The 41719-nt window shown below is 39.7% G+C and carries 38 protein-coding genes, 1 tRNA gene and 1 pseudogene; 28 read left to right on the forward strand and 12 right to left on the reverse strand.

Annotated features, from left to right (window positions below):
* Positions 1-32 precede the first annotated feature (32 nt).
* Entirely contained in the window at positions 33-1205 is a 1173-nt protein-coding gene (locus DWA30_RS06005; RefSeq protein WP_114491639.1) for a T9SS type A sorting domain-containing protein, read from the forward strand.
* A gap of 161 nt (positions 1206-1366) precedes the next feature.
* Here the strand turns inward: DWA30_RS06005 and rho are convergent, their stop codons facing one another.
* Positions 1367-3034, reverse strand: coding sequence for a transcription termination factor Rho (rho, locus tag DWA30_RS06010; protein ID WP_114491640.1), 1668 nt, complete (start codon positions 3032-3034; stop codon positions 1367-1369).
* 201 nt (positions 3035-3235) lie between these two features.
* Between rho and DWA30_RS06015 the strand changes: the two genes are divergently transcribed.
* A complete protein-coding gene (locus tag DWA30_RS06015; protein ID WP_114491641.1) occupies positions 3236-3646 on the forward strand; it encodes a DUF4293 domain-containing protein in 411 nt (136 codons plus the stop codon).
* A gap of 74 nt (positions 3647-3720) precedes the next feature.
* Here the strand turns inward: DWA30_RS06015 and DWA30_RS06020 are convergent, their stop codons facing one another.
* Positions 3721-4212: a metallophosphoesterase family protein gene (locus DWA30_RS06020; protein WP_114491642.1), complete on the reverse strand. Its 492-nt coding sequence runs from the start codon at positions 4210-4212 to the stop codon at positions 3721-3723.
* 118 nt (positions 4213-4330) lie between these two features.
* On the opposite strand from DWA30_RS06020, the gene truA reads away from it, so the two are divergent.
* Both truA and DWA30_RS06030 read left to right on the forward strand, forming a co-directional pair.
* Positions 4331-5074, forward strand: coding sequence for a tRNA pseudouridine(38-40) synthase TruA (gene truA / locus DWA30_RS06025; RefSeq protein WP_114491643.1), 744 nt, complete (start codon positions 4331-4333; stop codon positions 5072-5074).
* Positions 5075-6838, forward strand: a complete 1764-nt coding sequence (locus DWA30_RS06030; protein ID WP_114491644.1) for an ABC transporter ATP-binding protein — start codon at positions 5075-5077, stop codon at positions 6836-6838.
* Here DWA30_RS06030 and DWA30_RS06035 read toward each other — a convergent pair.
* Genes DWA30_RS06035 through folP form a run of 3 tightly spaced genes read right to left on the reverse strand, consistent with a single transcriptional unit; the run spans position 6802 to position 9362 of the window.
* Complete coding sequence (locus DWA30_RS06035) at positions 6802-7701, reverse strand: DUF3667 domain-containing protein (protein WP_114491645.1); 900 nt, start codon at positions 7699-7701, stop codon at positions 6802-6804. The two genes, DWA30_RS06030 and DWA30_RS06035, sit on opposite strands and share 37 nt — an antisense overlap.
* A 1-nt stretch (position 7702) precedes the next feature.
* Positions 7703-8485, reverse strand: a complete 783-nt coding sequence (gene cdaA, locus DWA30_RS06040) for a diadenylate cyclase CdaA (RefSeq protein WP_114491646.1) — start codon at positions 8483-8485, stop codon at positions 7703-7705.
* 49 nt (positions 8486-8534) lie between these two features.
* A complete protein-coding gene (gene folP / locus DWA30_RS06045; RefSeq protein ID WP_245933868.1) occupies positions 8535-9362 on the reverse strand; it encodes a dihydropteroate synthase in 828 nt (275 codons plus the stop codon).
* A gap of 53 nt (positions 9363-9415) precedes the next feature.
* On the opposite strand from folP, the gene DWA30_RS06050 reads away from it, so the two are divergent.
* The 8 genes from DWA30_RS06050 to DWA30_RS06085 all read left to right on the forward strand — a co-directional run bounded on the left by DWA30_RS06050 (position 9416) and on the right by DWA30_RS06085 (position 16319).
* Positions 9416-9964 carry a DUF1599 domain-containing protein gene (locus DWA30_RS06050; protein ID WP_114491647.1) on the forward strand — a complete coding sequence of 183 codons (549 nt, stop codon included), beginning with the start codon at positions 9416-9418 and terminating at the stop codon, positions 9962-9964.
* Between the two features lie 12 nt (positions 9965-9976).
* On the forward strand, positions 9977-11683 hold the full coding sequence (locus tag DWA30_RS06055) for a BT_3928 family protein (protein ID WP_114491648.1): 1707 nt from the start codon (positions 9977-9979) through the stop codon (positions 11681-11683).
* A gap of 3 nt (positions 11684-11686) precedes the next feature.
* Positions 11687-12760, forward strand: a complete 1074-nt coding sequence (locus DWA30_RS06060; RefSeq protein ID WP_114491649.1) for an ABC transporter permease — start codon at positions 11687-11689, stop codon at positions 12758-12760.
* A gap of 11 nt (positions 12761-12771) precedes the next feature.
* Complete coding sequence (gene tpiA / locus DWA30_RS06065) at positions 12772-13527, forward strand: triose-phosphate isomerase (protein ID WP_114491650.1); 756 nt, start codon at positions 12772-12774, stop codon at positions 13525-13527.
* A gap of 18 nt (positions 13528-13545) precedes the next feature.
* Complete coding sequence (prmA, locus tag DWA30_RS06070; protein WP_114491651.1) at positions 13546-14373, forward strand: 50S ribosomal protein L11 methyltransferase; 828 nt, start codon at positions 13546-13548, stop codon at positions 14371-14373.
* Positions 14374-14403: 30 nt separating this feature from the next.
* Entirely contained in the window at positions 14404-14679 is a 276-nt protein-coding gene (locus DWA30_RS06075; RefSeq protein ID WP_114491652.1) for an ATP-dependent Clp protease adaptor ClpS, read from the forward strand.
* 207 nt (positions 14680-14886) lie between these two features.
* A tRNA-Arg gene (locus tag DWA30_RS06080) sits at positions 14887-14960 on the forward strand.
* An 846-nt stretch (positions 14961-15806) separates the two neighbouring features.
* Positions 15807-16319: an adenine phosphoribosyltransferase gene (locus tag DWA30_RS06085; protein ID WP_210725389.1), complete on the forward strand. Its 513-nt coding sequence runs from the start codon at positions 15807-15809 to the stop codon at positions 16317-16319.
* Here the strand turns inward: DWA30_RS06085 and DWA30_RS06090 are convergent.
* From DWA30_RS06090 to DWA30_RS06100, 3 genes are all read right to left on the reverse strand, one after another.
* A complete protein-coding gene (locus tag DWA30_RS06090; RefSeq protein ID WP_114491654.1) occupies positions 16316-16468 on the reverse strand; it encodes an SsrA-binding protein in 153 nt (50 codons plus the stop codon). The two genes, DWA30_RS06085 and DWA30_RS06090, sit on opposite strands and share 4 nt — an antisense overlap.
* A 75-nt stretch (positions 16469-16543) precedes the next feature.
* The gene (locus DWA30_RS06095) at positions 16544-18502 is read right to left on the reverse strand and encodes a M56 family metallopeptidase (RefSeq protein WP_114491655.1); all 1959 of its coding nucleotides are present in this window, start codon (positions 18500-18502) and stop codon (positions 16544-16546) included.
* A gap of 1 nt (position 18503) precedes the next feature.
* On the reverse strand, positions 18504-18860 hold the full coding sequence (locus tag DWA30_RS06100; protein WP_114491656.1) for a BlaI/MecI/CopY family transcriptional regulator: 357 nt from the start codon (positions 18858-18860) through the stop codon (positions 18504-18506).
* Between the two features lie 154 nt (positions 18861-19014).
* Between DWA30_RS06100 and DWA30_RS06105 the strand changes: the two genes are divergently transcribed.
* The 10 genes from DWA30_RS06105 to DWA30_RS06150 all read left to right on the forward strand — a co-directional run bounded on the left by DWA30_RS06105 (position 19015) and on the right by DWA30_RS06150 (position 31143).
* Complete coding sequence (locus tag DWA30_RS06105; protein ID WP_114491657.1) at positions 19015-19968, forward strand: calcium/sodium antiporter; 954 nt, start codon at positions 19015-19017, stop codon at positions 19966-19968.
* Positions 19969-20221: 253 nt separating this feature from the next.
* On the forward strand, positions 20222-22408 hold the full coding sequence (locus DWA30_RS06110) for a glutamine synthetase III family protein (protein WP_114491658.1): 2187 nt from the start codon (positions 20222-20224) through the stop codon (positions 22406-22408).
* Positions 22409-23074: 666 nt separating this feature from the next.
* A complete protein-coding gene (locus DWA30_RS06115; protein ID WP_114491659.1) occupies positions 23075-24223 on the forward strand; it encodes a hypothetical protein in 1149 nt (382 codons plus the stop codon).
* 189 nt (positions 24224-24412) lie between these two features.
* Positions 24413-24937 carry a hypothetical protein gene (locus tag DWA30_RS06120; RefSeq protein WP_114491660.1) on the forward strand — a complete coding sequence of 175 codons (525 nt, stop codon included), beginning with the start codon at positions 24413-24415 and terminating at the stop codon, positions 24935-24937.
* A 9-nt stretch (positions 24938-24946) separates the two neighbouring features.
* Positions 24947-25741 carry a CsgE family curli-type amyloid fiber assembly protein gene (locus DWA30_RS13445; RefSeq protein WP_245933869.1) on the forward strand — a complete coding sequence of 265 codons (795 nt, stop codon included), beginning with the start codon at positions 24947-24949 and terminating at the stop codon, positions 25739-25741.
* Between the two features lie 11 nt (positions 25742-25752).
* Complete coding sequence (locus tag DWA30_RS06130; RefSeq protein ID WP_114491661.1) at positions 25753-26124, forward strand: curli assembly protein CsgF; 372 nt, start codon at positions 25753-25755, stop codon at positions 26122-26124.
* A 15-nt stretch (positions 26125-26139) separates the two neighbouring features.
* Positions 26140-27561, forward strand: coding sequence for a CsgG/HfaB family protein (locus DWA30_RS06135; RefSeq protein WP_114491662.1), 1422 nt, complete (start codon positions 26140-26142; stop codon positions 27559-27561).
* Between the two features lie 10 nt (positions 27562-27571).
* Positions 27572-29074, forward strand: a complete 1503-nt coding sequence (locus tag DWA30_RS06140; RefSeq protein ID WP_114491663.1) for a carboxypeptidase-like regulatory domain-containing protein — start codon at positions 27572-27574, stop codon at positions 29072-29074.
* 108 nt (positions 29075-29182) lie between these two features.
* Positions 29183-30361: an AIR synthase related protein gene (locus DWA30_RS06145; protein ID WP_114491664.1), complete on the forward strand. Its 1179-nt coding sequence runs from the start codon at positions 29183-29185 to the stop codon at positions 30359-30361.
* A 50-nt stretch (positions 30362-30411) separates the two neighbouring features.
* Entirely contained in the window at positions 30412-31143 is a 732-nt protein-coding gene (locus DWA30_RS06150; RefSeq protein WP_114491665.1) for a hypothetical protein, read from the forward strand.
* Here DWA30_RS06150 and DWA30_RS06155 read toward each other — a convergent pair.
* Positions 31135-31638, reverse strand: coding sequence for a peptide-methionine (S)-S-oxide reductase (locus DWA30_RS06155; protein ID WP_114491666.1), 504 nt, complete (start codon positions 31636-31638; stop codon positions 31135-31137). The two genes, DWA30_RS06150 and DWA30_RS06155, sit on opposite strands and share 9 nt — an antisense overlap.
* A gap of 113 nt (positions 31639-31751) precedes the next feature.
* Here DWA30_RS06155 and prfA point away from each other — a divergent pair, with 113 nt between their 5' ends.
* Genes prfA through DWA30_RS06170 form a run of 3 tightly spaced genes read left to right on the forward strand, consistent with a single transcriptional unit; the run spans position 31752 to position 34446 of the window.
* Positions 31752-32828 carry a peptide chain release factor 1 gene (prfA, locus tag DWA30_RS06160; RefSeq protein WP_114491667.1) on the forward strand — a complete coding sequence of 359 codons (1077 nt, stop codon included), beginning with the start codon at positions 31752-31754 and terminating at the stop codon, positions 32826-32828.
* Position 32829: 1 nt separating this feature from the next.
* Positions 32830-33666 carry an orotidine-5'-phosphate decarboxylase gene (gene pyrF / locus DWA30_RS06165; protein ID WP_114491668.1) on the forward strand — a complete coding sequence of 279 codons (837 nt, stop codon included), beginning with the start codon at positions 32830-32832 and terminating at the stop codon, positions 33664-33666.
* 3 nt (positions 33667-33669) lie between these two features.
* A complete protein-coding gene (locus DWA30_RS06170; protein WP_114491669.1) occupies positions 33670-34446 on the forward strand; it encodes an ABC transporter substrate-binding protein in 777 nt (258 codons plus the stop codon).
* On the opposite strand, the gene DWA30_RS06175 is transcribed toward DWA30_RS06170, so the two are convergent.
* The 3 genes from DWA30_RS06175 to DWA30_RS06185 all read right to left on the reverse strand — a co-directional run bounded on the left by DWA30_RS06175 (position 34447) and on the right by DWA30_RS06185 (position 36442).
* A complete protein-coding gene (locus tag DWA30_RS06175) occupies positions 34447-34629 on the reverse strand; it encodes a Lacal_2735 family protein (RefSeq protein WP_114491670.1) in 183 nt (60 codons plus the stop codon).
* Positions 34630-34750: 121 nt separating this feature from the next.
* The gene (locus DWA30_RS06180) at positions 34751-35458 is read right to left on the reverse strand and encodes a DUF4197 domain-containing protein (protein ID WP_114491671.1); all 708 of its coding nucleotides are present in this window, start codon (positions 35456-35458) and stop codon (positions 34751-34753) included.
* 87 nt (positions 35459-35545) lie between these two features.
* Positions 35546-36442: a T9SS type A sorting domain-containing protein gene (locus DWA30_RS06185; protein ID WP_114491672.1), complete on the reverse strand. Its 897-nt coding sequence runs from the start codon at positions 36440-36442 to the stop codon at positions 35546-35548.
* Between the two features lie 163 nt (positions 36443-36605).
* On the opposite strand from DWA30_RS06185, the gene DWA30_RS06190 reads away from it, so the two are divergent.
* The 3 genes and pseudogenes from DWA30_RS06190 to DWA30_RS06200 form a co-directional block, all read left to right on the forward strand.
* On the forward strand, positions 36606-40049 hold the full coding sequence (locus DWA30_RS06190; protein WP_114491673.1) for a methylmalonyl-CoA mutase family protein: 3444 nt from the start codon (positions 36606-36608) through the stop codon (positions 40047-40049).
* A 257-nt stretch (positions 40050-40306) separates the two neighbouring features.
* Positions 40307-41425 carry a hypothetical protein gene (locus tag DWA30_RS06195; RefSeq protein ID WP_114491674.1) on the forward strand — a complete coding sequence of 373 codons (1119 nt, stop codon included), beginning with the start codon at positions 40307-40309 and terminating at the stop codon, positions 41423-41425.
* Between the two features lie 92 nt (positions 41426-41517).
* Positions 41518-41719 (forward strand): annotated as a pseudogene (locus tag DWA30_RS06200) (D-alanine glycine permease); the annotation flags it as partial.

Here is a 41719-nt window from a genome sequence, read left to right on the forward strand (position 1 = left end):
GTTAGGAACATTAAACTTTTAAACTTTTAATTATGAAGAAAATTACATCTTTACTGATGGTGTTATTTTGTACTGCACTAACCGTGCAAGCACAATCTGATGCCGTTGCCATTCAAGATTTATTGCAAAGACATGCAACGATTGGTAACGAAACTGGAGCTATTACTGATTTCTTTACTGCTGATGAAATCCAAATGCTCAACCAACATTACACGCAAAATGCGAATCAAATCCAATCAAGTCCACGATTAGTTGGTACCACAGCATATGCTGTAGACAACGTAGCCGGGAACTATGGTAACTTTGATATTGCAGATGCAACAACTTTCAATGTAACAAGTACTGATTCTGGTACTGCTAACTTTGAAGGTGCTGGAGCAATCGACCCTAACGATCAAGGAATTGCATATGTATTGACAAATGCAAATGAGTTCTATTCGTTAGACATCGCAACTGGAAACTATACAGATATCGGCCCTATGGGTGCGCCTAATGGAGGTGAAACTTGGGTAGGACTTTCTTTCGATCCTATTTCTGGTAACTTGTATGGTTTAGCGACAGATTCTGCTGTAACTACGTTATATTTATTAGATCCTGTAGCATTAACTGCGACTCCTATTGGACCAACTGGTATGGTTTTAGGTATTGCATTAGCAATCGATGGTTCTGGAACTGGTTATAGCTATGACCTTGTTGATGACCAATCATATTCTATCGATCTTTTAACTGGTGCTGCTACTGTGTTAGGACCATTAGGATTTGATGCTAACTTTGGACAAGGAATGACTTGGGATGATACTTCAGATACAGTATACCTTGCTTCTTTTAACAATGGTGTGTTAGACTCAGAGTGGAGAAGTCTAGATACAACTTCTGGTGCTACAACACTAGTTTCTGTTATCAATAGTTCTGCTCAGTCTCAGCATGGATGGGCTTCTATCCCTGCAGACCCTGTATTAGGAGTTGATGATAACGTATTAAGCCAAGTAGCTGTTTATCCAAACCCAGCTTCTGATGTATTGAACATCAAAGTTCCTGCTGGAGTTGAAATTACTAGTGCTGTATTGTACGATGTATTAGGTAAGAACACTGGATTGTCTTTATCTAACGGTGCATTTAACACGGCAAGTCTTGCAAGAGGAGTTTACCTTCTTACAATAGAGACTACTGCTGGTACACTTACAGAAAAAGTAGTTAAGAGATAATTAGCTCTCAATAAACTATAAGAAACCCGCTCTTAAACGAGCGGGTTTTTTGTTGTTAAGTAGTTAATTTAATTGTACTGCTTGAGGGTTTATACAAAAAGAAATGCCCTGCGAATTCGCAGGGCATTTCTTTTTGTTATCTACCTTGGTACGAATGGTTATTAGCCATTCATTGAGATTAGAAACTCTTCATTGTTTCTAGTTTGCTTAAAGCGGTCGTTTATAAATTCCATAGCTTCCACCGGATTCATATCGGCTAGGTATTTACGCATTACCCACATACGCTGTATTACATTCTCGTCTAATAATAAGTCGTCTCTACGTGTACTTGAAGAGGTAAGATCGATAGCCGGGAAGATTCTTCGGTTAGAGATCTTTCTATCCAATTGTAATTCCATGTTACCGGTTCCTTTAAATTCTTCGAAGATCACTTCGTCCATTTTAGAGCCTGTTTCTGTAAGCGCTGTTGCGATGATACTTAATGATCCACCATTTTCGATGTTACGTGCAGCACCAAAGAAACGCTTAGGTTTATGTAATGCATTCGCATCTACACCACCACTTAATATTTTACCACTTGCTGGTTGCACGGTATTGTACGCTCGCGCTAATCGAGTGATCGAATCTAAAAGGATCACCACGTCGTGACCACATTCGACCAAACGCTTGGCTTTGTCGATTACGATGTTGGCAACACGAACGTGCTCGCTAGCTTCTTTATCGAAGGTAGAAGCAACTACTTCACCACTTACATTTCGCTGCATATCGGTAACCTCTTCCGGACGCTCATCGATCAAAAGAATGATTTGATATACTTCCGGGTGATTCGCAGCAATTGCGTTTGCGATGTCTTTAAGCAACATGGTCTTACCTGTTTTCGGTTGCGAGACGATCATTCCACGCTGTCCTTTTCCAATAGGAGCAAATAGATCGATAATGCGAGTAGAAATCGTACTCTGCTTATCGGCTATATTAAATTTCTCCTGCGGGAACAAAGGCGTTAAATGTTCAAAGGCAACTCGATCACGAACAACATTTGGATTCTGTCCGTTAATTTTGTTTACCTTAATAAGAGGGAAATACTTTTCTCCTTCTTTTGGAGGTCTAACTTCTCCCAATACGGTATCACCTGTCTTTAATCCGAACAATCGAATTTGCGATTGTGATACATAGATGTCGTCGGGTGAGGACAAGTAGTTGTAATCACTGGAGCGCAAGAAACCATAACCATCTTGCATGATGTCTAATACGCCTTCGCTTTCTATAATTCCATCAAATTCGAAATCGGGTTCTTTATAGCGGTTACGGCTATCTTTATTACCGTTGTTTCTATGGTCCTTCTGATTGCTCTTGGTGTCTTTACGATTGTCCTTTGAGCTAGGCTTAGAATCTTTTCGGTTGTCCTTTGAGCTGGGCTTAGAATCTTTTCGGTTGTCTTTGTGCGACTTCTGTTTGCTGCGGTCTTGCCCACTGTCTTTATTGTCATCCTTAGTACGATTCGTATCCGTTTTACCACTTTTAGAATCTTGTGATTTTGAAGTGTTCTTCTGGTTACGGTTGTCGTTTCGTTGCCGATTTTGACGTTGTTGAGGCTTGTTGGTATCGCTTGTTCCCTTATTGTCCTTTTCCGATCCTTTAGATTCTGATTCTTTGGAATCATCGTCACTAGTAACAGCTTTGACGGCTTTGGGGTTGGCGGCTTGGTAATCAAGAATTTGATAAACCAAATCTAATTTTTTTAAGCTACGGTATTTTGGAACACCTAAAGCTTTAGCGAGTTCCTGAAGTTCAGGCAACTTTTTTGCTTTTAATTCTGAAATTTCTAACATGTAAAAAATTCTATGTGTTTAATAATGTGAATGTAATCCTATTGAGAAGGAAAATTAGTTGAAAAAAATATATTGAAGACTAAGTAACCGTTATTGAAGTGGTTACGAATAGATACTGCAAGTATACAACAATAATTTAAATTTTTCATTTAAATTTCTTAAAAAGAAACCTTATTTTTGCTGTCCATTACAAGAAAAAACATGTTGCAACGCATACAAACAGTCTATATGATCCTTGCTGCTCTAGCAATTGGAGCACTGTATGTATGGTTCCCGTTCATTCCAGATCCGGCAGGCGTTGCCATCATGGACCGAAGTGAACCGCTTATCTTTGGTCTTATTTTTGTATCAATTGCATTAGCTATAATTTCAATATTGAGTTTTAAAAAGCGACAGTTACAATTTGTATTAAATCGCTTAAACATTATATCAAATTTTGTATTACTGGGAGTTTTCGTATACAGATCCCTAACGCTATCCGGAGAAACGTTGGTTTCTGAGAAGGGTATTGGGGTGCTTTTACCCATCATTTCTATCGTTTTTTTAGTGTTGGCCAATAAGGCCATCAAAAGGGACGAGGACCTTGTAAAATCTGTGGATCGGTTACGCTAAAACGAAGCTTAGTATATTTTAGTGCGAAACCCTCGAAGAATGCCATCTTCGAGGGTTTTTTGTTAGTAAACAACTTACCTTTTCCATTCGATCACCTCTAGGTTCTGTATCTGTTTTCCATCGATCTCAAAACGTAGCATGGTACGAACTTTATGGAATCCATGTATACCTGCAGCACCCGGGTTCATATGTAACAATCCGGTTTTTTTGTCGGTCATTACTTTTAAGATGTGAGAATGGCCTGTTATAAAAAGCTGTGGTGGATTAGCATAAAGCTCTTGACGGATCTCGGGATTATATCGCCCGGGATATCCACCAATATGTGTAATCCAAACCGAAACTTGTTCGCACTGAAACTTGTTGTGTAGCGGAAAACTTAAACGCGCTTCAGCCGAATCTATATTACCGTAGACGGCACGTAATGGATTAACTTCTTGTAAACGATCGGTTACTTTCAAATCTCCTATATCGCCCGCGTGCCAAATTTCATCGGCTTGCTTGGCGTATTTAAGGATGTGCTCATCCATATGACCATGGGTATCACTAAGCAAAAGAATTTTTTTCAAAGCAGATTGTTTTCCGAAGTAAAGGTAAAAGTTCTTTCAGTAAAGAATCGACATTTCGGTTATATAAATTGTAATTGTGCCCTACTAAATCGTAATTTTGTGTTCAAAATTATTTAGGTTGCGATATTTTATTGAGATAGCATATAACGGTCAAAATTATCACGGATGGCAGGTGCAACCGGATGCCATAAGTGTACAGGAAGTGATAGAGCGTACCTTGTCTACCTTGCTTCGGAATGAGATAAGTGTTACAGGCGCGGGTAGGACCGATACGGGCGTTCATGCCAAACAACTGTATGCGCATTTTGATTCCGAAGAAATTACAGAAACTTCAGCATTTATATTTAGACTAAATTCTTTTCTTCCGAAGGACATCGCAGTAAATAGCTTGTTCGAGGTTCAAGAAAATGCCCATGCGAGATTCGATGCAACAGAACGAGCCTACGAATATATTCTCTCCTTAAAAAAGGACCCGTTTCAGTTGGGGTTGGCCTACCAACTACATAGACTCCCGGACATAGAACGTATGAACAAAGCAGCAAAGCTGCTATTAAACTATAACGATTTTCAATGCTTTTCAAGATCAAGAACCGATGTAAAAACGTATCATTGTACTATTAAAGAAGCTTATTGGACACAAGATGGCTCTCAATTGATCTTTCGTATCACAGCAGATCGCTTTTTACGAAATATGGTACGTGCCATAGTTGGCACCTTGCTGGATGTGGGTTATAAAAAGACCAGCATTGAGAACATACACGAAATAATAAAAAGTAAAGATAGGAGTAGGGCAGGTGCTTCGGCACCGGCTCACGGATTGTACCTCACCAAGGTTCGCTATCCCCAATCGATCACTAAATAAATGGCAAATTCAGGCAACGCATTCGATTTTAAGTTATTTAGGCGCTTGTTAAAGTTCACCAATGCCTATCGTTGGATCTTTTACTTTGTGGCCTTTGCTGCTATTGCTATGTCGGCATTGGCCGTACTTCGACCTTATTTGTTAAAGGAGGCTATAGATAACTCTATCGTGCCACAGGATGCCGACGGATTCCTTTACTACATTCTATTAATGGTGATCGTGCTATTGTTAGAAGTAGTATTTCAGTTCGCATTTATCTTTTACGCGAATTGGTTGGGACAAAATGTGATAAAGGACCTTCGTACAAAGCTATTTAAGTTGATGATGAGCTTTAAGATGCAGTACTTCGATAAAAGTGCGGTAGGTCGTTTGACCACAAGAGCTGTAAATGATATCGAAACCATCTCGTCCATATTTAGTCAAGGACTGTTCATGATCATTAGCGACCTCTTAAAAATGGTGGCCATTGCAGGATTTATGTTGTTGCATAGTTGGCGTTTGGCTCTGATCGTATTTGCGATCTTACCTTTTATTTTATACGCTACACGCTTGTTTCAGCGAGCCATGAAAACCGCTTTTGAGGAAGTTCGAAACCAAGTGGCCAATTTAAATTCGTTTGTCCAAGAACGAATCACGGGAATGAAGATCGTACAGATCTTTACGCGAGAACGCACCGAATATGAGCATTTTAAGGAGATCAACCAAAAGCACAAGAAAGCTTGGGTAAAAACGGTTTGGTACAACTCTATCTTTTTCCCTATTGCTGAAATGGCATCTAGTGTGGCCATTGGTCTTGTGGTATGGTATGGAGGACTCAACGCCGCAGAGGGCGGAGTGATCACATTGGGGGTTGTTGCTATGTTTATAGAATTAGCTCAAATGTTATTTCGCCCCTTACGACAAATTGCAGACAAGTTCAATACCTTACAAATGGGAATGGTAGCAGCGAATCGTGTATTTGGAATTCTTGACACCAAATCTCATATAGATAATCAAGGTGAGGTTGAGTTTAAAGATACTAAAGGCTATATAGAATTCAAGGATGTGCGATTTGGATATAACGAAGATGAGGCCGTGATAAAAGGTATCTCGTTTGCCGTGCACCCGGGCGAAACTGTGGCCATAGTAGGTGCAACAGGTGCCGGAAAATCTACCATAATTAATTTGTTGAGTAGATTTTATGAGATAAATAGCGGTGAGATCTTGATTGATCGAGTTCCGGTGACTGCCTACTCCTTACAATCGTTACGTCAAGGCATAGCGGTAGTACTTCAAGATGTCTTTCTTTTTGCCGATACCATCTTTAACAATATCACTTTAAACGATCCTTCAATCACCGAGGAAGAAGTAATAGCCGCTGCCAAGGAGATTGGAGTGCATAAATTTATAAAAACCCTTCCCGGTGGGTATCAATACAATGTAAAGGAGCGAGGTACCATGTTGTCTTCAGGGCAACGACAATTAATTGCCTTCTTACGAGCCTATGTGAGCAAACCAAGCATCTTGGTGTTGGATGAGGCTACTTCTTCTGTAGATTCCTATTCCGAAGAAATGATCCAAACAGCAACCGAAAAGATCACTAAAGGACGTACGTCTATAGTGATTGCGCACCGTTTGGCAACCATCAAGAAAGCAGACAAAATATTGGTCATGGACGCCGGTAAGATTGTTGAAACGGGTACTCATAAAGAACTGCTGAAAAAAGAAAATGGCTATTACCGGAATCTTTACGAGGTCCAGTTTATGGCCGAAGAAGCAATATAACTAACACCTTGCTTCACTTTCTCTGCTTCGATCATTTGTTCAAGATTTCCGCTCATTAGCTGTATGATAACAAAGATGATCCCGACGAAAAAAATAAGTGCTAAATAGAATGCACCACCTATACCAAGAAACACCAACGTTTTACGAAGGGTTCGTTTTACGGTTAGAGGGTATATCCTTTTGTAACAATAGGCCGAATAGATTACTATGCTAATTATCCCAAAATAGCTATAGGTAAAATAGCTCATCCCCAATGCCGACAACAGTATGACAGGCAAGAACATCGTAAGCGATAATTGGGCTTGGGTATAGCCTAAGATAACGATGTGTTCTACGTAATTATACTTTTTGATGTTACTAAAAACCAGTTTTGAGATCAACGCATAAATAGGGATTAAGACCAAATACCAAATACCTTGGTAATCGTAAAACGAGTCCATAAAGTTATCTCCTAAGGGATGCTGTTGTTGTTTCAAATATTCCGGAAGCTGCATTGCTTCGGGAAAAAATCGTTGAATGATAAATAACTGAAGCCCAGTGATCGTTATGGCCAAGGCCACATAATTAGCAACGTTGAGATAGCGTTTTCTAATACCACTTATATATCCGTTAATTACAGCTTCCGGTTTGGTGAACAATGCTAAATAGGTTCGGGCGAGTAGGTTGTTGTCGATGTTTAGAAAACGCTCAGAAAATTCGGTGGTCAAGTACTTTAGGTTGAGCCGCTGGCCAACTATTTTGGCGCCACATTGAGCACAATATTTATCGTTGTTTCCCAGATTGGTTTGGCAATTGGCACAATGTGTCGCTATTGTATTCGGGGTAGTTTTATTGGGATCGGGGGTAGGTATAACATTTTGCATGCTAACTAAGATCTTGTTCGAGTTGCTGAGTAAGTTCTTCGGCCGTATCGAACAGCACAAAATCACCTTCTTTTAAATAGGATATTTGTCCGTTTTCTTCGGAAACAACCAAGGAAACCGCATCGGTTTTTTCGGTGATACCTACAGCTGCTCGATGTCGCAATCCAAAACGAAGTGGAATGTTCCTATCGTTTGAAACCGGAAGAATAACCCGCGTGGCAACAATTAAATTATTCTCTATAATAATGGCTCCGTCGTGTAACGGACTGTTCTTAAAAAAGATGCTTTCAATTATGGGTTGGTTTAGCTCCAATTGCATTTCATCGCCTGTATGCATTACAAAATCCAAACTGTTATTGCGTTTAATCACTATTAGCGCCCCGGTTTTAGATTCGCTTAGTTTGTAACAGGCAGAAACGATCGCACTTACGTTGGTGAGGTTTTCATTTCCATTAGAAAGCAATTTGAATTTTTTTAAAATCCGTTTTCGAGCGCTAAAATTTGTAGAGCCCAGCATGAGCAAGAAGCGACGTATTTCTTGTTGAAACACTACAATAAGAGCAAACATCCCAACACCAAGGAATCCCCCAAGTATTTTACTAAGCAACTCCATTTGAAGCAATTCGGTAAGTCGCCAAATGGCATATACGATAACAATTCCAATAAAAATATTGATAGCCACCGTTCCTTTTACGAGTCGGTATAAATAGTAGAGTAGTGCAGCCACGAGAACGATGTCGATGGCGTCGATGATTCGGAATTTGGTAAAATCTAACAGATCCAAGGGCTCGGTTTTATGTAAAAATAGGTTAATTTTTTAAAAGCTCGATTGCTCATGACGGCAGGTTCTTTAAAAGTGTCACACATTCTATCGCTGGTTTTACATCGTGTACTCGTAAAATAGACGCACCTTTAAATAGGGCGATCGCATGTAAGGCCGTAGTGCCGTTAAGTGCATTTTCGACAGTGGTATCCAACGTTTTGTAGATCATCGATTTTCTTGAGATTCCAATTAAGACAGGGGTCTCTAAGCTGGAGAAGAGCTCTAGTTCGCTTAGCAGTTCAAAATTTTGTTGTCGGGTTTTGGCGAAGCCAAAACCCGGATCTACCAATAGGTCATTAATGCCTTTTTGCTTTGCGTTTGCAATCTTCTCTGAAAAATAGTGAAGTATTTCTTTTGTGAGATTGGTATAATTGGTCTGTGAGCTCATGGTTTGTGGCGTACCTCTCATGTGCATCATACAATACGGAACTTGCAATGAGGCGACCGCATCTAGCATATATGGATCTAAACTACCGCCAGAAATATCGTTAACCATTGCCGCGCCTGCCGCTATGGCTTGTTTTGCAACCTTACTTCGGAAGGTGTCTATCGAAAGGATCGCATTGGGGAATTCCTTTGCAATAGCTTCTATGGCGGGTAGTACACGCTCTGTTTCTTCAGTTTCAGAAATAGCTGAAGCTCCGGGCCGTGAGCTGTAACCACCAATATCTAAAAAAGTGGCTCCCTCGCTTAGCATGCGTTCTGCTTGAGCTAAAATTTCACGTTTCGTCACGGTCTTTCCGCCATCATAAAAAGAATCGGGCGTTACATTTACGATCCCCATGACCTTGGGTTCGTTTAGTTCTATCAGTTTGCCGTTACAATTGAGGGTATGCAATTTTTTAATTTGATTTATTTAAGCGAAATTTACGCAAAATCTTACACAGTAGAATGGCAGATACTTCAAAACAATATAACGATGTGATCGAAATTTGTAGAGCGTTGTTTATCAATAAGATGAAGGATTATGGAAGTGCATGGCGTATTTTGCGACTTCCGTCGTTGACCGATCAGATCTTTATAAAAGCACAACGAATACGAGGATTACAACAAAATAAAGAGCAAAAAGTAGAAGAAGATGCTGTTAGTGAATTTATCGGAATTATAAATTACTCGGTTATGGCCCTTATTCAGCTTGAAAAGGGTGTGGTAGAACAACCCGATTTGTCCTTAGAAGATGCGACTCAATTGTACGACGAAAAAATAGCGATCACCAAACAACTCATGTTAGACAAAAATCATGATTACGGTGAAGCATGGCGTGATATGCGAGTGAGTTCGTTGACCGATCTTATACTTCAAAAATTATTACGTGTAAAACAAATTGAAAACAATCAAGGAAAAACATTGGTTTCCGAAGGGATCGATGCAAACTATCAGGATATGATCAACTATGCTGTCTTTGCGATGATCCACCTCGAAGCGGAACCAAAAAAATAGAACATATAGAACATGAAAATACTCGTAGGCATTTCAAGAATCTTTGTAGGAATTTTATTTATCATTAGCGGATTAATAAAATTGAACGACCCTGTTGGGTTCTCATTTAAACTAAAGGATTATTTCGCACCCGAAGTACTCAATCTAGAATTTTTAGTGCCTTATGCACTGCTCATTGCCATTTTTGTTGTGATCTATGAAGTGTTATTAGGTATAATGATCATTATAGGATATGCCAAAAAATTTACACTTTGGAGTCTACTTCTCATGATCCTCTTCTTTACATTTCTAACGTTCTATTCGGCTTACTTTAATAAGGTAACCGATTGTGGTTGCTTTGGAGATGCACTTAAACTTACGCCCTGGGAGTCGTTTACAAAAGATGTCGTACTCTTGGTGTTGATCCTTATTATTTTCTTCGGAAAGAAATACATTCAACCATTCTTTTCCAAGAACACACGTAGTATTATCGTCTTCGCTTCCTTCATTGGCTGTTTGGGAATTACCTATTATGTGTTGCAACATCTTCCCATAATCGATTTTAGACCGTATAAGATTGGTGCTAATATTAAAGAAGGAATGACGATTCCTGAAGATGCTCCTAAGCCCATTTTCGAATATCAATGGAAGTTTGAGGTAGACGGCCAAGAGAAGATCATTACTACGAATGGAGACTACCCAAAAGTAGATGGGGAGTTTATAGGTGTTGAGACCGAAGAGATCCAAGCAGGATATGAAGCTCCTATCCATGATTTTAGTATGGAACGTGGTGGAACCGATTATACTGAAACCTTTTTAGAAGAAGAACATCTTATTGCTGTTATTGCCTATAGTTTAAGCAATGCAGAAATGGATGGCTTTATTCCGGTTCGTGAGGTTACCAATGAAGCATTAAAAAAAGGATATAAAGTAATTGGATTGTCGGCTTCTTCGGAAGAAGTTACGGCACAATTGGTAGAACAGTACGAATTGAACTTCGATTTTTATTTCTGCGACATGACCACCTTAAAGACCATAGTGCGCAGTAACCCAGGTTTATTGGAACTTCAAAATGGGACCATCATGCAAAAACTACATTGGAACGATGCCGATGAGTTACAGCTTGAAGAATTGCCGGAAGCGAAACCCGAACTAAATGTTGGTTTAAAACAACGCCTGGACAGCATTGCAGTGCTGGACCAGAAGTATAGAAGTTTGATGCAGATAGAAGATGAAGCGACTCGTAGTGCGAAAGCAGTCGAAATGGGACTGGAATCCACTATGACCAACGAGGCAATATGGAAATTACAACAAGTGATCGACAGCGCAAATATGGCCTTCGTAGAACGGCTCTTTGTGACCGAGGGTTACCCCGGAAAATCGGTGGTAGGCGAACCTACGAACAAGGTTGCATGGTATGTGCTACAACACAATCCCGATAAAATTGAAACGTACTTACCGTTAATTAAAAAAGCAGGTGAAGCAGGGGAGTTGCCGTTCTCGTTAGTCGCCATGATGGAAGATCGATACTTGATGAATCAAGGAAAACCTCAGGTGTACGGTACACAGGGTCGTACCGATGAAAGTGGTTCGTACATTTGGCCAATTAAAGATCCGGAAACCGTAAACGATAGACGCTTAGCTATTGGATATACGCAAACCGTAGAGGAATATGCCAAAGACTTGTTTGGCTCCGATTTTATCTATGAAGTACGCACTATAGATGAACTAAAACACTAACAGGTGGTTGGGTATATACTTCAAAAACTAGGCTATGCGTTGCTTACCTTATTTGGGGTTGTTACCGTTATTTTTTTATTGTTTACCATACTACCCGGTGATCCTGCACGCATGATGTTGGGACAAAATGAAAATGCCGAACAGATCGCAATTGTAAAGAAGAAATACGGCTTCGATCAACCCTTGAGTATTCAATATGTACAATATCTTAACGACCTTTCACCCCTATCCTTTCACAGTACCAACCCAGAGGCGTACACCTATCTTTCCGAAGAAAAATACATAGCCGCCGAGCTTTTTACAATAGGGGAAATCACAACCGTACTTAAAGTTCCGTATTTGCGAGAATCATTTCAGAAGAACGGAAAAAAAGTAAGCGCCGTGATCGCGGAGACCTTGCCCAATACTATGGTGTTGGCTATCTCTGCCATCTGTATTGCGATGTTATTGGGAGTGCTACTAGGAATTATTTCTGTGTTGTTTAAAGATGGTTGGATCGACCGCTCTGTTCAGTTAATTAGCACCTTAGGAATGAGTGTGCCATCTTTTTTTAGCGCGATCATCTTTGCGTGGGTATTTGGTTTTCTCTTGCACGAGTACACCAATCTGAACATGACAGGAAGTTTATATGAGGTGGATGATTTTGGTAATGGGAGCCACTTACAGTTAAAGAACCTTATTTTACCTGCCATTGTGTTGGGAATTCGTCCCTTGGCAGTAGTGAGTCAGTTAATGCGAAATTCATTGCTTGAGGTATTGAATCAGGATTACATTCGTACCGCCAAGGCTAAAGGCTTGTCTTTTTATACCATTATAAAGCGACATGCGTTAAAAAATTCATTAAACCCTGTAGTTACAGCTATATCGGGTTGGTTTGCGTCCATGTTGGCAGGCGCAGTGTTTGTCGAATACATTTTTGGCTGGAATGGGCTTGGTAAAGAGATAGTAGACGCGCTGAATACCTTAGACCTACCGGTAATCATGGGTGCTGTGATCGTAATTGCGACACTTTTTATTGTAATAAACATTTTTGTAGATATCATTTATGGGTGGTTAGACCCTAAAATACGAACCTAATAGATAGAATTATGAGAAAGAAAATTGTGGCCGGAAATTGGAAAATGCATAAAGATTTGGCAGAGACAGAGGCTTTTTTGGGAAGATTAAAAGAACAAGTAATGCCCGAGGAGGTTAGTATAATTGTTGCGCCTCCATTTACAAATCTACAACATGCGTTTCAGTCGTTGCGGGATCACCCTGTTCGTGTCGCAGCACAAAACATGCACCAATCAGATAAAGGTGCATTTACCGGTGAAGTTTCCGCAGCAATGCTGAAAAGTGTAGGAGTAGAGACTGTGATCCTCGGCCATAGTGAACGCCGAGCGCATTTTAATGAAACAGATGATTTGCTTGCTGAAAAAGTAAATACGGCATTGGGTAATGACATGACAGTTATTTTTTGTGTAGGCGAAGAATTAAAAGATCGCAAAGCGGGTGATCAATTTGAAGTAGTTCAAAATCAGTTGGAAAAAGGACTGTTTCATCTTTCTGAAGATGATTGGGCACATGTTGTTATAGCATACGAACCTGTTTGGGCGATTGGAACCGGTGAAACTGCGAGTCCAGAACAAGCACAACAAATGCATCAGTTTATTCGGCAGGCGGTAACAGATCATTATTCAGAGACCGTAGCAGAAGCAGTATCGATCTTGTACGGTGGTAGTGTAAAACCTGCAAATGCCAAGGAAATATTTGGGCAACCCGATGTAGACGGTGGACTCATTGGCGGAGCCGCTTTGGAAGTTGAAAGTTTTATGGAGATCGCAAAAGCTTTTATCGAGTAGGTCCAACTTCTAGAAATTATGGTGTATATAGAATATAAGTTTCGAGTAGCGCCGCTTCAACCGGGAACAGAGATACTGATCGCCGAGCTAGGAGCTGCCGGATTCGAAAGTTTTGTCGAGACCGAGGATGGGGTATTGGCCTACATTCAGAAGGAAGAATGGAACGAATCGATCTTAGCGGAGGTGCGCATACTTGCTTCGGAAGAATTTTCCATAGACTACGAACGTTCAGAAATAGCTCAGGAAAACTGGAACAGCAATTGGGAACAAAATTTTCATCCTATTGAAGTAGCTGAGAACTGTAGAGTACGAGCCCCTTTTCACGATTCAAAAGAAATGGATTATGAAATTGTGATAGAGCCAAAAATGTCGTTTGGTACGGGCCATCATGAAACTACCTATATGATGCTTAGCTATGTGCTCGAAAACGAATTCGACGGATTAACCGTGTTAGACATGGGATGTGGAACGGCCGTCTTGGCTATCTTGGCTTCTATGCGCGGTGCTAAGTATGTGGATGCGATAGATATCGATCGGTGGTGTTATGAGAATAGTATTGAAAATGCCGAAAGGAACAATTGTAAGAATATCAGCGTGCTACTGGGAGATGCGTCCTTGCTTCAGGATAAAAAATACGATTTGATCATTGCGAATATAAACCGTAACATTCTCTTGAACGATATAGAAACGTATCGCGCTAGTTTGAATAAGAACGGACAATTATACCTTAGTGGATTTTATAAAGAAGATCTGCCAATAATCGAATCTACTTGCAATAAGTTCGGATTAAGATTCGTTGATAACAAAGAAAAGAATCGCTGGATTGCCGCAAAATTTGTATTTTAGGGTAATCTGAACAAGATTAATGCAATTGTTATGAGTACCAAAGAAAGAACGCAAGAGGATGTTTTGTTAGAGGAAAAGGTCGATAAACTCAACGAAATTATACTCTACAATGATGATGTAAATACTTTCGATCATGTAATAAATACGCTAATTTACGCTTGTGACCACACGCCCGAACAAGCAGAGCAATGTTCTATAATTGTTCATTACAAAGGAAAGTGCACCGTTAAGACTGGAAATTTCGATGACCTTAAACCTAGATGTACCATGCTGTTAGAAGCCGGATTAAGTGCCGAGATTTTATAGTGCTGCCTTTTGAACCGGTTTCATTATATACTTCTGGATGATGAGACAATGCAAAAAATTAGGTTGATAAACGGTATGCAACGATAAGCATTGTTGCAGAGAACCAAGCGTAACCGTATAAAATTCTAAAGCGTACAATTTCGTACGCTTTTTTTTATTTGAATAGTAGTAAACTGAATACATTTTTTTATATTTGCACCCCGAAAAGGCCACGTGGCGCAACTGAATAGCGCACTTGATTACGGCTCAAGAGGTTCCAGGTTTGAATCCTGGCGTGGTCACTTAGAGCAGAAATCCATTCCCGATACAGGAATGGATTTTTCATGTCAAGACGTATCAAAAGCCATGGCTTTTGTAATCGGATTGACATGGAAATTCCGAATCGCGCTAGCGATTGGATTTTCTATTGTAAGGTGTGATCTATTCAGGATCACGCAGTACTCCTGGTTTTATTTTAGTAGGATTGACATGGAAATTCCGAATCGCGCTAGCGATTGGATTTTCTATTGTAAGGTGTGATCTATTCAGGATCACGCAGTACTCCTGGTTTTATTTTAGTAGGATTGACATGGAAATTCCGAATCGCGCTAGCGATTGGATTTTCTATTGTAAGGTGTGATCTATTCAGGATCACGTAGTACTCCTGGTTTTATTTTAGTAGGATTGACATGGAAATTCCGAATCGCGCTAGCGATTGGATTTTCTATTATAAGGTGTGAGCTCCCCAGGATCACGCAGTACTCCTGGTTTTGATTTTGTAGGATTGAAATGGAAATTCCGAATCGCGCTAGCGATTGGATGTTCTATTGTAAGGTGTGATCTACTCAGGATCACGCAGTACTCCTGGTTTTATTTTAGTAGGATTGTCATTGAAATTCCGAATCGCGCTAGCGATTGGATTTTCTATTGTAAGGTGTGATCTACTCAGGATCACGCAGTACTCCTGGTTTTATTTTAGTAGGATTGTCATTGAAATTCCAAATCGCGCTAGCGATTGGATGTTCTATTGTAAGGTGTGAGCTATTCAGGATCACTTAGTGCGCTTTACTCATAAGTATTTGTTTACTCTTGTAATTATAACGATCGCTGTTGGTGGTGAATTTTTTATTGATTAACTTTAAAAGATGATAGCCATCGAAAAATTTGTACGAGATATTCCCGATTTTCCGAAGCATGGAGTCGTTTTTAAAGACATCACTCCCTTGCTTTCCAATCCAGAGGCAATGGCCGAATGTCTCAACGAGTTGGTCCGACTTACAGAGCGGCAATCAGTTGACAAGGTTGTTGGCATCGAATCGCGCGGATTCTTTTTTGCCACCTTGCTCGCTAAAGAACTGGATGCAGGATTTGTACCCATTCGTAAACCCGGCAAATTACCGTTCGATACTATTAAGCAGCCGTATACGCTCGAATATGGAATGGATGCATTAGAGATCCATGAAGATGCGATTCAAAAAGGAGATAAGGTGTTGTTGCATGACGATGTGCTAGCCACCGGCGGTACGGCCTTGGCCGCTTGTAAACTTATTGAACAGTTAGGAGGAGAGATCGTGCAATGTAATTTTTTAATTGAGCTGGAATTCTTAAAAGGGGCACAAAAACTTAGACGGTACGATCTAAGATCATTGCTTACCTACTAATCCAATGCATTTTTAGTGACCCATAATTTATAGGCAAAGAGCGCCATTTGTAGTTTTGATGCTTTTTGGAGATCTACATTTCGTTTCGTAAAGCTGGGAAGTACCGCCTTGTTGAATTTTGCTAATGCCTTGAAAAACTGTTTCTTCATAACTTAAAAGTACGAATAAAAAAGAGTTTCCAATACAGAAACTCTTTAAGTTAGGCTATAAAGTTTTACAAGTAGTTACATATTGAGTACGATCGTCTCTATCGGTTCGTCATCGTCACTTTTAATTGAAGTTGTGCGTTTTCCACCTTCACTATCCTTAATATCGATCCGAATTCCTGTTATTTCATTGTACTTATTTCGTTTTACCTTTTTAAAAGTAAAACTAATGTCCTTTTCAGCAAGCTGTTCTTTTAACTGTTGCAAGTCGGCATCGGTAGTATTTTTATCGATGATCAAGGTGTGGTCACCACTATGAACATCATGATGTACAAAACGGTTTTGTCCACTATTAGCATATACAAAGGTGTTGCCACGTGCTCGACTACGTTCCCGGTCTACATAGACAATCTCTTCATGGTCCTCGTGTACTTCATGGTCCTCGTGTATTTCGTGGTCCTCGTGAATAACTCGTAATCGCGCACGCTCATTAGATCGCGCTTTTCTAGCATCCTCACGTTCTAGTTGCATTTCTTTTCTTACTTCTATTCGCTCTTCTTTACGTTCTTCAAGGGCCACTTTTCTGTTTTCAAGTCTGGCTTGTTGTCGATCCATTCGTGCCTTAGCACGTTCTCTTATTTCAATTTCTCGTTCTTCGGAAAACTCATTAGACACTTCAGACCCAAAACTTAAACTACCATCTTCGGTAATGTGAAGGTAAAAATCTTCTATAGGCTCGTCGCCGTGTAATTCGTAATTTCCGCGTGAGCCGTTTGGATCATTGTAAGAAATGCTTATTCCTGTGAGTTCACCTGCGGAATTAAACGTGAGATCGCTGTATTCAAAATCGATCTGGTGTTCAGATTTTAATCGCTCTTTGTGTTTGGCCAAAGCGTCTCGCGTCGTATTTTTAGTAATACGAATGTAAATGTCTTTAACAGCTATATCACGAGTTTCTTGGGTTGCTTCGGAAACAGCTTCCATCCATTTGCCTGTTGTTTGTAATGACAAATTGGTATTGTTCGCTTCGGAAGTTGAAGTTGACGGAACACTTTCCGAAGGCATATCTGCACTATTTTCTACAGTGACTTTTTTAGACGCCGAACTTTCCGAAGAAAATATTTCTGAAGGCGTTGCATTCATTTCTTGAGTCGTACTGTTCTTGTAGATGACTTCCTCTTTCACATTAAAACTATAAAGAAATACAGCCATTACCGGAAGTATTAGGCAGAGTTTCCAAACATTGTTCGATTTAGTGGTGCTTTTGTTTAACATAATGATTCGTTTTTTGATGAATGATTGATAAAAATTGGTTGTCAGCGCCGGGATCGGTGCGGTCGATGAAGCCTTGACCAACGCTAATTGATATTGTTTTTTGGAAGAAACTTGTTGAGCCGTCTTACTATCTGCTATAAATTCTAAATTTTGTTCTACGCCTTTTTTGTACCACCATGCAAACGGATTCGCCCATTGAAAAGCCACTAGTAACGTACTGCACAGCACATCTAACGAATGCCACTGTGCGGCATGAACACGTTCATGCTGAAGAATCATGTTAAGCTCGGTCGTTGTATGAAGACTTGGATTGTAAAAAATATAAGTAAAGAATGAAAAGGGGGGAAGATCGCGATCAATCTCCACATAATGGTATCCGTCGACCTTTGTGGATGGGTGTTGCTTAATTAGGATATGTAAGGTGCGAAGTTGGACTAACATACGCACTAGCATAAATAAAAAGCCTATACAATACAGACTCATTAAAACATCTTGCCATGAGAGTTCGCTCTTCTCTGAAACCACTGTAGTTGCTTCTGTTGGAATTGTTTCGAGCGAGGTTAATATTGGAACCGATGAAGCGGTAATGTAGGTGGTCTTGGTGAACTCTAACATAGGCAGCAGTATGGCAGCTGCTACCCCTAATAATAAGTAATGTCTGTTAGCGGTAAAAAAGGTGTCCTTATGCAATACCAGTCGGTACACCAAATAAAAGGATGCTAGAATACCTGCTGATTTTGCTATATAGATTAAGACTTCCATGTTAATTTTCTTTTTCTATGATCTCTAGGATCTCACGTAATTCTTGGGCACTAATTTTTTCTTCCTTGGCAAAGAATGAGACCATGCTTTTGTAGCTATTATTAAAGTAGTTTTTCATGGCTAGATTCATAAACCTTTTGGTGTAAGACTCTTTGCTTACTAACGGGTAGTACTGATGTGTCTTACCATAAGCGATATGAGAGACATATCCCTTGTCTTCAAGGTTTCTAACTATGGTCGAGACGGTGTTGTAATGATTCTCCTCGGGCAAGGCTGCAACAATTTCTTTTACGAAGGCTTTTTCTAGCTTCCAGAGTGCGTGCATTACAACTTCTTCTTTATTTGTTAAGGCTTCCATACTACAAACATAAAACTATGATATTAGTTATACAACTAAATTTGTAGTTATTTAACGAAAAATTTAGTTCAATCGTATGTTTTGGATAGAAAAATTGGAAGGTCGTTTTCGACTAAGCTGTTCAAATTAGTATATTCGCGCTTAAAATAAGTGTATGAGTATATTGTTTATTTTCTTAGGATTGGTATTGTTAGTAGTTGGCGGTGAATTCTTGGTCCGCGCTTCGGTAGCCTTGTCCTTTAAATTACACTTATCGAAAATGGTGATTGGGTTAACCGTAGTTTCGTTTGCTACTTCTGCACCCGAACTTCTAGTGAGCTTACAAGCTGCACTCAATGGATTTAGTGATATTTCCTTAGGAAATGTGATAGGCTCAAATATTGCTAATATTGGTTTGGTATTGGGGATTACCGCGATTATCGGTCCGTTAGCCATCGACAGTGACTTCTATAAATTCAATTGGCCGGTAATGATGCTCGTATCGGTGCTATTATATTTTCTTCTGAAAAGCGGTGGGTTGCTCACAAGGACCGAAGGAATCGTACTCTTGTTGCTTTTAATGGTGTACTTGGTATTATTAATTCGGCGGGCTCGAAATAGAGCGGGAACGATACCAATTGATGAAAACATTGATGACGGTCTCTCTAAGTCATCTAATTTTAAGATAGGAATGTGGTTACTAATCGGCGGGATTGCCTTGTACGGCGGTAGTGAGTTATTAGTGACCGGTGCTGTAGATCTGGCCACAGCGCTTGGCGTAAGTGAGCGAGTTATTGCTGTAACAATGATTGCCGTAGGTACCAGTGTGCCGGAATTGGCAGCTTCGGTGATCGCCGCATTAAAAAAGGAAAAAGCGATTTCATTAGGAAACCTTATAGGGTCTAATATCTTCAATATTGCATCTGTACTAGGACTAACTGCAGTAATTCAGCCTATACTCGTAAAGAGCGCAGAGGTGCTAACCAACGATATTTTTTGGATGCTTGGTTTTGCGGCAATACTCTTACCGTTGGCTTTTCTTCCGAAGAAATTCGAGATCGGAAGAATTAAAGGAGTTATCATTTTCGCGGCCTATGCACTTTTTATAGGTCTTACCTTTATCGCATAAAGAAGTGGGTTTTTTTCTATTTTCCTCGGAAGCAGAGGTAGCTATCATTAATAGGTAGTACATAACCTCTAGTTTTAGACGACGAATAATACGTATGCGGTACTTATTTCGAACATACCCCCTTAATTTTAGGGGTTATGAACATAAAAACTACTTTTATTAATAACTTAACATAAAAAAATAGGGGGTGTTTTTAAAAATAGCCTACTTTTGCCCTGTTGTAATTATAAAATTTAACTAAAACCGCAACTGTATGTCAACGCTACGATTTCACGCGATCAAAGAAACCTTTAACAGAAAACCTATTGAAGTTACCGAACCGGAGCGACGTTCATCTATTTTTGGAAAGAACGTTTTTAACGAAGCCGCCATGCGTCAATATTTAACAAAAGACTCCTACAATAGTGTAATGGATGCTATTGAGAGTGGATCGAAGATCGCGCGCAGTATGGCCGATCACATTTCAACCGGAATGAAAGAATGGGCCATCTCTAAAGGAGCTACACATTATACACACTGGTTTCAGCCCTTAACCGGAGCTACGGCAGAAAAGCACGATGCCTTTTTCGAAACCTTGGAAAATGGACAGACCATCGAAAAATTTGGTGGTGGTCAATTGGTGCAACAAGAACCGGATGCGTCCAGTTTTCCACACGGTGGAATTAGAAATACATTTGAAGCACGCGGGTATACCGCTTGGGATCCTACATCACCGGCATTTATATATGGTACCACATTGTGTATTCCTACGGTATTTGTTGCTTACACAGGAGAAGCATTAGATTATAAGACGCCTTTGCTACGTGCATTACAAGTGATAGACAGTGCGGCTACAGCAGTGGCTAAATATTTTGATAAAAGCGTGACTAAGGTCAATGCAACCTTGGGTTGGGAACAAGAGTATTTCTTGATCGATAAAGCGTTGGCGGCATCTAGACCCGATATTGCTTTAGCAGGAAGAACACTGTTAGGACATGCCTCGGCAAAAGGACAACAATTGGACGACCATTACTTTGGTTCTATCCCATCAAGAGTCCTTAATTATATGCGTGATCTGGAAACAGAATGTATGTATTTGGGAATTCCTGTGAAAACACGACATAACGAAGTGGCACCAAACCAATTCGAACTTGCCCCAATATTTGAAGAGACCAACCTTGCAGTCGATCACAATTCACTATTAATGGATGTGATGGACAAGGTAGCCGATAGACATAACTTTAAAGTGTTATTTCACGAGAAGCCATTCGCCGGTGTAAATGGTAGTGGTAAACACAACAACTGGTCATTAGCGACCAATACAGGTGTCAACCTATTAGGTCCTGGAAGTACACCTATGAAGAATTTACAGTTCTTGACCTTTTTTGTTAATACCATCAAAGCGGTTAACGAGCACGAAGAATTAATTAGAGCATCGATAGCCAGTGCAAGTAATGATCACCGTCTAGGAGCCAATGAAGCGCCACCGGCTATCATTTCGGCTTTTATTGGATCTCAGTTAACAGAAGTTCTTGATGAACTTGAAAAAGTGACCGATGGGAAGCTATCACCTCAAGAAAAAACAGATCTTAAGCTAAATGTTGTAGGAAAGATTCCTGAAATACTATTAGATAATACCGATAGGAACAGAACTTCCCCTTTTGCCTTTACCGGAAACAAATTTGAATTGCGTGCGGTAGGGTCTACGGCAAACTGTGCAAATCCTATGACTGTCTTAAATGCGATCGTCGCAAAACAACTAATCGAATTTAAGGAACAAGTAGATTCTCTTATAAAAGGGAAGAAGATGAAAAAGGATGATGCCATCTTTAATGTACTTAGAGAGTATATTAAGGACAGTAAACGCATCCGATTTGAAGGTGATGGATATGGAGAAGCTTGGGAAAAAGAAGCTAAAAAGAGAGGCTTAAGTAACCATAAGACAACACCTGAAGCTTTAAAGGCCAAAGTTTCAAAAAAAGCGATCGCTTTGTTCGAGGAACTTGGTATTATGAGTAAGGTTGAAATGGAAGCGCGTCATGAGATTGAAGTGGAAGAATATGCATTGCGTATCCAAATCGAAGGACGAGTACTTGGAGATATTGCCAGAAACCATGTGATCCCAACAGCTATTCGTTATCAGAATTTATTGATAGAGAACGTTCGTGGTTTAAAAACGATCTACGGAGATGAATTCAAGAAGTACAGTGGAGAACAAATGGAATTAATAGAAGCCATTAGTGAGCACATTGCGAAGATCAATAAAGGGATTACCGATATGATCAACGAACGCAAAAAAGCAAATAAAATCGAGGATGCAGAAGAGCGAGCTTTTGCTTATTGCGATGAGGTAAGGACGTATTTTGAAGTCATCCGTTACCATTGCGATAAACTTGAACTTTTGGTCGATGATGAGATCTGGCCATTGACCAAATACCGTGAGTTATTATTCACTAAATAAAAGGACTTGTAAGGTATTTCTGTAAGAAAACCTATAGATGCCTTTATTGGAATGTGACTACTAAGCCTTAGTATGTCGCTTATAGCTGAAATTTAGGGTCATGTAGGAAGGCAATTTATTTTAACAAATATTTAACATAACTTAAAAGGACCGTTCAGATGCGTTTGAACGGTTTTTTTATGGATTACATCCATGTATCTTAAAATTATTAATAAGAAAAAGACTACAAATTATTGATAATCAGATAGTGTACGTGTATACTCGTATATAATTAACCCTATTTTTTCTTAGCTTTGACTTATAATATTTGAGACACATAATTGTCGATTAATATTTTCTCCCTTATCATAATCGCTCAATCTACAAGTTTAGATTGAAATATGAGAAACCTACTTAACTGGTTTTGTTCATATGATTAAATGTTAATTCCCTAGATAACGTTTAAGAAGATACAATAGTAAGTATTGTATAAATTAAGTTTAATGATGTATCGAGTTTTTCAAACCGACTTCGATCATTTTTAGACTAAAAATTATCCCCCTAATTTAAAGCAATGAGATTGTTTTTGTAACAATTTCATAACACATGCAAGGTATCTTGTGTGTACTAAAAACGAACATTTATTTATTAACCAATATTAATTTTAATTTTTAAACCTTTTAGATTATGAAAAAAGTAGTTTTAAGTGCATTTGCACTATTGTTCGCGACAGCAATGTTCGCTCAGTTTAATGGCAGCTCGGTTGTGCAGCTAGGTCTTTTAAATGGATCTGATGTTGACCAGACTGGCCTTTTGAATGGTTCCTCTGTTACACAGGTAGGAATTTTGAATGGATCTGATGTAGATCAAGTAGGTATTCTAAATGGATCTGATGTAGATCAATTTGGATTGGCTAACGGGTCTGCTGTTACACAAACAGGGATCGCTAACGGTTCTGATGTAGATCAAATTGGTGCCTTTAATGGTTCTGACGTAGATCAAACTGGTTTTGGTAACGGTTCTTCTGTTACTCAAATTGGTATCGCTAATGGATCTGACGTAGATCAATTAGGTGCATTCAATGGATCTGACGTAGACCAGACTGGTTTAGGTAACGGTTCTGCTGTTACACAAATCGGATTAGGAAACGGATCTGACGTAGACCAATTAGGTGCCTTTAACGGATCTGATGTAGACCAGTTCGGTATCGGTAACGGATCTTCTGTTACTCAAATTGGTATCGCTAACGGATCTGATGTAGATCAATTAGGTGCTTTCAACGGATCTGACGTAGATCAGACTGGTTTAGGTAACGGTTCTGCTGTTACACAAATCGGATTAGGAAACGGATCTGATGTTGACCAATTAGGTGCATTCAACGGATCTGACGTTGATCAATTCGGTATCGGTAACGGTTCTGCTGTTACTCAAATTGGACTAGCAAACGGATCTGATGTAGACCAGTTAGGAGCTTTGAACGGTTCTGATGTAGATCAGTTTGGTATCGCTAACGGTTCTGCTGTTACTCAAATTGGACTAGCAAACGGATCTGATGTAGACCAAATTGGTGCATTCAACGGATCTGATGTAGATCAGTTAGGAGCATTAAACGGTTCTTCTGTATTCCAGTTTGGTTTAGCTAATGGATCTGATGTAGATCAGATTGGTATTGCGAATGGAAGTTCAGTAATCCAATTAGGAGCATTCAATGGTTCATCTGTACTACAGGTTGGAGCGCTTAACGGAAGTAGCGTAACGCAACTAGGACTTGGTCACGGAAGCACTGTTACTCAAATTGGAATTGGGAACGGTTCAAGTGTAACTCAGTCTAACTAAAAAATGCCGGACTAGCGAATTTAAATTCGCTAGTCCTTTAGTTTAAGGATACAAGTAAAGTGTAGGAGGGCATTTAACTAACCTCTTCCACTTTGCTTTCCTTTAAAAAGAAGAGTTTATTTTTAAGAGTTTTCTAAAAATTAACTACCTTTCTAATGTGTTCGGAGTAAAGAACTTAAAAAGTATAACATGAAATCACTCAAATCCATATGGCACATAATCCTATTACTCCTCTTTAGCAATACCCTCATTGCTCAAACCTATAATAATTCACAATCATTAGGCTCTGCTGATATTATACTTCAGAATATCCAGCAACTGAATGTTTTAAATTCTCAAAACACACCTTCTAATCGCCTGAGAAATCAAGAAATAAGAAATCGGGTAAACATTCAACAAGTAGGTATTCAAAACGATATCTATACAAACACCATCTCACAATCAAGCTCCATCAATTTATTTCAATTTGGAGGCAACAACGAAATTGTTTTAGGTGTAAAGGCTCGAGCTATTCAAGAAAATATAATTCAGACTGGATTTAATAATGCAGTTCTAGACTTAAGTCCAAGTACCACCCAATTGCATAGGTCACAAGTCGTTCAAAACGGCACAAACCAGCGATTAATTTGGCTTGGCAGTAATTCTATTTCTGAAAAATTAATGGTAAGAATGCAGGGTCGCAAACAAACAGTTCTGATCCGCAGCCTTAGATAAAATAATTCCATGTTTTTGAAACTAAACCGATATAGTATACTATTATCTGTATTTTGTTTATTGCCCTATCTGGGCATTTCACAAATCTACAATACAGAAGTAGAGGCCGAAATTGCCCTCAGCGAGCAAAATGGTCTGGTAAACATTACCGGTTCTGCCTATAACAAATCGGGGTTTAGCCAAAGTCTGCGTTATGTACTTTCAGTAATACGTACCAATCCAACTAATTCTAACACGTCTAAGAACGATCAAACAGGAAGGGTGGTCCTAGAAAGTGGACAAAAACAAAACCTATCTGCAACCACCATAAATGTCGATCCGGAATATAAAATTACCATTCTACTTCTAGTGTACAATCTAGAGGACAAACTTCTAGGAATGAAGCGCTTAGTTTTAAATGATCCTGAAGGCTCTGAAAATACAAATAAGGTTATCCTCGAATCTAAAAATGAAAACATATCGCTTAATGAAGACATTAATTCGACAGGTGAAGACGGTGTCATTTTACGAGGTATTTTAGTTGAAGATACTAAAACGAAGCCCGGAAGAGATTTTTATAAAGAATTTAATTCACTGTATACCTATTACAATATTAATGGGCCTAAAGTGGTGACAATTCAAGAAGAACTGTCAATCGCCAATAATACTAAATTAGAAATCGTGATCGACAATACGGTTGTCGTAGAATTTATTCTACGACCACAGATCGATTTTATAAAACAAGCGGCTAAAGAATCTATCGAAATAGTCTACAACTATTTTAAGAATTTAAACAAGAAACAAAACACAGTGCAACGTTTTTAAATCCAAAACCCATGAAAACTACTTTATTCATATTGTTTTTTGCGTTTAGTACCTATGGCTTTGCGCAACAATTATCATACACACCTAAGAACCCGGCCTTTGGTGGAGACCCATTTAACTATAACTGGTTGTTAAACTCGGCAAACGAACAGAATTCCTTCTCTGATGATAATTCAGACTTCGATTTATCAGAATTTGACTCACTCTCTGGTGGGTTTAATGACCCTAGATTTCAAAACCAATTTGGAGGTGAAAACCCCGAACCCGGAACCTCGACTAATGGAAATTTCGAGACCGAAGTTTATGAGTCTTCCGAAGGGCTAGTGATCAATATATTAGATATTACCACAGGAGAATTCACGCAATTAATCATACCTAACTAGTTAGAACGCTTTTTCATGGGACACAAGCTGAAAATATTACTATTTATCATGCTCTCGTTTATTTTGGGAGGATGTGGTGCCTATTTCAACCAACCGGTTGCACCACAGGAGGCCCGAATGGGTGAGGTCACAAAACAAACTGAAAGACTAAAAAATCTACCACCACCGGCAGAGCGTATAATTGCCGGAGTCTATAATTTTAAAGACCAAACGGGACAATACAAAGCAATCGAAACCGGTAGCACATTTAGTACGGCTATCACACAAGGAGCAACAACCATTCTAATTAAAGCATTAGAAGACTCTAAATGGTTCCGGCCCATCGAAAGAGAAAATCTTCAAAATCTATTAAATGAACGTAACATAATTCGTACTACACGTGATGAGTACCGAAGAGATAACGCTGCCAATGTCGACCGACTTTCACCCTTGTTATTTGCCGGGATATTATTAGAAGGTGGCGTCGTTTCTTACGACACGAACTTACTAACAGGAGGTGCCGGCGCTCGTTACTTCGGAATAGGGGGCTCGACACAATATCGCCAAGATAGAATCACCATATACCTTCGTGCAGTTTCCACCTCTACCGGCGAAGTGTTAAAGACCGTATACGTCTCGAAAACTATTCTGTCGCAAGCCATAGATGTTGGCTTGTTTCGATATGTAAACTTTCAACGATTATTAGAAGTAGAAACCGGTTTTACCAAAAATGAACCAACTCAATTAGCCGTTACAGAAGCCATTGAAAAGGCAGTAGAAATGCTAATTATCGAAGGTGTTCAAGATGGACTTTGGTCTACTCAAGAAGGGCCACAAAAGAACAAGGAGTTGGTCGATGAATACTTACTGGAAAAGGAATTAGAAGAATCAACTGGATTGTACGAACGTAAATATACCGAAGATAATTACCGAAGCAGCCTAGGAACCTTATTTGGCCTTGCCTTGGTCGATGGAGATTACAGTACCGGTATATTAGATTTTAACGCTGGACTTACCTATAAATACCAATTGTTACCCGAACTTCGACTAAGTGGTGATCTGCAAATTTTTAGATTGAACTCTACCGCAGATATTCGACATTGGTGGTTGAGTCAAAACTTTAATGTCGAGTATAAGATCTTGGCCCACGATAAGTTGTCTCCCTATATTTATGGAGGCCCCGGCGTTATAACATTCGTTGATGACTCACCAAGTAAATTCTTGCAAGAGTTAGATACCTTTATGAAAGTGCAATTTGGTGCGGGCTTAGAATATCAAGTTTCCGACCGAATTTCTTTTACACTCAACGGTGAATATAATTTTACGTTTTCCGATAAGATAGATAATGAAATTAATGGACGACGCGACGATTTTTACGTGAATGGCAACTTCGGAATTCATTATCATTTTGGATCGAAACGAAAGAATAGCAATCAAGAACTATTAATCAATCAATAATTAAGGTACTATGAGACGATTTATGAATTATATAAAAATTGTAGGGGTACTTTTCCTTGTATTGATTTCCTGTAACGAAGATAGGATAGGCGATAACGAGTTTGGTACAATAACCGGGAAAGTAGTAGCCATGGGAAGTAACGAGCCAATTCCTAATGCACGCATATCTTCTCAACCCATAACCAGCACAGTATTTACCAATAGTAATGGTGAATTTACCATCAATAATGTGCCAGAAGGTGAATATGCGGTTCAAGCGAGGGCAGAAGGATTTCTCGCAGCTTTTGAACCGGCATCAGTATTACCGGATATTAGTGTTAATGTTGTTTTTGAAATGGAAGTTGAAACCGCAAATAACAGACCTCCCTCAGCTCCCATGTTAACAAGCCCTTCGGAAAATGAAGTGCTCCAAAGCATCGAAGTCGAATTTACATGGTCCTCTACCGATCCTGAAGAAGATGAGATCATTTATACCTTAGAACTTCGAAACGATCAAAACGATGAAGTACTGTTGTTCGAAGATCTTGAAGAACCTATGCTAATGTACGAACCATTAATGCTTGGCGCTAAATACTTCTGGCAAGTCTCTGCTACCGATAATATAAACGACCCTGTCTTAAGTCCGGTAGGTACCTTCGAAGTAATAAATGCGCCTGTAGATAACCGATTCTTGTTTGTTCGAAATATCGACGGTAATAATGTAATATTTTCAGCCGATGAAGAAGGAAATGAATTTCAACTTACTTCGGAAAACAAGAACAGTTACCGTCCAAGACGTAACGTGGCAGCAAATCGCATCGCCTACTTGCAAAGTGATGGAGCTGAAGTCGATATCTATACCATGAACCGCGATGGAACCGACAAACGTCAAGTGACGACTGCAATCAAGCCAACCGGTTTCGATAGAAATGAAATTAATTTTTCCTGGCCACCGGCAAGCGATATGATCTATTTCCCTCATTTCGACAGATTGTATCGTATTAACTCTAACGGCCAAGGAATAGAACTTGTATATCAAACGACCGACGGATCCCTTATTTCTGAAGTAGACGTGAGCGAATTCGACGATATCATAGCCCTTAAAACCAACAATCTCGATGGATATAACATCAACCTGTTTACCATCGATTTCGAAGGCACCCTTTTAAACACCATTTTAACCGGAGTGCCGGGTGCTTCCAGCGGATTGAACTTGTCGGTTACAAATAACCTAGTGCTATATGCGTATGATGTATCCGGGTTTGAAAATCCAAATTATAGAAGACTGGACTCCCGATTATTTATTTATAACATGGCCGATGATACGACTACCGAAGTATCGGGTGAAAAGCCTAACGGCACCAATGACCTAGAACCTATTTTTGCTCCTAATGAAGCAGATATTATATGTACCAATACCTCTAACGATGGAATCTCCCAACGAGATATTATAACGGTCTCCCTTGAGGATGACAGTTCCAATATTGAAAGGGACCTAAAGTTTGAGAATGCATTTATGCCAGATTGGGAATAAGTATTTGTAATTATCATGAAAAGAGCAACACCTTTAGGGGTGTTGTTTTTTTTATAGATTCAATACAGCCAGTAGATTCTGTGTATATTTGCAGCAGAAATTAAATGTATGAGTCAAGAAATCTCTAAACGGTATGAACAAAGAGGCGTCTCTGCCGGGAAAGAAGATGTGCACAACGCTATAAAAAATGTAGATAAAGGGTTGTTTCCTAAGGCGTTCTGTAAGATCGTGCCCGATTTTTTAACTGGAGACGATGATTATTGTCTCATCATGCATGCCGATGGAGCAGGTACCAAATCCTCCTTAGCTTATATGTACTGGAAAGAGACCGGTGACCTATCTGTGTGGAAAGGCATCGCTCAAGATGCACTAATCATGAACATTGATGATCTACTTTGCGTTGGCGCCGTAGATAACATCATGCTATCCTCCACCATTGGTCGAAATAAGAACTTGATTCCGGGCGAGGTGATTTCTGCAATTATAAATGGAACCGAAGAATTAATTTCCGATCTGGCAAAATTTGATGTTCAAATTCACTCCACGGGAGGTGAAACTGCAGACGTTGGCGATCTGGTACGAACAATTATTGTAGATTCTACAGTTACAGCAAGAATGAAACGCGATCGAGTGATCGACAATGCCAATATACAACCAGGAGACGTCATTGTTGGGTTGGCTTCTTTTGGGCAAGCCTCCTACGAAGATTCCTATAATGGAGGGATGGGGAGTAACGGCCTTACTTCTGCGCGTCACGATGTTTTTAATAATGAATTGGCTACTAAGTTCCCTGAGAGCTACGATCATGCCGTTCCAAAAGAATTGGTCTACTCAGGCTCTAAATCATTGCAGGATACAGTAGCTAATAGTCCTATTGATGCCGGTAAACTTGTGCTTTCGCCTACACGAACCTACGCGCCTATAATTAAAAAGATGCTACAACGGTTTACCCATAAAGAGATTCATGGTATGGTGCACTGCAGTGGAGGTGCCCAAACCAAGATCCTGCATTTTATTGATAATTTGCACATCGTTAAAGACAATATGTTCGAGGTGCCACCACTATTCAAACTTATTCAAGAAGAGAGTAACACCGAATGGCGCGAAATGTATCAAGTGTTTAACATGGGACATCGTATGGAACTGTATGTTTCCGAAGACATTGCACAAGACATTATAAAGATCTCAAAAAGCTTTAATGTAGATGCAAAAGTGATAGGTAGGGTGGAAGCTTCAGAAAAAAAATCACTCACGATTAAATCCGAGTTTGGACAATTTACGTATTAATTGTAGGGCTTTTCTTATAAAGTCCGCAACGAACCGTAATAGACCAAATTATGAACCTTACATTACCTCACGGGTACAAACAACTTGCCAACCTATGCATCGCATTTTTACTGCTTAATGTAGCAGTTATCTGGTTTTTCGATATTGAAATTAGCCGTTTAATTCGCGTGATCACCACCTTTATTCTATTTTTATACTTTATTTACCGAAAAGGGTATTGGCAGAAATTCGTGTTTACCGCTTTTGTTCTTTTTTTACTGCGGGACCTCCTTATCGTGCAGTACGAAATAGAATTCTACAAAACGGCAGCCTTTCTATTAACATTGCTTGCGTATCTATCACTTACTTGGATCACACTTCCTAAGATTAAATTATCCAAATCGACACCCGTCATAATCATTTTCGTATTGTCGTTAATAGCCCTTAATGTTTTCAATGTTTACTACTTGTCAGATGTAATAAAAATTAGTTTAGACAACAACTTTCAATTTGCCCTTTTCTTTGTTCAAGGTGCTATTCTTATACTTTTAAGTTTTGTTGCATTTATGTATAATGAACGTTTCGAAGGTAAAACACCATTGGTATACTTATACCTGGTTTTGTGTTTTATTTTAAGTGATCTAAGTGGTTTAGCTGCCTATTTTTTTAAAGCAGACGCTGCGTATTTTCCCGAGCGTGTTTTCTATATCATCGGATTGGTGCTGTTGGTGAATTTTACACTAAATAAAAATGCCCAAAAAGAGCAGAATATTAAAGATACTGAAAAGCAATGCTTATTGTAACTTGGAGTCCGATCGCAACACTTCCTTAAAATTTTTATTCACTATGTGTAACTTCGGAAGGATATATCGAGAACAAAACGGAGCCTCCGGATTCTTCCGGTAGTAATTCTGAATGGATACACGGCTCGCTTTGAATTTATTAAACGGAAGCACCTGTGTAATAATCGCATCCCGCTGGTATTGCTGAAGCTCCTTAATGTGTTCTGTAGATATTACTTGCTGTTCTTTATTATAATAATAGATAGCACTTCTATATTTTTTTCTGAAACTGTGTCGAACCGTCGACTTATGCGTAGCCAAATGAATTTCGATCAATTTTTCTAACGATACTTGCTCCGGGTTAAATACAACGATCACGGCTTCCGAGAAGTTAGCAGCATCACCTTCAGAAGCAATAAAACCTTGCTTGGTTTGGGTGACACCCTTAACTGCTTCGAAGACCGCTTCTGTACACCAATGGCATCCTCCGCCTAAACCTATTTTTTCGTTTGCCATAACAGTAAGATGGTCGTAAAAAAGTAAAATTCATTTCAAATGCATGAAAATTTAGTAAACTTATTTATCGTAAATTTGTGTCCGCCCAAAATGAGGCGATGATCAATTAGAATATGTTAGACAAATTACAAATAGTTAAAAACCGGTTCGATGAAGTGAGCGATCTCATCATTCAGCCGGACATCATAAGCGACCAAAAACAATATATTCAATTAAACAAAGAATATAAGGACCTGCGGTTGCTTATGGATAAGCGAGAAGAGTACCTCCTGGCTACCGAACGAATTGAAGAAGCAGAGGAGATCATAAATGAAGGTGGTGACGATGAAATGGTCGAAATGGCAAAAATGCAATTAGAGGAAGCTAAATCTAAATTACCCACTTTAGAAGAAGAGATCAAGTTTTTACTAATTCCTAAGGACCCCGAAGACTCTAAAAATGCAGTAATGGAAATACGTGCCGGTACAGGTGGAGACGAAGCCAGTATCTTTGCAGGCGATCTGTATAGAATGTATACCAAATATTGTGAGAGTAAAGGCTGGAGAACGAACACGGTCGACTTTAGTGAAGGAACTAGTGGCGGATTTAAAGAAATTCAATTTGAGATTGAAGGCGATGATGTGTATGGAATTCTAAAATTTGAAGCCGGTGTGCACCGCGTACAACGGGTGCCACAAACTGAAACACAAGGAAGAGTGCATACCAGTGCTGCAACTGTCATGGTGTTTCCCGAAGCCGAAGAGTTCGATATAGAGATCGACCCTAAGGATGTTCGTGTGGATTATTTTTGTTCTTCAGGACCCGGAGGACAGTCGGTGAACACCACCTATTCTGCAGTGCGACTTACGCACGAACCAACCGGATTGGTTGCGCAGTGTCAAGATCAAAAATCGCAACATAAGAATAAAGAAAAAGCCTTTAAAGTACTTCGATCTCGATTGTACGATCTTGAATTAGCGAAAAAACAAGCCGAAGACGCCGAAAAAAGAGGCTCTATGGTTACCAGCGGCGATAGAAGTGCAAAAATTAGAACCTATAATTATCCACAAGGACGCGTTACAGACCACCGTATTAACTTGACCTTATACGATCTAAGTAATATTATCGATGGTGATATTCAAAAGATCATCGATGAACTGCAATTGGTAAGCAACACCGAGAAACTAAAAGAGGCCGGAGAAAGTTTTTAATATGACCACTCAAAATCTTATAGCTGAAATTCTTCGGAAAAAATCGTTTTTATGTATTGGCTTAGATGTCGACCTGGAAAAGCTTCCGAAGCATTTGCTACACAAAGAAGATCCTATTTTTGAATTTAATAAAGCCATCATTGACGCCACTCATCACTTGGCGGTGGCCTATAAACCCAATACGGCATTTTATGAAGCGTATGGACTAAAAGGATGGAAAGCATTAGAAAGAACCATACAGTATCTCAACCAAAAACATCCTGAGATTTTTACCATTGCCGATGCTAAACGTGGTGATATTGGTAATACTTCGAGCATGTACGCCAAAGCTTTCTTCGAGGATCTTGGTTTCGACTCGGTTACGGTAGCGCCTTATATGGGGAAGGATTCGGTCGAACCGTTTTTGACATTCAACGATAAGCATACCATTCTATTAGCATTGACCTCTAACGAAGGCGCCTTTGATTTTCAAACATTAGAAGTAGACAAGACGGCGCTTTACAAACAAGTAGTGAGAACATCCACGCACTGGAAGAACGCCCAAAATCTAATGTATGTCGTGGGTGCTACCAAAGCAGAATTTCTTAGTGAGATACGAGAGATTGTGCCTGATTCATTTCTGCTAATACCTGGAGTGGGTGCTCAAGGGGGGAATCTTGCAGATGTGTGTCGCTACGGAATGACAACAGACGTCGGTCTGTTGATAAATTCTTCTCGAGGGATAATATATGCGAGTGATGGCCATGATTTTGCTGAAGCGGCGGCCACAGAAGCCAAACGATTACAACAAGAGATGCAAGCCATACTTGAGTCTGCGAATTTAAATACCAATGCCTAAGGTATGCAGGTAACCGATCAGTTACATCGTGTGATTGAGATTCCGGATAATCCGTTAAAAATAGTTTCTTTAGTACCCTCTCAAACCGAATTATTGGTAAGCTTAGGTCTGCGTGATAAGTTAGTTGGGATCACAAAATTTTGTGTTCATCCAACAGATCTTAGAAATACCGTAACTGTAGTAGGTGGGACAAAATCGGTACATTACGATAAGATTGAAACCTTGCAGCCCGATATCATTCTTTGCAATAAAGAAGAGAACACCCAAGAGATGGTCGATCGCTTATCGCAGATCGCTTCGGTATGGATTAGTGATATTTTTACCGTTGACGATGCGTTAGAAATGATTTCGGCTTTTGGTTCGATGTTCAAGGTTACGACAAATGCCTCAAAGTTGATTGCTACTATAAAAACTGAAATCCGAAGTTTTTCAGAATTTATGGAGGGCAAAGCTTTTAAAAATGTTGCCTATGTTATTTGGAAACGCCCTTATATGCTTGCCGGTAGACATACGTTCATCAATGAGTTGCTGAAACTAAATCGTTATGAGAATTGCATAGTCGAAGGAGATTCTCGGTATCCGGAAGTATCGCTATCAGCCTTGAATAATGTAGATCTTATCTTATTGGCTTCGGAACCGTTTCCGTTTAAAGAATCGGATGTTGTGGAAATAGGGAACGCACTCAACAAAGAAGTGCGTTTGGTAGATGGTGAATATTTTAGTTGGTATGGTTCCCGTTTAGCAACAGCTTTTCAATATTTTAAAACCTTACATCAATAATTACTTATCGGCTTGTTTTAGGGTCAAGTATTGAATTTCGTTGTAAATTTTTTTTGCTTGACGATTTACCCTGTCACTTTCCGATTTATCACGTAGCGCGATCGCATACGATCGTTTCATTAACTCGGTATATCGTTTTTTTAATTTTTCTAATCGCGATTTCGATTTAAACCATTCTTTCATGTTCCATCATGCTTTCTATTGTATAATGGGGCAAATGTAAGTATAGCCTTTAGAAGTAGGTATTAATTATTTTTTAATACTTTCTTAAAAATGGCTTAATACCTTAATTTTTAAGAACATTTTAATCTTGAAGGGCAAAAACTTGCCTCAGTAAGGTGGTTGTTCTTGCAGAAATTGAATTTCGGATCTTTTTTTCTTCTACCCCGATCATGGTATAAACACCTTTTAAGGCTTCATTGGTTACGTAATCGGTGAGATCCGGATTCACCGGGTTTACAAATGGAACTGCGTTATAGCGACCAATGATACTTTCCCAAATTTGATCGGCACCAACCCTTGCGAAAGAGTTGCTGATTACCGGATTAAATTTGGCATATAGTGCATTGTTGGTTCTGTCTTGGAGATACGAAGTTGCCGCATTGTCCGGTCCTAAGAGGATGTTCTTCGCATCGTTAAATGTTATGTCCTTAACCGCGTTCACAAATATGGGAGTGGCTTCTTTTACAGCATCTTCAGCAGCTCTATTAAGCACTTTTAGTCCTTCATCAGCTAAACTGCCTAATCCGATATCACGTAAGGTCTTATCTACTTTTTGAAGTTCTTGCGGCAACAGTATCTTCACTAGATTGTTCTTATAAAACCCATCTTTTTTTGTGAGTTTTGAGACCTGTTTATCGATTCCAAAATCTAATGCCTGTCGCAGTCCGTTTGCGATTAGGGTTGGATCCATTCCGGTTTGTCCGGGCAAGGTGTTCACCACATTTTGTAATTCGGCGCAAGACAATAGCACAAAACAACTACAGAACAAAAAGATACGTTTTAAAATCATTGATTAAAATTTATAGAAGATTTCTAAAGATAAAAAAAGGCGCTTCATTTGAAGCGCCTTTTTAATACTATATTATAAGTAATTGAATTACTTGATAACTTTTACAGTTTTTGAAGCGTTACCGATAGTAACTTTTACCATGTAAGCTCCAGAAGTAAGTGCACTCATATCGATGCTAGGAGAAATTCTGTCAGGAGAAGCAGTTAATACTCTCTTTCCAAGAACGTCATATACCTCTATGCTATCAACTGCAGTAGCAGATTCGATATTCAGTACATCTTTTACTGGGTTTGGATATACGCTAAAGTTAGTTGCAGAGAACTCATCGTTGCTCAATACGTTACCTTGTCTGTAGTCAACATCGTCAACAAACATCATGTTGTTCGCGTCGATAGAGAAAAAGTCCATTGAACCTAATTGAGTTGCAGGATCTCCAGCAGTGTTTACGTAAGGTACTGCATCTAGTGAAGTTACACCGTCAATTTGAATAGTGATCGTTCCATTGTCTAAGTCGATTACATGTACAACTGGGAACCAAGTGTCAAAGAAAAATGGTGTTTCAGTAGGATCAAAATCGTACGTAAAGTTTCCGTTTGTTCCTCCACTTGCAGTGTCACTAATAAATACTTGTCCGTTGAACTGTGCACCTGGATTTGCTTCTTCTTGTTGGAAGTTATAGAATCCTGTAGCTCCTGTTGGAATAAATACACGGAAACTTACCGAGTATACTCCAGAAGTTTGGTCGCCTAACAACAACAATTGGTCATCAGTTCCATTGTCTGAGATTAACATTGACTGAGTTCCAGAAAATGCATTTGAATCTACTACATCTGCAGCAGTTCCACCTGGCCAAGTTTCCCAATGCGCAGCTTGCGGAGAAATATCACCTAGAGTGTAAGAATCAAAGTTATCTTCAATGATTTGAGCATTAACAGTAAAGGCCATTGCAAGGGCTGTTACTGCCGTTAAGTAAATTTTTTTCATAATGTAAATTTTATTATAGTTTAATATTGACTGCCAATATACAAAATTTTAGACCATCTTGTAAGAAAATTGAATTTTTTTTAACAACGTATTTTTAGTGGAAACTACTAATTTTAGTACTGTTTTCGTAAATTTGCCTTCCATTCGCTAAAAACAAAATCGCATGCAACAGCCAACTCCTTATAAACCAAAAAACAAAGTTCGAATTGTGACCGCCGCGTCGCTTTTTGATGGCCATGACGCTGCCATTAATATCATGCGCCGAATTATACAATCTACGGGGGTAGAGGTGATACACTTAGGACACGATAGAAGTGTGGAAGAGGTTGTAAATACAGCGATTCAAGAGGATGCAAATGCGATTGCCATGACCTCATACCAAGGAGGACATAATGAGTATTTTAAATACATGTACGATCTGCTTCAAGAAAAGAATGCAGGTCATATCAAGATCTTTGGAGGAGGTGGCGGAGTAATCCTTCCTTCGGAAATAAAAGAGTTAATGGATTATGGGATCACACGAATCTATTCACCCGATGACGGCCGAGAAATGGGACTACAAGGTATGATCAACGATCTGGTTCAAACTGCAGATTTTCCAATTGGAGATCAATTAAATGGAGAGGTTAACGACCTTTCAGAAAAAAAACCGGGTGCGATCGCGCGCGTCATCTCAGCGGCCGAAAATTTCCCCGAAGTTGCTGAAGAAGCCCTAGAACAAATACATGAAAAGAATAAGAAGCTAAAAACACCTGTGCTCGGTATCACCGGAACCGGCGGTGCGGGAAAATCTTCCTTGGTCGACGAACTCGTGAGAAGATTCCTTATTGACTTTCCAGAGAAAACCATCGGACTTATCTCGGTAGATCCATCGAAGCGAAAAACAGGAGGAGCCTTACTCGGAGACCGTATTCGTATGAATGCGATCAATTCGCCAAGAGTATACATGCGTAGCTTGGCAACACGACAAAGCAATTTGGCATTGTCCAAATACGTATCGGAAGCAATAGAAGTAATTAAAGCCGCCGAATACGATCTTATCATATTGGAGACTTCCGGAATTGGCCAAAGCGATACCGAGATCTTAGAACATAGCGACGTGTCCTTATACGTAATGACACCGGAATTTGGAGCTGCTACTCAACTGGAAAAGATCGATATGCTCGACTTTGCCGATCTAGTGGCCATTAATAAATTTGATAAGCGAGGTGCAAAGGATGCGCTACGTGATGTTAAAAAACAATACATGAGGAATCACCAACTATGGGATACTCCTCAAGAACAGTTGCCGGTTTTTGGCACCATCGCTTCCCAATTCAACGATCCGGGAATGAATAAGTTGTACAAGGCGATCATGGACGAATTGGTGGAGAAGACCGAAACTAACCTAAAAAGCAGCTACGAGATAAGTGATGAAATGTCTGAAAAGATTTTCGTGATTCCACCGGCACGAACGCGCTATTTATCTGAAATTAGTGAGAACAACAGGGCCTACGATAAAACGGCAGCCGAACAAGCGGAAGTAGCACAGAAACTGTACGGGATCTACAAGACCATTACTACATTAACCAACACCGATAAAAACAATAAATTCCTTACCAAGACCGGATTAGACGAAGAAGAGGTGATTAACAGCAGCAGCGATGAAACCAATCAGGAGCTATTAAAATCGCTGCTTAAAGAATTTGACCGTGTCAAATTAGACTTGGATCCATATAACTGGGAAGTGATCACCGGCTGGGATGAAAAGGTGAATCGATATAAATCGCCTGTGTATACTTTTAAAGTACGAGATAAAGAGATAAAGATCGATACGCATACCGAATCTTTATCGCATACGCAGATCCCTAAAGTGGCATTGCCAAAGTATCAAGCTTGGGGCGATATATTACAATGGGTGTTGCAAGAAAATGTTCCTGGTGAATTTCCCTATACGGCGGGCTTATATCCCTTTAAGCGAACGGGAGAGGATCCTACCCGTATGTTCGCCGGTGAAGGTGGTCCCGAACGAACCAACAGAAGATTTCATTATGTAAGTATGGGATTGCCTGCAAAACGCCTGTCGACAGCTTTCGATAGTGTGACCTTATACGGTAATGATCCTGATCATCGCCCGGATATCTACGGAAAGATTGGTAATGCGGGAGTATCTATTTGTTGTCTCGACGATGCTAAGAAATTATATTCTGGTTTCGATCTAAGTCACCCCATGACCTCGGTTAGCATGACCATTAATGGGCCGGCACCCATGTTGCTCGGATTCTTTATGAACGCTGCGATCGATCAAAATTGTGAGAAATATATCAAAGAAAACGGACTCGAAGAAGAAGTAGCCACGAAGATCGGTGAGATCTACAAAGAGCGAGGTGTAGAGCGACCCCAATATCGAGGAGAATTACCGGAGGGCAACGATGGTCTCGGACTTATGTTGTTAGGAGTGACCGGCGACTTGGTCCTACCAAAAGATGTCTATCTTAACATTAAAGCGGAGACGCTTATGCAGGTAAGAGGAACGGTTCAGGCAGATATTCTAAAAGAAGATCAGGCGCAAAACACCTGTATTTTCTCGACAGAATTTGCCTTGCGACTCATGGGAGACGTACAGGAGTATTTTATTGAAAAACAAGTACGGAATTTTTATTCGGTGTCTATAAGTGGGTACCATATTGCGGAAGCAGGTGCCAACCCGATTACGCAATTGGCGTTCACACTGTCCAACGGTTTTACCTATGTTGAGTATTACTTATCTAGAGGAATGGACATCAATAAATTTGGTCCCAACCTTTCTTTTTTCTTTAGTAATGGTATCGATCCTGAATACTCTGTAATTGGTCGCGTGGCACGAAAGATCTGGAGTAAGGCGCTAAAACACAAATACGGCGCGAATCCAAGAGCACAAATGCTAAAATATCACATTCAAACTTCGGGACGTTCGTTACACGCACAAGAGATCGATTTTAATGATATACGTACGACACTACAAGCATTGTACGCCATCTATGACAACTGTAATTCGTTACACACCAATGCCTATGATGAAGCGATCACAACACCTACCGAAGAAAGCGTTCGCCGTGCGATGGCCATACAATTGATCATTAACAAGGAACTGGGCTTAGCCAAGAATGAGAATCCGATACAAGGATCCTTTATCATTGAGGAGTTGACCGATCTTGTAGAAGAGGCCGTCTTGCTCGAATTCGATCGTATCACCGAACGTGGGGGTGTACTAGGCGCTATGGAAACTATGTACCAACGCAGCAAGATTCAGGAAGAGAGCTTGTATTATGAGACCTTAAAGCATACTGGAGAATTTCCTATTATTGGTGTAAATACGTTCTTGAGCAGTAAGGGATCACCCACCATACAGCCGGCGGAGGTCATTAGAGCAACCGAAGAAGAAAAACAAGCACAGATCACCACTTTAGAAAATCTACACAAAGCTTTTGGCGATAAAGCCGAGAAGTCGATCGAAAAGGTGCAACATGCAGCGATTCATAATGAAAACATGTTCGAACAACTTATGGAAGCCACTAAGGTATGTTCGTTAGGGCAGATCACTGCCAAGTTGTTTGAAGTAGGAGGGCAGTATCGTAGAAATATGTAGTGAAATAGGTGTTTACTAAATGCTACTATTTCCAAATCGATAGCTTTTTAGTTTTAATTGAATCGGTAAGCAGATGCGAAGGTATTTGCGTTAGGGGTTGAGCGGTGTGTTTAAGCTCGCCGTTTCGCGTAGTGAAGACGGCAGCGAGTAGCGAAGACCCGACGCGCCATAGGCGGGGAACGCCCAAAAAGAAGAAAGGATGCTGGTTGTATTTAGTTGAGTGAAAAAAATCAATATCTTAGCACAAACAACACCTAGTGCTTGCTACCATCGAATTTACCGTCACTGCCATCGTCTGCTTAATTAGTGCGGTGGTCATTCAACGAATTTTTGTAAAAGAACGTGCTCGCGGTCGCGATGTAAAAGCAATTGAAGGCATAAAATGGTTTGGTCTTGCCATATTTGTATGGGGCTTGGGAGCCGCGATAAATCTGGTCCTAAGTAGTGGCTTAGGTTGGAGTAGCGGCCATAAAATACTGATCTATGTGGGTGTGTTGGTATCACTGGCCAACTCCCTTTTTATACTGTTATCCTTACCGTCTATAGAACATAAAAAAAGTCGTGGGATCGTTGTGCGCATGATCGAACGCTTTAGCACTAAAGAATTTATTTTATTGTATAGTGGGGTGTTGGGGATGATCGCTTTTGTCTATATCGCTACGTCTTATAGCAATCCGCAGATAAGTAACAACTTTATCTGGTTGATCGACATCCCTATTTCAATTTTGGTGGCCATTTCTTTGTTGTATGAATTGAACAAGGCTTTCACGAGTCGGCAAATGAAATTTATGTACTTGCCGACATTTGCGTTGTTTGTGTTGATCTTGGTCGCGGTGACACATCGAATTATTCCGCAGGATCGAATGGTCTTGGTGATAGATCAAGAGTTTTGGACCCTTGCCGGGAGTATTACTGCCATCTCGTTCAAGTTCTTATTTATTTTATTGTTCTCGATCTTGCTTTACAGTTGGAAATTCCTTTCTGAAAAGGAACAACAGCAATCACTTGCCGATGAATACGCTTCGGAAAACGATGTGTTAAAGGAGCAACTTTCACAAATTGAATTGGCGAACGAGAGTCATTTAGACACGATCAAGAACATGAAAATCGAATTGAAGCAACTGCGAGAAGCTTCCAAAGTAGTGCTTAGCGATCGTCAAAAAGAAGTGCTTGGTACCTTGGGGTACTTCGGAAACGAACGATCGTATCCTGAGATCGCGGAACATATGAATATTAGTTTGGACGGATTTCAAACGCATATCCATCAAATAAAAAAAATCCTGAACATTAGTGGTAGTGGCGGTAAGGAGCAACTTATTCACTATGCCAAAGAGAATAACTTTATTCAGTATGCTCGTGTAAAGAACGATAGGTAACTCTATGGTTAACCATAGCGGTTGCAAAAATTGAACAGTGCGTAACCTTTGTCAGCTCTTCGATTTGGGGCAACTTGCCTTAAAAATCGAGTATGTCAATTCTTTTACAAGCTATCAATCAATCATTAGACGAACGTATAAACCAACAATTCAGTAATTTGACCAGTTGGTTCATCGACGGCATTTTTGCTGAAATTCCACTTACCGAAACCACGGGTATTCCTTGGGTACTAATCGTATTACTTTTAGGTGCCGGATATTTTACCATTTATTTCAAATTTGTAAATTTTCATG

This window comes from Candidatus Ulvibacter alkanivorans (assembly GCF_003333325.1).
Lineage (GTDB): Bacteria > Bacteroidota > Bacteroidia > Flavobacteriales > Flavobacteriaceae > Ulvibacter_A > Ulvibacter_A alkanivorans.

Bases quoted from the DNA above. Each gene is read 5' to 3' on its own strand.
- DWA30_RS06005 (WP_114491639.1), top strand. From the start codon at position 33: ATGAAGAAAATTACATCTTTACTGATGGTGTTATTTTGTACTGCACTA.
- rho (WP_114491640.1), bottom strand. From the start codon at position 3,034: ATGTTAGAAATTTCAGAATTAAAAGCAAAAAAGTTGCCTGAACTTCAG.
- DWA30_RS06015 (WP_114491641.1), top strand. From the start codon at position 3,236: ATGTTGCAACGCATACAAACAGTCTATATGATCCTTGCTGCTCTAGCA.
- DWA30_RS06030 (WP_114491644.1), top strand. From the start codon at position 5,075: ATGGCAAATTCAGGCAACGCATTCGATTTTAAGTTATTTAGGCGCTTG.
- DWA30_RS06035 (WP_114491645.1), bottom strand. From the start codon at position 7,701: ATGCAAAATGTTATACCTACCCCCGATCCCAATAAAACTACCCCGAAT.
- DWA30_RS06050 (WP_114491647.1), top strand. From the start codon at position 9,416: ATGGCAGATACTTCAAAACAATATAACGATGTGATCGAAATTTGTAGA.
- DWA30_RS06055 (WP_114491648.1), top strand. From the start codon at position 9,977: ATGAAAATACTCGTAGGCATTTCAAGAATCTTTGTAGGAATTTTATTT.
- tpiA (WP_114491650.1), top strand. From the start codon at position 12,772: ATGAGAAAGAAAATTGTGGCCGGAAATTGGAAAATGCATAAAGATTTG.
- prmA (WP_114491651.1), top strand. From the start codon at position 13,546: ATGGTGTATATAGAATATAAGTTTCGAGTAGCGCCGCTTCAACCGGGA.
- DWA30_RS06075 (WP_114491652.1), top strand. From the start codon at position 14,404: ATGAGTACCAAAGAAAGAACGCAAGAGGATGTTTTGTTAGAGGAAAAG.
- DWA30_RS06090 (WP_114491654.1), bottom strand. From the start codon at position 16,468: ATGAAGAAACAGTTTTTCAAGGCATTAGCAAAATTCAACAAGGCGGTA.
- DWA30_RS06095 (WP_114491655.1), bottom strand. From the start codon at position 18,502: ATGGAAGTCTTAATCTATATAGCAAAATCAGCAGGTATTCTAGCATCC.
- DWA30_RS06100 (WP_114491656.1), bottom strand. From the start codon at position 18,860: ATGGAAGCCTTAACAAATAAAGAAGAAGTTGTAATGCACGCACTCTGG.
- DWA30_RS06105 (WP_114491657.1), top strand. From the start codon at position 19,015: ATGAGTATATTGTTTATTTTCTTAGGATTGGTATTGTTAGTAGTTGGC.
- DWA30_RS06110 (WP_114491658.1), top strand. From the start codon at position 20,222: ATGTCAACGCTACGATTTCACGCGATCAAAGAAACCTTTAACAGAAAA.
- DWA30_RS06115 (WP_114491659.1), top strand. From the start codon at position 23,075: ATGAAAAAAGTAGTTTTAAGTGCATTTGCACTATTGTTCGCGACAGCA.
- DWA30_RS06120 (WP_114491660.1), top strand. From the start codon at position 24,413: ATGAAATCACTCAAATCCATATGGCACATAATCCTATTACTCCTCTTT.
- DWA30_RS13445 (WP_245933869.1), top strand. From the start codon at position 24,947: ATGTTTTTGAAACTAAACCGATATAGTATACTATTATCTGTATTTTGT.
- DWA30_RS06130 (WP_114491661.1), top strand. From the start codon at position 25,753: ATGAAAACTACTTTATTCATATTGTTTTTTGCGTTTAGTACCTATGGC.
- DWA30_RS06135 (WP_114491662.1), top strand. From the start codon at position 26,140: ATGGGACACAAGCTGAAAATATTACTATTTATCATGCTCTCGTTTATT.
- DWA30_RS06140 (WP_114491663.1), top strand. From the start codon at position 27,572: ATGAGACGATTTATGAATTATATAAAAATTGTAGGGGTACTTTTCCTT.
- DWA30_RS06145 (WP_114491664.1), top strand. From the start codon at position 29,183: ATGAGTCAAGAAATCTCTAAACGGTATGAACAAAGAGGCGTCTCTGCC.
- DWA30_RS06150 (WP_114491665.1), top strand. From the start codon at position 30,412: ATGAACCTTACATTACCTCACGGGTACAAACAACTTGCCAACCTATGC.
- DWA30_RS06155 (WP_114491666.1), bottom strand. From the start codon at position 31,638: ATGGCAAACGAAAAAATAGGTTTAGGCGGAGGATGCCATTGGTGTACA.
- prfA (WP_114491667.1), top strand. From the start codon at position 31,752: ATGTTAGACAAATTACAAATAGTTAAAAACCGGTTCGATGAAGTGAGC.
- pyrF (WP_114491668.1), top strand. From the start codon at position 32,830: ATGACCACTCAAAATCTTATAGCTGAAATTCTTCGGAAAAAATCGTTT.
- DWA30_RS06170 (WP_114491669.1), top strand. From the start codon at position 33,670: ATGCAGGTAACCGATCAGTTACATCGTGTGATTGAGATTCCGGATAAT.
- DWA30_RS06175 (WP_114491670.1), bottom strand. From the start codon at position 34,629: ATGAAAGAATGGTTTAAATCGAAATCGCGATTAGAAAAATTAAAAAAA.
- DWA30_RS06180 (WP_114491671.1), bottom strand. From the start codon at position 35,458: ATGATTTTAAAACGTATCTTTTTGTTCTGTAGTTGTTTTGTGCTATTG.
- DWA30_RS06185 (WP_114491672.1), bottom strand. From the start codon at position 36,442: ATGAAAAAAATTTACTTAACGGCAGTAACAGCCCTTGCAATGGCCTTT.
- DWA30_RS06190 (WP_114491673.1), top strand. From the start codon at position 36,606: ATGCAACAGCCAACTCCTTATAAACCAAAAAACAAAGTTCGAATTGTG.